General features: G+C 36.1%; 56 protein-coding genes and 1 riboswitch (2 of these 57 running past the window's edge). Of the genes, 46 read left to right on the top strand and 10 right to left on the bottom strand.

All coding sequences use genetic code 11. From position 1 onward, the window contains the following. The 4 genes in view from MKY29_RS18235 to MKY29_RS18220 are tightly spaced (at most 53 nt apart) and all read left to right on the top strand, a layout consistent with a single transcriptional unit that may run on beyond the window. Nucleotides 1-1146: the 3' portion of a Y-family DNA polymerase gene (locus tag MKY29_RS18235; protein WP_340880457.1), read on the top strand. 117 nt of this gene lie to the left of the window's left edge; 1146 of the gene's 1263 nt are visible here — the last part of the coding sequence; the start codon falls outside the window, past its left edge; its stop codon occupies nucleotides 1144-1146. An 11-nt stretch (nucleotides 1147-1157) separates the two neighbouring features. Then, nucleotides 1158-1487: a YolD-like family protein gene (locus MKY29_RS18230; RefSeq protein WP_340880456.1), complete on the top strand. Its 330-nt coding sequence runs from the start codon at nucleotides 1158-1160 to the stop codon at nucleotides 1485-1487. A 53-nt stretch (nucleotides 1488-1540) separates the two neighbouring features. Then, complete coding sequence (locus MKY29_RS18225; RefSeq protein WP_340880455.1) at nucleotides 1541-1843, top strand: hypothetical protein; 303 nt, start codon at nucleotides 1541-1543, stop codon at nucleotides 1841-1843. Between the two features lie 27 nt (nucleotides 1844-1870). Further along, nucleotides 1871-2068 carry a hypothetical protein gene (locus MKY29_RS18220; protein WP_340880454.1) on the top strand — a complete coding sequence of 66 codons (198 nt, stop codon included), beginning with the start codon at nucleotides 1871-1873 and terminating at the stop codon, nucleotides 2066-2068. 32 nt (nucleotides 2069-2100) lie between these two features. On the opposite strand, the gene MKY29_RS18215 is transcribed toward MKY29_RS18220, so the two are convergent. Next, nucleotides 2101-2697 (bottom strand): Ltp family lipoprotein, encoded by a 597-nt coding sequence (locus MKY29_RS18215; protein ID WP_340880453.1) that lies wholly within the window; start codon nucleotides 2695-2697, stop codon nucleotides 2101-2103. A gap of 673 nt (nucleotides 2698-3370) precedes the next feature. Between MKY29_RS18215 and MKY29_RS18210 the strand changes: the two genes are divergently transcribed. Next, the gene (locus tag MKY29_RS18210; RefSeq protein ID WP_340880452.1) at nucleotides 3371-3940 is read left to right on the top strand and encodes an SF0329 family protein; all 570 of its coding nucleotides are present in this window, start codon (nucleotides 3371-3373) and stop codon (nucleotides 3938-3940) included. 204 nt (nucleotides 3941-4144) lie between these two features. Here the strand turns inward: MKY29_RS18210 and MKY29_RS18205 are convergent, their stop codons facing one another. From MKY29_RS18205 to MKY29_RS18180, 6 genes are all read right to left on the bottom strand, one after another. After that, complete coding sequence (locus MKY29_RS18205) at nucleotides 4145-4648, bottom strand: GNAT family N-acetyltransferase (RefSeq protein ID WP_445677882.1); 504 nt, start codon at nucleotides 4646-4648, stop codon at nucleotides 4145-4147. A gap of 210 nt (nucleotides 4649-4858) precedes the next feature. Further along, the gene (locus MKY29_RS18200; protein ID WP_340880451.1) at nucleotides 4859-5896 is read right to left on the bottom strand and encodes a DUF4030 domain-containing protein; all 1038 of its coding nucleotides are present in this window, start codon (nucleotides 5894-5896) and stop codon (nucleotides 4859-4861) included. After that, nucleotides 5893-6447 (bottom strand): RNA polymerase sigma factor, encoded by a 555-nt coding sequence (locus tag MKY29_RS18195; RefSeq protein ID WP_241600247.1) that lies wholly within the window; start codon nucleotides 6445-6447, stop codon nucleotides 5893-5895. The genes MKY29_RS18200 and MKY29_RS18195 overlap by 4 nt, the downstream gene beginning before the upstream one ends. Nucleotides 6448-6807: 360 nt before the next feature. Next, nucleotides 6808-7596 carry an ABC transporter permease gene (locus tag MKY29_RS18190; protein WP_340880450.1) on the bottom strand — a complete coding sequence of 263 codons (789 nt, stop codon included), beginning with the start codon at nucleotides 7594-7596 and terminating at the stop codon, nucleotides 6808-6810. Then, complete coding sequence (locus MKY29_RS18185; RefSeq protein WP_340880449.1) at nucleotides 7593-8498, bottom strand: ABC transporter ATP-binding protein; 906 nt, start codon at nucleotides 8496-8498, stop codon at nucleotides 7593-7595. Before MKY29_RS18185 ends, MKY29_RS18190 begins: the two co-directional genes overlap by 4 nt. Further along, nucleotides 8495-8734 carry a PLD nuclease N-terminal domain-containing protein gene (locus MKY29_RS18180; RefSeq protein WP_241600244.1) on the bottom strand — a complete coding sequence of 80 codons (240 nt, stop codon included), beginning with the start codon at nucleotides 8732-8734 and terminating at the stop codon, nucleotides 8495-8497. Before MKY29_RS18180 ends, MKY29_RS18185 begins: the two co-directional genes overlap by 4 nt. A 123-nt stretch (nucleotides 8735-8857) precedes the next feature. Here MKY29_RS18180 and MKY29_RS18175 point away from each other — a divergent pair, with 123 nt between their 5' ends. From MKY29_RS18175 to MKY29_RS18070, 22 genes are all read left to right on the top strand, one after another. Beyond that, entirely contained in the window at nucleotides 8858-9397 is a 540-nt protein-coding gene (locus tag MKY29_RS18175) for a helix-turn-helix domain-containing protein (protein ID WP_241600243.1), read from the top strand. A gap of 159 nt (nucleotides 9398-9556) precedes the next feature. After that, a complete protein-coding gene (locus MKY29_RS18170) occupies nucleotides 9557-10375 on the top strand; it encodes a class I SAM-dependent methyltransferase (RefSeq protein ID WP_093495962.1) in 819 nt (272 codons plus the stop codon). 170 nt (nucleotides 10376-10545) lie between these two features. Further along, a complete protein-coding gene (locus MKY29_RS18165; RefSeq protein ID WP_241600241.1) occupies nucleotides 10546-10905 on the top strand; it encodes a helix-turn-helix domain-containing protein in 360 nt (119 codons plus the stop codon). A gap of 286 nt (nucleotides 10906-11191) precedes the next feature. Beyond that, nucleotides 11192-11890, top strand: coding sequence for a Type 1 glutamine amidotransferase-like domain-containing protein (locus MKY29_RS18160; RefSeq protein WP_340880448.1), 699 nt, complete (start codon nucleotides 11192-11194; stop codon nucleotides 11888-11890). An 18-nt stretch (nucleotides 11891-11908) separates the two neighbouring features. Next, on the top strand, nucleotides 11909-12238 hold the full coding sequence (locus tag MKY29_RS18155) for an antibiotic biosynthesis monooxygenase family protein (protein ID WP_090568969.1): 330 nt from the start codon (nucleotides 11909-11911) through the stop codon (nucleotides 12236-12238). A gap of 730 nt (nucleotides 12239-12968) precedes the next feature. Next, entirely contained in the window at nucleotides 12969-14072 is a 1104-nt protein-coding gene (locus MKY29_RS18150; RefSeq protein WP_340880447.1) for a sugar ABC transporter substrate-binding protein, read from the top strand. 83 nt (nucleotides 14073-14155) lie between these two features. Continuing rightward, entirely contained in the window at nucleotides 14156-15676 is a 1521-nt protein-coding gene (locus MKY29_RS18145; protein ID WP_340880446.1) for a sugar ABC transporter ATP-binding protein, read from the top strand. Nucleotides 15677-15689: 13 nt separating this feature from the next. Beyond that, nucleotides 15690-16865 (top strand): sugar ABC transporter permease, encoded by a 1176-nt coding sequence (locus MKY29_RS18140; protein WP_093495967.1) that lies wholly within the window; start codon nucleotides 15690-15692, stop codon nucleotides 16863-16865. A gap of 298 nt (nucleotides 16866-17163) precedes the next feature. Beyond that, on the top strand, nucleotides 17164-18144 hold the full coding sequence (locus MKY29_RS18135) for a substrate-binding domain-containing protein (RefSeq protein ID WP_241600236.1): 981 nt from the start codon (nucleotides 17164-17166) through the stop codon (nucleotides 18142-18144). Then, a complete protein-coding gene (locus MKY29_RS18130) occupies nucleotides 18141-19604 on the top strand; it encodes a sensor histidine kinase (protein ID WP_241600234.1) in 1464 nt (487 codons plus the stop codon). The genes MKY29_RS18135 and MKY29_RS18130 overlap by 4 nt, the downstream gene beginning before the upstream one ends. After that, nucleotides 19579-21126, top strand: a complete 1548-nt coding sequence (locus tag MKY29_RS18125; protein ID WP_241600232.1) for a response regulator — start codon at nucleotides 19579-19581, stop codon at nucleotides 21124-21126. The genes MKY29_RS18130 and MKY29_RS18125 overlap by 26 nt, the downstream gene beginning before the upstream one ends. Before the next feature lie 12 nt (nucleotides 21127-21138). Continuing rightward, a complete protein-coding gene (xylF, locus tag MKY29_RS18120; RefSeq protein ID WP_241600231.1) occupies nucleotides 21139-22200 on the top strand; it encodes a D-xylose ABC transporter substrate-binding protein in 1062 nt (353 codons plus the stop codon). A gap of 484 nt (nucleotides 22201-22684) precedes the next feature. Beyond that, nucleotides 22685-24589: an endonuclease MutS2 gene (locus tag MKY29_RS18115; RefSeq protein ID WP_090568992.1), complete on the top strand. Its 1905-nt coding sequence runs from the start codon at nucleotides 22685-22687 to the stop codon at nucleotides 24587-24589. A gap of 90 nt (nucleotides 24590-24679) precedes the next feature. Continuing rightward, nucleotides 24680-24856, top strand: a complete 177-nt coding sequence (locus tag MKY29_RS18110; RefSeq protein ID WP_175496323.1) for a hypothetical protein — start codon at nucleotides 24680-24682, stop codon at nucleotides 24854-24856. Between the two features lie 157 nt (nucleotides 24857-25013). Continuing rightward, the gene (locus MKY29_RS18105; RefSeq protein WP_340880445.1) at nucleotides 25014-25610 is read left to right on the top strand and encodes a lysozyme inhibitor LprI family protein; all 597 of its coding nucleotides are present in this window, start codon (nucleotides 25014-25016) and stop codon (nucleotides 25608-25610) included. Between the two features lie 209 nt (nucleotides 25611-25819). Further along, a complete protein-coding gene (locus tag MKY29_RS18100) occupies nucleotides 25820-26179 on the top strand; it encodes a hypothetical protein (protein WP_340880444.1) in 360 nt (119 codons plus the stop codon). 66 nt (nucleotides 26180-26245) lie between these two features. Continuing rightward, complete coding sequence (locus tag MKY29_RS18095; RefSeq protein WP_340880443.1) at nucleotides 26246-26728, top strand: GNAT family N-acetyltransferase; 483 nt, start codon at nucleotides 26246-26248, stop codon at nucleotides 26726-26728. Between the two features lie 71 nt (nucleotides 26729-26799). Further along, nucleotides 26800-27330: a D-glycero-alpha-D-manno-heptose-1,7-bisphosphate 7-phosphatase gene (locus tag MKY29_RS18090; RefSeq protein WP_340880442.1), complete on the top strand. Its 531-nt coding sequence runs from the start codon at nucleotides 26800-26802 to the stop codon at nucleotides 27328-27330. 384 nt (nucleotides 27331-27714) lie between these two features. Beyond that, on the top strand, nucleotides 27715-27993 hold the full coding sequence (locus MKY29_RS18085) for a DUF1292 domain-containing protein (protein ID WP_090569188.1): 279 nt from the start codon (nucleotides 27715-27717) through the stop codon (nucleotides 27991-27993). 75 nt (nucleotides 27994-28068) lie between these two features. Then, entirely contained in the window at nucleotides 28069-28368 is a 300-nt protein-coding gene (locus MKY29_RS18080) for a DUF1292 domain-containing protein (protein WP_090569033.1), read from the top strand. Between the two features lie 341 nt (nucleotides 28369-28709). Then, nucleotides 28710-29426, top strand: coding sequence for an EcsC family protein (locus tag MKY29_RS18075; protein WP_340880441.1), 717 nt, complete (start codon nucleotides 28710-28712; stop codon nucleotides 29424-29426). 116 nt (nucleotides 29427-29542) lie between these two features. Further along, complete coding sequence (locus MKY29_RS18070; protein WP_340880440.1) at nucleotides 29543-29671, top strand: hypothetical protein; 129 nt, start codon at nucleotides 29543-29545, stop codon at nucleotides 29669-29671. A gap of 45 nt (nucleotides 29672-29716) precedes the next feature. Here the strand turns inward: MKY29_RS18070 and MKY29_RS18065 are convergent, their stop codons facing one another. Continuing rightward, entirely contained in the window at nucleotides 29717-30508 is a 792-nt protein-coding gene (locus MKY29_RS18065; protein ID WP_340880439.1) for a serine/threonine protein kinase, read from the bottom strand. Nucleotides 30509-30636: 128 nt separating this feature from the next. Between MKY29_RS18065 and MKY29_RS18060 the strand changes: the two genes are divergently transcribed. The 17 genes from MKY29_RS18060 to metH all read left to right on the top strand — a co-directional run bounded on the left by MKY29_RS18060 (nucleotide 30637) and on the right by metH (nucleotide 54206). Continuing rightward, on the top strand, nucleotides 30637-32868 hold the full coding sequence (locus tag MKY29_RS18060) for a YcdB/YcdC domain-containing protein (protein WP_340880438.1): 2232 nt from the start codon (nucleotides 30637-30639) through the stop codon (nucleotides 32866-32868). Nucleotides 32869-33122: 254 nt separating this feature from the next. Beyond that, nucleotides 33123-33605 carry a PTS sugar transporter subunit IIA gene (locus MKY29_RS18055; protein WP_340880437.1) on the top strand — a complete coding sequence of 161 codons (483 nt, stop codon included), beginning with the start codon at nucleotides 33123-33125 and terminating at the stop codon, nucleotides 33603-33605. A gap of 38 nt (nucleotides 33606-33643) precedes the next feature. Further along, nucleotides 33644-34465, top strand: a complete 822-nt coding sequence (locus MKY29_RS18050) for a PRD domain-containing protein (RefSeq protein WP_093495983.1) — start codon at nucleotides 33644-33646, stop codon at nucleotides 34463-34465. Between the two features lie 64 nt (nucleotides 34466-34529). Further along, the gene (gene nagE, locus MKY29_RS18045; RefSeq protein WP_340880436.1) at nucleotides 34530-35972 is read left to right on the top strand and encodes an N-acetylglucosamine-specific PTS transporter subunit IIBC; all 1443 of its coding nucleotides are present in this window, start codon (nucleotides 34530-34532) and stop codon (nucleotides 35970-35972) included. Between the two features lie 324 nt (nucleotides 35973-36296). Beyond that, the gene (nagA, locus tag MKY29_RS18040; RefSeq protein ID WP_340880435.1) at nucleotides 36297-37451 is read left to right on the top strand and encodes an N-acetylglucosamine-6-phosphate deacetylase; all 1155 of its coding nucleotides are present in this window, start codon (nucleotides 36297-36299) and stop codon (nucleotides 37449-37451) included. Between the two features lie 20 nt (nucleotides 37452-37471). Then, nucleotides 37472-38191, top strand: coding sequence for an SIS domain-containing protein (locus MKY29_RS18035; RefSeq protein ID WP_340880434.1), 720 nt, complete (start codon nucleotides 37472-37474; stop codon nucleotides 38189-38191). 122 nt (nucleotides 38192-38313) lie between these two features. Then, entirely contained in the window at nucleotides 38314-39012 is a 699-nt protein-coding gene (locus MKY29_RS18030; protein ID WP_340880433.1) for a glucosamine-6-phosphate deaminase, read from the top strand. A gap of 398 nt (nucleotides 39013-39410) precedes the next feature. Beyond that, nucleotides 39411-41435, top strand: a complete 2025-nt coding sequence (locus MKY29_RS18025) for a PAS domain S-box protein (protein ID WP_340880432.1) — start codon at nucleotides 39411-39413, stop codon at nucleotides 41433-41435. A gap of 547 nt (nucleotides 41436-41982) precedes the next feature. Continuing rightward, entirely contained in the window at nucleotides 41983-43257 is a 1275-nt protein-coding gene (kynU, locus tag MKY29_RS18020) for a kynureninase (RefSeq protein WP_340880431.1), read from the top strand. 15 nt (nucleotides 43258-43272) lie between these two features. Beyond that, a complete protein-coding gene (gene kynA, locus MKY29_RS18015; RefSeq protein WP_093495990.1) occupies nucleotides 43273-44103 on the top strand; it encodes a tryptophan 2,3-dioxygenase in 831 nt (276 codons plus the stop codon). Between the two features lie 13 nt (nucleotides 44104-44116). Next, on the top strand, nucleotides 44117-44743 hold the full coding sequence (gene kynB / locus MKY29_RS18010; RefSeq protein ID WP_340880430.1) for an arylformamidase: 627 nt from the start codon (nucleotides 44117-44119) through the stop codon (nucleotides 44741-44743). Nucleotides 44744-44809: 66 nt separating this feature from the next. Next, the gene (locus tag MKY29_RS18005; RefSeq protein ID WP_093495992.1) at nucleotides 44810-45241 is read left to right on the top strand and encodes a hypothetical protein; all 432 of its coding nucleotides are present in this window, start codon (nucleotides 44810-44812) and stop codon (nucleotides 45239-45241) included. A gap of 66 nt (nucleotides 45242-45307) precedes the next feature. After that, on the top strand, nucleotides 45308-45538 hold the full coding sequence (locus MKY29_RS18000) for a hypothetical protein (protein ID WP_340880429.1): 231 nt from the start codon (nucleotides 45308-45310) through the stop codon (nucleotides 45536-45538). Between the two features lie 342 nt (nucleotides 45539-45880). Next, nucleotides 45881-47272 (top strand): protoporphyrinogen oxidase, encoded by a 1392-nt coding sequence (locus MKY29_RS17995; RefSeq protein WP_340880428.1) that lies wholly within the window; start codon nucleotides 45881-45883, stop codon nucleotides 47270-47272. 116 nt (nucleotides 47273-47388) lie between these two features. Beyond that, nucleotides 47389-48336 carry an NERD domain-containing protein gene (locus MKY29_RS17990; RefSeq protein ID WP_340880427.1) on the top strand — a complete coding sequence of 316 codons (948 nt, stop codon included), beginning with the start codon at nucleotides 47389-47391 and terminating at the stop codon, nucleotides 48334-48336. 409 nt (nucleotides 48337-48745) lie between these two features. Beyond that, nucleotides 48746-48854, top strand: a riboswitch (SAM riboswitch). A 71-nt stretch (nucleotides 48855-48925) separates the two neighbouring features. Then, the gene (locus MKY29_RS17985; protein ID WP_340880426.1) at nucleotides 48926-50785 is read left to right on the top strand and encodes a bifunctional homocysteine S-methyltransferase/methylenetetrahydrofolate reductase; all 1860 of its coding nucleotides are present in this window, start codon (nucleotides 48926-48928) and stop codon (nucleotides 50783-50785) included. Further along, nucleotides 50766-54206 (top strand): methionine synthase, encoded by a 3441-nt coding sequence (metH, locus tag MKY29_RS17980; RefSeq protein ID WP_340880425.1) that lies wholly within the window; start codon nucleotides 50766-50768, stop codon nucleotides 54204-54206. The genes MKY29_RS17985 and metH overlap by 20 nt, the downstream gene beginning before the upstream one ends. Before the next feature lie 89 nt (nucleotides 54207-54295). Here metH and MKY29_RS17975 read toward each other — a convergent pair whose 3' ends face one another. Together MKY29_RS17975 and tatA are read right to left on the bottom strand one after the other, a co-directional pair. Further along, nucleotides 54296-55051 carry a DUF817 domain-containing protein gene (locus MKY29_RS17975; protein ID WP_093495997.1) on the bottom strand — a complete coding sequence of 252 codons (756 nt, stop codon included), beginning with the start codon at nucleotides 55049-55051 and terminating at the stop codon, nucleotides 54296-54298. A 301-nt stretch (nucleotides 55052-55352) separates the two neighbouring features. Next, entirely contained in the window at nucleotides 55353-55556 is a 204-nt protein-coding gene (gene tatA, locus MKY29_RS17970; protein WP_090569087.1) for a twin-arginine translocase TatA/TatE family subunit, read from the bottom strand. Between the two features lie 650 nt (nucleotides 55557-56206). Between tatA and MKY29_RS17965 the strand changes: the two genes are divergently transcribed. Together MKY29_RS17965 and MKY29_RS17960 are read left to right on the top strand one after the other, a co-directional pair. Further along, nucleotides 56207-56803 (top strand): hypothetical protein, encoded by a 597-nt coding sequence (locus tag MKY29_RS17965; protein ID WP_139176027.1) that lies wholly within the window; start codon nucleotides 56207-56209, stop codon nucleotides 56801-56803. Nucleotides 56804-56882: 79 nt separating this feature from the next. Continuing rightward, nucleotides 56883-57671, top strand: the start of a protein-coding gene (locus MKY29_RS17960) for a catalase (RefSeq protein ID WP_090569094.1). It continues 807 nt past the right edge of the window; 789 of the gene's 1596 nt are visible here — the first part of the coding sequence; its start codon is at nucleotides 56883-56885; its stop codon lies beyond the right edge, outside the window.

The raw sequence follows: 57671 nt of genomic DNA, 5'->3' as shown, positions 1-57671 counted from the left end.
GTTGTCGGTAATTTCGAACAAAAAGGTGCAGTTGTTTTGGCTGCATCGCCTCCTATGAAGAAACGTTTTGGAGTTAAAACAGCATCTACAAGGTTACACGAAATACCTAGTCATCCTGACATACGATTATTTGAACCGAAAATGCAGTATTTCCTTGAAATGAGTATGGCGGTTACAAATATCCTCCACAAATATGTTCCTCCTGAAGCTGTTCATGTATACAGTGTGGATGAAAGTTTTATCGATTTAACTGGAACCGAAAAGCTTTGGGGATCTCCAGAAAATACCGTTAAAGAAATTCAAAAAGAAATATTAGAAACCTTACAACTACATTCATCCGCTGGTATGGGACCAAATATGTTGATGGCAAAATTAGCGCTAGATCTAGATGCTAAGAAAACAGGTTTTGCTAAATGGACATATGATGATATACAAACAAAGTTATGGCCAATAACACCTCTAAAAGAAATGTGGGGTATTGGTTCCGGTACTGAAAAAACATTAAACAACATGGGCATATTCAGTATCGGACAATTAGCAAGAACACCTTTAGAGTTATTAGAAGATAAATTTGGTGTTATGGGAAATCAATTATTTCATCATGCACACGGAATTGATTTATCCGATATGAGCTCACCTTCAGTAGAAAGACAAGTCAGTTTTGGCAAAAGCCAAATCCTCATGCGAGACTACAATAAAATTGAAGAAGTAAAAGCAGTCATTCTTGAAATGTGCGAAGACGTGGCTAAACGGGCTAGAGATACTTTCCAGGCAGCTAGAACTATTTCATTAGGAATCGGATATAGTAAAAATGCATTTGGTGGAGGGTTTCAGAGAGCTAGAACAATACATGATGCTACTAACGATACAATGAAGATTTACAATGTTTGTTTAGATTTGTTGAAAGAAAATTACAATAAAAATCCTGTAAGACATATATCCATATCCATAACAAAATTAGAAGATGAACACTCCATGCAGTTAAGTTTATTTGAAAAGAAAAACTGGAAGAACAGAAAACTTGCGACTGCTATGGACGACATTCGAAATCGATATGGATCCGCTGCATTATTAAGAGCCGTGTCTTATACTCCTGCAGGTACTGCAGTTAAAAGGTCGAAAATGGTTGGAGGGCATAAAGAATAGGAGTGGTACGTTTGATTAGAGATCGCGGTATGATGAAATGGCAAGGCATGATGTTAACTGAACATGTGGCGATGTTGAAAGAATATAACCAGGATATAAAAAAAGAACCTAGACCAGAATTAGACGAATGGGATTACGATGCCATTCAACATACTTTGGATGCAGCCATTAAAAGTAAAGCTGATACGAAAATTAAAAGATGGAAAAATGGCGAATTCATATACAATAGAGGAACAGTAGAAAGTGTGAATCTGCAGAAGCGAGAAATCGAATTGCAAGATCCTTTCTATTTGTTAACATTAAAGCTTGATGAAATAGTAGACGTAACAATAATGGATTAAAAGAAGGACTTCCCCTTTTAATGTGGAATATGATGTAAAAGGGGGAAGAAGAAATGTTAAATATAAATTTACCAGTAGAGCTTGAATCAATGGAAATAATTCAATTAATAGAAAGCCCTGTTGTTGAAAAATTAGGAATCCTAATCATGGGAGAAGACATGGATGGTATCCCTAACATTAGATTTTATGAATTAGAGAATATTGAGGATGTATTTGAAGTGAAAAAGGAACTACAAACATTTACTTTTCATAGTTCGGCTGATGCAATGACATTTGTGGATCATTTACCAGATATGTCTGCGCTAGAATTAATCCTGATGATGCGTACAGATAATATAAATAAAATCTTGCATTAATTTAAATGTTGTAATGGAGTGAGTAATTTGGAAAAAATACAAGAAATAGAACTAGATAATAAACTTGATATGATGATTGAAAAATACTCGAAAGAATCTGTTAGGGAATTCTTGGAGTGGTTACTAAACATGCCAGAGGCAGAGCTAAATGCAACGTATGAATTATGTGAGTTAATTGATCGCATTGAAGTGAATAAGAAATATAAAAACCACCAACCAAAATAATGGAAGGTGGTTTGTTTTTTACATAATAATAACTATAAATTATCGACTGCGTATTGGGCTTCTTCCGGAGTGAATTTTTCCCCATGTTCCGAAATCAATTGATCATAAATTGCTGCATCTGACATATCCATAGTTTCTGCATATGTTTGCGCCTTTTTTAATGCACTTTCTTTCCAATCAGCTTTAATATTGTCGATTGCATATTGAGCGGCTTCTGGAGGGAAACCCTCTCCATAGTCAGAAGTCAACTGATCATAAACGCCTGCCTTTGACATGTACATAGTTTCCACGTATAATTCCGCTTTCTTTAGAGCCGATTTATGTTCCCTAGGGATGCTTTCCTCTTTTGCTTTGGCTTCGGCCTCTTCTTGCGCAACTTTTTCTTCTTCTGCTTTTGCTGCAGCTTCTTCTAAAGCTTTCTGTTCAGTAGCTACCTTATCTTCTGTTTCTTTAGTTTCACGTGCAGCTTTTTCTTCAGCAGTTTCTTCCACCACTGGTGCAGTTGTTTCAACTTTATCTGCATCCTCTTCTCCCATTGAACCTATTGCACCTATTATTACTATTACAGCAATTACTATAAACCACCATCTTTTATAGAATGGTTTTTTTGCTTTAATCTTTTCCGACATTATACTTATCCCCCTTCGGACGTTATGAACCAATTATACTATTTAATGAATTATTTTCCAGTCCTTTATTAATGTCTGGCTATCAATGTAAAAATTAGTTTCTACTTGTTAAAAAGTCAATCGAAGACAGACCCATAATACTAAACTGTCGAAAGCTTATAACCATATTTAAAAAACGATGTCATTTTGATGCCTATATTTGAGTTATCGAAAGTTATAGCAATGAAAAAAAGAGATATTCTTTGATGAAAACTCATAGATGATAACAACAAAGTTACCGAAAGTTATCATAAGTTATTCGTAAAGTAATGGGCGGCATGATGTAAAAAGAACCAGAAACCCTTTATAAACATGGGGTTTCCAGTTCATTTTGCACTGCTTGACCACTTCGATGTGTAAAAAAATGCATATGACTAATTTTAGAGAAGGTCTTTCATCAGTTTGCTAAACTGTTGGGAGGCCTTTCTTCCATGTTTATTGTTATATTCTTATTCATTGTAGTTATTTTTTCATCAGTCTGGATTTTTATTCGTTCACTATTTTAGGTACATCAGAAATTCAAGTCACACTTATTCCTTGTATTTAGTTTAATCTATATGTTGGTTATTGTATTATGGATAATAGAACGACTGCCTCAACAAATATTAAAAATATAAAATTTAAGGAGACTTACATGTCCTGGAGCAAATTGAAGCAAAATCTGGAGAGTTTTCTCTGTCCTGCATTATTTGGAAGGGTTGAATACACTGCAACCAGCTATCGTTATTTACCTGATAAAGCAGGACTTTGTTATATTGCGGTAGATAAAAAGAATGTACTCAATATGAATGATAAAACTACCTTAATTAGATGGTATCAGTCGGAACAAGAAATTAAGAATGACCCAGATATCCAAATTCCTATCAATGAAGAGGAAATTGAAGCGATAAGAAAACAAACTAAGGGGACAGTTCCGGAGGATCGCTTACTAGTAATTGCAAGAGGTAGGAAATTATCAGAATATGCAAAGGAGATGTTGTCAGCGCAGTCATCATTAAGTAAATCAAATTTTATCGTTGTAGCTAATAACTTCTTATCCACTTCTATAGAGGAAAGTATAGAGAGTAATGATATCCTATTGAATATCCTATCTTTAGTGGATAGACGGGTTGGAAAAAAACGGATTTTGAACATGACTGAGCAAATGAAATTAAAGCATCCAGCTGTGCAGTATTTTTATGAACTACGGCTTAGTACGTTATGATAATAAATACTGATCAACTGAATACCAATTGCGAAAAATTATAGCTTATCCACGGGCAGTTCAACCTAAACTGTAGTGGTTTTTTCATTTTCGAATAACTAAAAAATAGTCCGGTCATTTAGAGAAGCTATTTTGTACTCTAATAAAAAATATAGCTCCTATTTTGAACAAAGATTGATCAAAAATAGGGCTATTTTTCATAAACTAATTAGTGCTATTATTATTGAACCTTCCCATAATTACGGTATTATAATAATTTCCATCTGATAGTAGCTTATCCATCTTTAATAATCCTTCTTCTTTAAAACCATATTTTTTATAAAGCATTATGGCTTTTTCATTGGTTTCAAGTACATTCAAAGTAATTTTCTTAATGTTATTTGTATCGGCCCATCTAATTGTTTCTTTTAAGAAGTTTGTACCAATGCCATATCCCCAGAAATCCTTTAGTACACAAACCCCAAACTCAACTTTATGGGCCATTCTTTTCAACTGATTGCCTTCACACCTTGAGAACCCTACAATACTTCCATTTGATTCGCAAACTAAAAAAAGATTATGGTCACTTTCTGTATCTTCTTTGATAAGTTGTCTAAAGCCTACTTCATCAATGTATGATTCACCTTTTTCTCTATCCATATTTTCTGTTTCACTATCTATCTGCAATCGTACTTCAGACAAGCTTTTCGCATCATCTTCTTTTGCCAACCTTATAACATAACTTCTATTTCGAATATTAAAATCTATAGGATTTTCTCTTATTGTAAACTCCTCCTTTAAATTATACTGGTTTGTTATTTAAGTGGGGGACCATTTTGATATGTAGGTTTTCTCCAACCACATTATAATAAAATTCAGGTTTTTCTAAGAGTTTGAGACACGACAATAATTAATGTTTGTATTTATAACTTGATTTTATTAAGGGAAATCATTGCCGTTCTTGTCTTGGATAATTAGCTCATATTTCTGATTCTCTGTCATTCTTTTTACTTCTTCACTATCCAGCAACTCAGTAATTTCTTTTCGGATTTTGGTTACAATCTCTTTAGTCTCTGGATCCGATGATTTCATGTTAGTCATGATGGTAATAGACACTTTTTCAGGCTTGTAGGAATATCTAATATCAGCTACCTTGTACTCTTTTTTTAGAAAAAGTCCTTCTTCTATGCTACTCATAACGGGCATCCATCGACTCTCGATTTCCTCTTCTGAAAGGTCTCGAGTTATAACTTGTACCTGTTTTGGTGTTTCGTTTGCTTTTAATAGTTCAATCGCTGCCTTGTAGATTTCTACTTTTTTAGCTTCATCGGTTATTGGGATGTACACACTGACCACAGGGCTGTAGGCGTTAACATTCATAATCGGATATCCTGCTTCCTGCAAGTCCGACATCAACTTTTCGCCTAGTTCCTCCCTCTGTTTTTCTATCTCTTTTTGAACGGATGACACCTCATTCTCATTCTTGGCAGAAACCATTAACTCGTAGTTGTCATATCCCCTTTTATCCAAAATTTCATTCAAAAGATTTATAACTTTGCTCTCTTCTTGCTTGACGTATTCTTCCGTTCCATTCAGCTCTATGTCAAAGTATGGCTTCTGTTCCCTTTTCCCCATGCCAATAGCTGATAGTTGATACCCTTCTTTCGCCAAATCTTCCCAGATTACTTCTGGAATAGGCTTATAAAATATTTGGCCTAAATATGGAATTTTCGATACTACTTCCGCCATGGTTGGACTAAGGAATGCGGAGCCCGTTAGGACGGCAAAACAGATAACCGCAGCTACTACAAAATGCAGTTTTCTCCTTCCTCTTTTTCTTCCTGTTGACTTTTCAAAGTCTGTTCTATTTTTCGACTCTTTGCTAATATTTTTAGCAAATTCGTATAAGGAAGGTGGTGTCTGGATTTTATCCATCTCTTCTTGAATTTCTTTCTTCACGGATTCATCGATCTTCATTGTGAATTCACCCCTATAAACTGATTTTCAATCAACCTTTTTTTCAGAGCGTTCCTTGCTCTGCGAAGATGGGATTTAACAGTCGAATTTTTCAGTCCTAGCAAATCTGATATTTCTTGGATTGCTTGTTCTTGGTAGTAATAGAGGATGAGAACGTTCTGGTAGTCGCTGTTATCAAGGGATGATATGCCCTTTTTAATCTCGTTTTCTTTTTCCTCTTTTAACACGCTTTCAATAACGGCATGTTTTTCTGTCCCCACATCAATTTCAAGCGGTGATTCCTTCAGACGATCGTTTTTTCTCCAAGCATCAATTGAACGATTGGTAACCAATTTATAGAACCATGTGTTGAAATAGAAGATATCCTTTCCACTCATAATATTTCGGTATGCCTCGATCAGCGCATTTTGGATAACCTCTTCTGCCTGTTCTTTCGATTTGAGAATACTAAAACTGGTCCTGTAACCCTTTTCAATCAAGGGGTTGACTAGTTGAGCAAAAGCATCGTCCTCGCCGTTCCGAATCCGTGTCATCAATGTTCTCTGTTCCATGAGGAAAACCCCCTTTGTTGTTTCTATCTTTTAGGCGACGGTGAGGCTGTTTAGGATGCACAATTTAAAAAAATAAATCTATACACAACTATACTGATGTGGAAGATGAGATGAATGGATTAATAATGTAGGATTTTAAAATCAACAAGTTTTTATTCCAAGGTAAGGGAGATAAATGAATTATTGTATTTCTTCCATTTCGATTTTTAATTCTTTTAGACGCTATCTATAAGTCCTTTGAACATTTATTATAAAGTATTACTAAATTATAAAAGTGATAAAAATTATAAACTTTCTTAAAAGAAATTTATAAAATTAAAGACTTCTCATTAGTTGGTTAAACTTTTGAGAAGTCTTTTCTTATTCGTTACTAAACTTTTTATTGGAAATCCAATAATTTGTTATAAAGATTGCTATGGCGGCACAAAGAAGGGATACTACTAGATTCACCATAGCGTTAGAGTTTACAGATCCTGTTATAAGCACTTCCATTGCATGGTTACTCATACTGGCGGGATTTATTATATCTATCATAGAACTTAAGCCTACGATAAGTCGGCAGCCTATTAAAAAAGCAATGGATATTAGTGCGATAAGCCCTGGGCTATTTATAAGAGTGCTAATCATTGTTGTAAAAGTGATAATAAAAAGAATCCAAACAAGATAGAATAGTAGGGCAGTAAGCATATCGAAAATAGCTACATTTGTGAATAGAAAATTCACGTAAAGATAGGATGCAAGGTATCCAACAGCAACACTAAATGCCGTAAAAATATAGTTCGAAGCAATTTTACCTCCTACGTATGAACGAACAGGTACTGGTCTAGTTAATATAAAGGCCAACATTCCGTTAGCTTTATCGGTTTGGATGATTCCCATTAAAGAGATAGCAATTATTATAATCCCAAGCTGATCAAACTGTGCACCTAGTGTACCAGCTAATATTTCTCCCCCTTGCTGAGCGGCAATACTTGGGTCAATTGTAATGCCTTGACCGCTTCCCAAAGCTTCTAATATGGTAGGCAAGTAATAGGTCATTACAGGCTGGGTGATTCCTAATAAGATAAAGACTAGAGGGAGCCAAATAATTTTAAAATCTCTGACCATCTGGGTAAATTCTTTGTTCATCAAGACTATAAAACTATTCATTTCTCCACCACCAATTTTAAGAAAATGTCTTCTAATGTATCGTTTCCGACTTCAAACTTTACAATATCTACATCATGCTTCAGTGCATGACCGAGTAATAAATTCTTGTTATTTTCTAGGTTTTCAACCTCTACCTTTAGTTGATTCCCAAATACTTCTAGGCCTTTCACATAAGGTAAGTCTTCTATAGTGCCAATCCATTTTTGATCCTTCTCAGTTATTTCTATATTCAATTTGTTGTCGCAATTTCTTTGAAGCAGTTCAATAATCGATGTGTCCTCGATTTTCAACCCATTTTTAATAACTATAAATCGCTCACAAATTTCTTGTGCGTCACCTAAAATATGAGTTGATAGTAGGATGGTTGTTTCTTTTTTTATTTCTTGAATAAGGTTTAATACTTCTCTGCGACCAATGGGATCTAGGGCTGAGACTGGTTCATCCATAATAATTAGGGAAGGCTTATGTAGTAAGGTTTGAGCAATACCAAGTCGCTGTTTCATGCCACCTGAAAATGTGCCTACTTTCGTGTCTTCCTCTTTGCTTAATCCAACTTTTTTTAAAATGATTGGAATAGAGCTCGTTAATCCATTTTTACTTAGTCCCGAAAGTTTTCCCATGAACATAAGTGTCTCTTTAGCTGTCATCCAATGAAAGAAGTTTGGATATTGTGGTAAGTATCCAATTACTTTTTTCATTGAGGAAATTCTTTTTCCGTTTAAAAGGATTTCACCAGTGTCAGGATTTATAATATCTGCGATCATCTTTATAAGAGTCGATTTCCCAGCTCCATTTGGTCCGATTAGTCCGACACACTCTCCTGATTGTAGCTCCATCGAGAAGCTATCGACGGCAGTTTTGTTTTTAAACGTTTTCTTTACATTTCTGATTTCCAATTTCAAGCTCGCTCACTATCCTTTCTTCCTATAACAAAATACAGAATAGGTCCAATTGTATTGCCGAAAATTATTATTAGCGTCCATATGAGTACATTATTTCTACTTTTTTTATTTTTGTACAAATCTATTAAAGCAACCATTGCAAGTATGAATCCTACTAAAATAACTGGAAGTATAATAGGTAGAAACGACATTAAATCAACATCTTTTAAATCATTTATTCCATAATGTAATTGCATAATTCCAACTCCTTCTCAAAGTTCATTTTCATTATTGATAATGATAACATAGAGCGTTATATTTTGCACTACTTATTCTTATTCTTTATAATGAGAATAAGAATAACCAAGTGAGGGGATAGAATGTTAAATAAAGTGGAAGTTCTAATGCATCCAGTACGAATGAAAATTTCTCAAGCATTATTAAGGAATAAAGAAGATGGACTAACACCCTTAGAAATGGTCAAAATCATTAAGGATGTGCCACAAGCAACACTCTACAGACATATACAAGTGTTATTGGACTCCGAGATAATTCATGTGATGAAAGAAAAAAAAGTAAAATCCGTTTCTGAGAAATATTATGCACTTAATGAGGAGAAGCTAAAACTTGACCAAGATGAATGGAATCAAGCATCTCCACAAGAAAAACTAGATTTTGTATCTTTTTATCAATTATCGCTTATGACTCAATATCAAAACTATTTAGAGAAAATAGAGAATCATTCTCATGATGGAGCGACATTTTCTTTAGTCGAATTAAAAATGAATGATGTAGACTTCTTGAAATTTCAAGATGAGCTAAAAGAAATCTTAACTAAATACTACCTTTCTACTAATAACCAAGATGGAAAAGATATCCCTGTGCGAACTATAGCGGTTACAATTATTCCAGATACATGAAGTAGTGTTAAAATTGGTTAAATCATTTTCAGAGACCTCTTATCATCCTATTGGATTAATAAGAGGTCTCTTTTTTATGCTTAAATAGTTTGTTATTAGAAGGAACAATCTACCTCTATGCAGAATTATTTATAAAATACATAGAATGTAGGTGCATATGTGAATAACATTATTGACTACTACAATAGTTTTGATGAATGGGGAAGACTAGATAGAGAGCCTATCGAGTTCCAAGTGAATTGGCATTATATTAAAAAGTATCTTCCTCTGAATGGGAATATTCTAGATAATGGTGCCGGACCAGGGAAATATTCTATGAAGTTGGCTAATGAAGGATATAAGGTAACACTAACCGATTTAACCCCAAAGCTAGTAGAAATTGCTAAAAATAAAGCGCATGAACTCAAGGTAGAACAAAATTTTAATGGATTCCATATGGCGGATGCAAGAGATCTTACTATACTGGAGGATGAACAGTTTGATGCTTCATTAATGCTTGGTCCATTGTATCACTTACAGGAAGAATCAGATCGGATTAAAGCAGTAGAAGAGTTATATCGAGTTACGAAAAAGGATGGTATTGTTTTTGTGGCATTTATGCCGAGAATTAGACATATCTTAACTTCTCTTTTACATCCTGAAAATTGGAAGCCAAATAACGAGATGGATAATATCGAGCAATTTGCTCAAACAGGCTGCTTTAATCATGAAGATGAAGGACGATTTACAGGTGCTTATTACTTTAATGTAGAAGAAATAAAACCATTTATGGAGGGACAGGGATTTGAAAGTCTAGCACTAATTGGTTCTAATATAGGTGCTCTCTTAAGCAGTGATAATTGGAGTTACTGGCGTGATAAGGAAGAAAATGAGTTTGAGAAAGTTATAAAATTATTAACGGAAAAAGCTAGTGACCCCAATGTTTTAGGAATCTCCTCACACTTACTTTATATTGGGAAAAAGAAAAGCGATATATAGTATTAAAATTTTTCGATTATAACGTTCAAATCTATTTAGTCAGTCTAAATAACTACTCTTTCAGTATAGGTACTTTCTAGTCATTATCAGATAATTTACATAATATTTATGAACTGGGGTAAATATTAGTAGGTTACTTATTAAATAATGTTTAGAGAGGAGATTATACTATGCAAATCAAAGGAGAGGTATTACGTGCAGTTCGAAAAGAACAGAACATGTCGCAGGAAGAGCTGGCTCTCGAGTTAAAAGTTACAATCAGTACTGTTTCTAACTGGGAGCGTCAGGATGTGCCAGACGGACGCTATATTAAGCCGATTGCGGATGCCCTAGATGTGAGTGTTCATAAGCTAACTAGAGTTCCACCAAATGTCTCATCGATTAATATGAAACCAATAGATACCTATGAAAAAGAAAATATTTTGCTTGAACGCTTGATGGAATCGTTTGAGGAGTTTGTAAAAGATAAAGAGAAAAATATAGGAAGTGAAAAACAGGAACTTTGGGATGAAGAATGGCGAAATGGCTGATAAAGAAGTACTTCTCGAAAGCTCGGAAACTATACTGTGAAAGAGTATTTATAGTGAATTGGTGCTATATTTGAAGTTTCAGCTGCCAATTAACAACTTTAATGGGCCTCACTACATAACCAATGTAATGAGGCTTAAATTATGTATTTCTAAAAGATAGTTTATATTTGCGCCATACATAAATGTTGTCATTAATCTTATTTCTGTAAATAAAATTGTTGGTCCAACATAGGGTAACCAGCTAATAAATCTTTAGAGTTAATGATAAACAAATGGAGGAAAGATGATGAGACAAATAATTGCTCTAGGTGGTGGAGGATTCTCTATGGAGCCGGACAATCCATTATTGGATTCATATATTCTGCAAAAGTCAGGTAAAGCTATCCCCAAAATCTGTTTCCTTCCTACTGCAAGTGGGGATTCAGAGAATTATATTTCAAGATATTACGACTTTTTTGATAAACAAGATTGTGTACCTTCTCATCTTTCATTGTTTAAGCCGCCAACTAGAGATTTAGAAAACTATCTATTAGATAAAGATATTATTTATGTTGGTGGCGGTAACACGAAGAATTTATTAGCGTTATGGAAGGCATGGGGAATTGATACTATTATAAAAAAGGCATGGGAGCAAGGAGTAGTTTTGGCTGGCGTAAGCGCAGGTTCTATTTGTTGGTTTGAAGAAGGGGTTACTGATTCGTTTGGGGATAATCTTGAAGCGATATCGTGTCTTGGCTTATTAAGTGGAAGCAATTGCCCACATTATAACGGAGAGGCGAATAGGAGACCTGCTTATCAGAACCTTGTTGCTACCAATAAAATTAAACCAGGAATAGCGACAGATGACGGTGTTGCCATCCACTATATTGATGAGAAGATATATAAAATAGTAAGTTCAAGACCAGCAGCAAAAGCATATAAAGTATCATATGATAATCACTTGATAGAGACAGAAATAGAAACGGAATACTTAGGTTCTTATTAGATACGGGGGAAGATGTATATGAGTGGAATTGCAAGTACACCAGAACCACCTTATTACGCAGTGATTTTTGCATCGCAGCGGACGAAGGGTGACAATGGATATGGAAATATGGCAAAAAAAATGGAGGAGTTAGCATCAGGGCAGAAGGGTTTCTTAGGTATAGAAAGTGCTCGAGATAATGAATTAGGAATTACTGTTTCCTATTGGGACTCTATGGATGCCATAAAGAGTTGGAAAGATAATGCAGCGCACAGGATTGCACAGAATAAAGGTCAGTCAGATTGGTATATCAACTACTCCGTAAAAATTTGTAAAGTAGAGAGAGCTTATTCTTTCGAAATGGACTAAAAATAAATTGGATCAAAATACAGATCTAGAACCTGCTTTGTTACTTCGAGAAATAGAATATTCATGAGGCTGGGACAGAACCCCAAAACAGCATTTTTCTCTGTGAGAAAAATGCTGTTTTTTTTGCTGTGCACAAAATTGATTTCCATACCAGGGACGCTTTCCACGGGCGTGGCCTGAGCCTGTAGTCTCAGGCGTCACGATATTCCTGTAGGAGTCGCCCCTCCATTCCAATCAATCTGATTAAATATCCATTATTTAGTAAAGCTTTCTCCTTATCCAATAAAATTTCTACTTCTGTCCCAGCCCCTTATTAGTAACTAAAAATATCTCATGAGTACTGGGTTCTTGGGACTTGGAAGAAACCAAGGAACGATGGCTAAGAGTATCACCCAAAATAGAGGACAATCTAAGTTCCCCGCGTACAGCGGCAGCTGCATGACCAACCTCCTATTGGCCTACACAGGGTGAGCGATAAGCCTTCACTCGGAAATCAATGGCATATTTAGGTTTCTGTTGAGAGAGGAAAGCATCTTTTTGCCCGATTTTTCATATTGACCTATATAAGAATCAAACCTAAATTCTAGTCCAAAACCCAATATCTTATTCCAAAAGTTAAAAAAGTATAGGTAATGATAAAAGAATACAGTTGATAGCGCTTTCATATTAATATTCTGAATTTATAATTAAGGAGTAATTACTTTTTGGAAAAAGGGAGAGGGATAAAAGAATGAAGAAGTTCAAGGGGTTAACTTTTTTAGTTATTTTGATGGTTTTCGCATTAGTGGCCGCAGGATGTAATAATGGCGGGGACAGTTCGGTAGATGTTGGTATCGTATTACCGACAAAGGATGAGCCGCGTTGGGTTCAAGATGAGCAACGCTTTAAAGATGCTTTAGCAGATTCGGATTATTCTACGGAAATTCTGTTCAGCCAAGGATCTTCAGCGAAAGAAAAAGAAAATGTTGAAGCACTTTTAAATAAAGGAATTAAAGTATTAATCATCACACCTCATGATGGAGCAGCAGCTGCTGCAGCAGTGGAAGCAGCGAAAAAAGAGGATGTTACAGTTATCGCGTATGACCGTTTAATAACGGATACGGATGCAGTAGATTACTATGTAACTTTTGATAGTTTAGCAGTTGGTGCTGCACAAGCACAGTATTTAGTAGACAATGCAGATGGCTCAGATGTACCACTTTATTTGTATGCAGGAGCAGCGTCTGACAACAATGCATTCTTGTTCTTTGAAGGAGCTTGGAAAGTGCTTCAGCCGAAAATTGCAGATGGAACTTTCAAGATAGCTAACTCAAGTGAGGCAGAAGCGTTAAAAGATTCAGCGGATCTATCGCGTGACCAATTAGGTAAAATCATCGGTCAGATTACAACGAACTGGGATGCCAATGATGCTAAAAATAAAGCGCAGACACATTTAACTGCAGCTAGTGACGATTTAAAAGGAAATGTTTCAATTCTTGCACCAAATGATGGAACTGCTCGTTCTATCGCAGATGTATTTGCATCTGACAGCGCTATTACAGATTACTTTGTAACTGGGCAAGATGCAGAAAAAGCTTCAATTCAATACATTATTGATGAACAACAATCCATGACTGTTTTCAAAGATGTTCGTACATTAGTAAAGGATGCAATGGGAATGGCAATAGAAGTTCTAGATGGTAACACGCCAGAAACAACAGGTTCTTACGATAATGGGTCAGTTGAAATAAAAGCAAAACAAACAGATGTAATCGTAGTGGATAAAGAAAATGTTAAAGCAGAGCTTATCGACTCTGAGTATTACGAGGCAAGCGAATTCACTGGTTTAGAGTAAACATCTGAAAAGGAAGAATAGTGATAGATTCATCTATCACTATTTCTCCATTTTTATTTGTTTTAGTAAGGGGAGGCAATAGTATGAGTGATTATATTTTAGAGATGAATAATATTTCTAAAGAATTCCCAGGTGTCAAGGCCCTCTCAAATGTGAATTTCAAAGTGAGAAAAGGTGAGATTCATTGTTTGGTTGGAGAAAACGGTGCAGGAAAATCGACTCTGATGAAAGTGCTGAGTGGAGTGTACCCATATGGAACTTACGATAGGGATATTGTATTTGAAGGAAAAGTTCAACAGTTCAATGAAATAACAGATAGTGTCAAAGTTGGTATTGGAATTATTTATCAAGAGCTAGCACTATTTCCAGATTTGACTGTGTATGAAAATATATTTGCTGGAAACGAACTTAAAAAAGGTCCCTTCGTAGATTGGAATAAAACGATAGTTCAAGCAACCGGTTTGTTGGAAAAAGTAAAGTTAAAAGTGACTCCAGAAACATTGATCAAGGAATTAGGTGTAGGGAAACAACAGCTAGTTGAAATTGCCAAAGCTCTAAGTAAGGATGTTAACTTGCTTATATTAGATGAACCAACTGCCGCACTTAATGAGGATGACAGTGAAAATTTATTGGTACTTCTAAAAGAACTGAAAAACCAAGGAATTAGCTGCATTATGATTTCTCATAAGCTAAAGGAAGTCATTTCCATTGCAGATAAAGTAACAGTATTACGTGATGGACAGACGATTTGTACTCTAGACGCGAGTAGTGGTGAAGTATCTGAAAATGTCATTATAAAAAATATGGTAGGACGCGACATAGAAGATATTTATCCAAAGCGTATGAACAAGAAAATCGGTGAAACGATTCTAGAATTATCTGATTGGACTGCTTATGATTCCCAACTCGGTCGGAATGTCGTAAAAAACGTTCAGCTTGAGGTGAAAAAAGGCGAGATTATTGGAATTGCAGGACTTATGGGATCAGGTCGTACAGAACTTGCACTCAGCATTTTTGGTAACCCTAAAAACTATAAGCTACAGGGCAACATGAAAATGTTTGGGGAAACAAAAGAACTAAAGCATACAAGTGAAGCTATTAAAGCTGGTATTGCCTATGTGACTGAGGATCGTAAGGGAGACGGCTTATTCCTATTACAGGATATTAAGAGTAATGTTTCTGCAGCGCATCTAAAAGGAATCTCCACAAAGGGAATACTAAATTTAAATGAAGAAGTGAAGATAGGAACTGAATATAAGGATTCGCTTTATATTAAAGCAAGCTCACTTGAACAGATTGTTGGGAAACTCAGTGGTGGAAACCAACAAAAAGTATCACTTGGTAAATGGTTGTTTACTGGACCTAAGATTTTGATATTGGATGAACCGACAAGAGGAATCGATGTAGGAGCGAAGTTTGAGATTTATACAATAATGAACGAACTGATCAACGAAGGAATGAGTATTATTATGATTTCTTCAGAACTAGGTGAAGTACTAGGGATGAGTGATCGAATATATGTCATGGCGGAAGGCTCCGTTAAAGGCGAGCTAACGATGGAAGAAGCGACACAAGAAACGATAATGGAACTTGCGACGCAATAAAAGGGGGATAACGATGAACTTTTTCAAGGAAGCTAAAGCGCTCGTCAAAGCCAACATTCGAGATTATGGAATGTATATTGCGTTAATAGTGATAATGTTAACGTTTACGATTATGACGAACGGATTATTTATGTCTTCACGAAACATTAGTAATTTATTGGATTCAGCAGGCTATATCGCTGTATTGGCAGTAGGGATGACGCTAGTGATTGTCATACGTCACATAGATTTGTCAGTTGGATTTTTAGCAGGATTTCTAGGTGCCATTGCTGCGATATTTTTAACACAAATGGGAGTATCAGTATGGATTACTATCCCAGTTATTTTAATCTTTGGAGCACTAATCGGATTGGTTAATGGTGTATTAGTTGCGAAAATTGGAATACCATCCTTTGTAGCAACACTTGCAGGAATGCTGATTTTCCGTGGGGCTTTGCTTCAGGTTACGGAAAAGACAGGAACTATTATTATTAAAGACGATCAGTTTAATGCGATTGGGAACGGATTTATCCCATCTATTATGCAAATAAATGGCTTGCATCTTTTAACATTATTAGTAGGTTTAATAGGGATTCTTTTATTTGTTTACAATGAAATTTCAAATAGACGTAACAAAATGACCTATGGTTTCGAGGTTATGTCTAGTGGATTATTCAGTGCAAAGCTTGTATTAATATCCGCAATTATTGGATATATTACATGGATTTTAGCAGGGTATAACGGTTTGTCTTGGACAGTAATCATTATGATTGTAGTAGTAGTTATCTATCATTTCTTATCGTCGAAAACTGTACTTGGTCGCCATATTTATGCAGTTGGGAGTAATCCAGAAGCAGCTCATTTAAGCGGTATCAATGTACAAAAGATTACATATATCGTATTTGGGTCGATGGGAATGCTCGCTGCATTATCTGGGATTCTATTTACTTCTAGGCTTCAATCAGCAACGACTACAGCAGGAACACTATTCGAGCTAGATGCTATCGCTGCGGCATATGTTGGAGGGGTATCTTCTGCTGGAGGTGTCGGTAAAGTAACAGGTGCTATTATTGGTGCCATTGTTATGGCTTCCTTATCAAGCGGGATGAACTTACTTGGTGTTGGTATTTCTTATCAATACATGATTCGCGGAGGAGTATTAGCTGGGGCAGTTATCTTTGATGTGATGACACGTAAGCAACGGGCTTAATACAATAGGATATAATTTGTGGCACCCTTTCTTTTTGGGGGTGCCTTGTATTATATATAAGGGATTATGGAGTTTACTTGCTTTCATTAGTAATTTACTTGTGCTCTGTAATCGTTTACTCACGGATAGCTAAACAATACTTGCTTACAATCTATATTTACTTGCTCCCATGTGTTAAATACTTGCGGAACGGATAATTTTGTAAAAAAAGGAGTGGAAAGCATCTAGAAATACGATTGGTCAATTTCATTCCTGATGTTAATATGGAAGAAACAAGCCGACGGAAAGGGGAAGGTAAATGCGGAAAAAAATTGTTCTTCTATTAGGAGCTCTAATCATTGTTTTTAGCTACTTAACTATTGTATCTGCAACAAAGGCTTTTCGATCCACAAGTGAATTACCTGCCACCCTTTCCGAGATGGAAGATACTATTCGTCTTGTATTAATCACCCAAGAACTGGATACACCTTTTTGGAATAAAGTCGGACAAGGAGCAAAGCAGCAAGCGAAGGAAGAAAATGTTGAGCTTGAAGTATGGGGAAGTTACGGAAATGATCAGGAAGAATTTTTAAAAAAGATGGAGATTGCCATTCATTCCAAAGTGGATGGAATCATCGTGCAGGGCTTAGATACAGAGGAATTTAAAGAACTGTCAAAAATTAAAGCAGCCTTTTATGGAATTCCTGTCATAACAGTTGCAAATGATGTTCCAGTAGAAGAAAGCTTGCGTAAAACATACGTCGGCTCCGATCAGTTTTGGGCAGGAAAAATGATTGCCCATCAGCTTATTAAAGAAATGGGCACATCTGGGGAAGTGATAATTCTTGGGGATGAAGTGCAAGCATATTATCAAAAAGAACGTTTAGCAGGGATACAAGATGTTCTCGAGGGATACCCAGATATTAACATAATTATAAGAGGGACAAAGGACACTAATGAACAAGTGATTTCGACAACCCAACAGCTTATGAATGAGGTACCTAGAGCCACTGCATTTATCGCGGTCAATGCAAAATATGTGGGTCCAATGATTCAAGAAATAGGAAGGCGAACACAGGTGGAGCCATATCATATTTATACGTTTGATGATGGAGTTGAATCGACGGCCCTTCTAGAACAAGGAAAGCTAGATGGTATTTTAGAGCAAAAACCAGTGGAAATGGGCCAGGAAAGTGTGAAGTGGCTCATGGAATGGATTACAGGAAAGACGGTTCCTCTTAATTCTGATGGGTATTTAACAGAAACAAATATGCTTGTGTCGGATGGTGAAATGCCTTGACCACCATTCAACGAAAGATTTGGTTACTCGTTTCCGTTATGCTACTTATCATGGGAATTATTTGGATGATGCTGACTTATTACAACCAGCAAACACAAGAACAAACAAATACCATTCTACAACGGTATTTACGTATGAATGAAGTAACGATTGCTAGTCAGAAAATTATAACCGATTTAAATAATTTCTTGCTGGACCCAACAGAAATGAATAAAGCCAAAATAGAGAAAAGTATTAAAACCATTGAGGAAGTTCAACAGGACGTAGCAAAACTTCGCAATGAAGAAAATGCCTTTTCTGTTACAAACTATATACATTTAATAGATAGTTTAGTGGAGACGACAAATCGTTCTATACTATTTTCAGAGGAGCAGGAATTAGAAGGTTCTACGAATGAATTCAATGAAGCGAATCGTATATCGATGTACATATCTGAAACGACATTAACAATCTTAGATCGAGAATTAAAGACCTATAATCTATTTTATCGAGAAATTATTGATCAGTCCGAGGAGTTAAAAAAACTAGGTTTTTGGATACTCCTGTTAGTAACTTCTGTACTGCTTTTGGCTACCTATTGGTTCTCGCTCAGTATTACAAAACCTGTTCATCAGTTAACGAAGGCTGCAAATGAGTTAGCTCGGGGCCGTTTCAATCAAAGAATAAAAGTGGAATCTAACGATGAAATTGCATTCTTAGCGCAAACATTTGATGAAATGCGTATTAATATTAATGACTTAATATTGGAGATTCAACAAAAGGCGCAGCTTGAACATGAACTTCAGCAAAGTAAGTTGCTATTGAAGGAGAGCCAGTTAAGAAGTTTACAGAGTCAAATTAATCCTCATTTTCTATTTAACACATTGAATACCTTGTCTAAGAAGGCCTATTTGGACGGTGCAGAAGAAACGAGTGACCTATTGGTTAGTGTAGCGGGATTGTTGCGTTATAACCTAAAGCGGATAGATCGTTCGGTTACATTATATGAGGAAGTACTTGTGCTCAATCAATATATGGAAATACAAAAAGCACGGTTTACGGACCGTTTAAATTTTAAAAAAACTATCGATGAATCATGTTTGCATGTCAATATACCTGGTCTTACACTTCAACCTATTATTGAAAACGCAGTCATTCATGCAATCGAGCCAGAAGAAAATGGAGGTACCATATCGTTTAAAATTTTAAGAGATGGTTCCTGGATTATTATTGAAATAGAAGATAGTGGAAAAGGGATATCACAGGAAAATATTGAATTGTTACTAAGTGGACAAATGGGTTCCAACGAAGGGCACTCCACTGGTATTGGTTTTCAAAATGTAGTTAAAAGGCTCCAGCTATTTTACGGTGTAGATAATTTAGTATCTATTGAAAGTGTAGAAGGTATTGGAACGAAGGTAATCATACAAATCCCAGAAACTAGGGAGGAGGTAAGTGATGAGACTTTTAATCGTAGATGATGAACCAATTGAGCGAGAAGGAATGAAGGCCATATTGCAAAAGGCATTTCCTAATCTTTTAATAGAACAGGCGAAAAATGGAAAAAATGCAATTGAAAAAACTGATAGCTTTCAGCCTAATATAGTATTAATGGACATAATGATGCCTGGGATGACTGGGTTAGAAGCCATTGAAACTATTCAGGTTTCACATCCTACTACCAAATTTGTAATGGTAACTGCTTTTGATATGTTTGATTATGCAAGACAGGCTATCAAACTTGGAGTGAAAGATTATTTATTGAAGCCAAGTAAAGCTAGTGAAATAGTTTTAACGGTAGGAAAGGTACTGGATGAGTGTCAGCAGGAGCTAGAGGCAGCAGGTAATAGTGAGATCCAAATCGAGAAGTGGGAACAGGCACTCGCATTGGCTGAGACAGACATTGTCACCCAATTACTATTTGACCACGTACATGAGGTTCATATTGATATGCTCGTAGAAATGCTGGATATTCGCACTTCACTTGAAAAATTCGTTGTAGTGGTTGTTTTACCTGAAGGTGCACTACATTATTATTTATCGATTAAAGAGAAGGTTAAGGAATACGGAGATGCTTGGGTTGGTGCTTTAAATGGGAGGCAGCTTCCTCTAATCATTTTTCGAGATTCAAAGAGAAGCTTTCGTTCCCAAGCGATAGCTTTAGCAAAAGGAATCTTATCTTTGGATAAGGAGAAGCAGGGAGCAGATTGGTTTTTGGGGATAGGTCAGGTGTGTGAAAATCTAGACGATATCCGCCTATCTTACCAAGATGCACTTATTGCAACTATGGATACATCATTAGCAGTTAAGTATAGATTTTATATGGATGTTCCAGCGCTTACTTTAGAAACAGACAATCAGATTATCAAGCAGCAGCAGAAAGATTTCTTTGATCATATCCGGCTCGGGGATTGGGTGACTATTCGTACTCGTTTATTGGATGTGATTCAGCAGTATGAAAATGTCGGGAATTCATTAATCTATACTCAGCAGAGAATTCTTGAGTTACTTTGGGTGGCAAATCGTGTGATGGATGAAATGGGAATGGAAACAAGTGCATTATTTTTCTCCTTTCAAGCAAATGATTATAGACAGCTGCGAACAGAGACATTATTACTGCTTGAACAGATGAATTCTGTATATAATACACATTACGATCAAATAGAAGCCGATAAGATACATCAGATACAGCAGTATATTAGAGAACATTCACATGAGGATATTTCTTTAGATGCGCTAGCATATCGAGTGAATTTGAGCCCGATTTATATTAGTAAAATGTTTAAGGAAAAGCTTGGAGTCAACTATATAGATTATTTAACGGAGTGTCGCATAGAAAAAGCAAAGAAATTATTGAATAACCCAGAGAAAAGTTTGAAGGAAATTACCTTTGAGATTGGCTACCATGAGCCGAATTACTTTAGCAAGGTTTTTAAGAAAATGTGTGGAGTATCTCCTAAGGAATATAGAAAAACATTATGGAGTAAAAAAGCTGAAGTGTAGAGGAGGAGTCAGATGAAAAGGAAATTCATTGCCGTTTATCTGTTAGGCGTAATTATGTTTCTTTTTGCCTGTACGGACTCATCTGCACCTAAAAATCCTAGACCAGAAGATAGTCCGATTGTCAAAAATGCCGACCCTGTTCGGATTGGATTTTCCATGGATACATTGCTAGAGGAACGTTGGTTGAAAGACCGTGAGTTGTTTAAAGAAGCTATAGAAAACCTCGGAGCAGAAGTTGAAATAGTTGCTGCAAACGGAGATGATGCGTTACAGATTTCACAAGCAGAGACACTCATTCAAAGCGGCATTGACCTATTAGTAATTGTTCCTCATAATGCGGCTGCTACAGCGGCAATTGTTCATAAAGCTCATCTTGCAGGTATTCAAGTCATTGCCTATGATCGTCTAGTCAAAAACGCAGAGCTTGATATGTACATATCCTTTGATAATGAACAAGTTGGCAAAATGCAGGCAGAGGCTATGACAGCGCTTGTTCCAAAGGGAAACTATGTCTTTATAGGAGGAGCTATCACAGACAACAATGCTCACCTCTTAAAAGATGGCGTATTCAAGGTGTTACAACCGTATATTGAGCGTGGAGATATCCATGTTGTCTATGATCAGTGGACGAAGGATTGGACTCCTGCAAATGCACAAGCTAATATGGAACAGGCTATTCGTACTACGAATGGTCAGATTGACGCAGTAATTGCTGCAAATGATGCCACAGCAGGTGGTGCGATTCAGGCACTCGAGGACCATGGCTTAGCTAGTAAAATACCAGTAGCTGGCCAAGACGCAGATTTAGCAGGTGTTCAACGGATTGTAATTGGAACACAAACAATGACTGTTTATAAGCCTATTCAAATCCTAACTCAGAAAGTAGCAGAAATAGCAGTGGCCATGGCAAAGGGAGAACCCGTAACCGCCAACCAACAAGTAAATAACGGCAAGAAGGAAGTGCCGTCCGTTTTGCTAGCACCAATTGCAGTAAATATAGATAATCTCGAAAGCACTGTTATTGAGGATGGCTTTCATAGAGCAGAAGATGTTTATGAAAGAAGTGAGGAATAAATTATTGAGAACCGTGTTTCAACAAAAGTGGCGCGGGTTCAACCCATCGTCACGATACCAAGTTCAATTCCCGATTGACTCTCATTTTGAATAATGCTATAGTGTAAATATTCTAATAAAAGGTGTGGTGGAGTATGTCTGAAGTAGGTATGAGCTAATTTACATTAGTTTAATAAGGTGTGTAAAACCTGGTTATAAACCAGCTTTTTTAGTACGCCTTGTTCTACATTGTATTTCAATGTAGATACCTACCTGAAGACTGCTTCCGCATTCCTTATTCGTTTAACATATTGGTATGTTAAGGCGAAGAGTGTAGTGGGATTTGTCCTGCTGCGCTCTTTTTTTACCTCTTTTTATAAACGATTTGTATGTCATGTATTTATATACGTGGCAGATGCCCGCAGGAGCTTTCTATCCATTTTTAAAATGGAGTGGTAGGAGACTTCTTTGCGGGCATTTTTAAATTATTTTAGGAGGTAAGAAAATGAATAAGATGACATATGAAAAATTACAATATAACGAACTTAAAGAAATGGTGAAATCCTACTGCGTTAGCAGCTTAGGAAAGGAACTATTGAATAATCTTTTTCCAAGTCCAAACATTAAAGTGGTGAAAAATAGACTAAACGAGACAACTGAGGCAAGAAAGTTATTAGATGCAGAAAATCATCTTCCGTTAAAGGGTATCTCCAATATTAGTCACCTCATGGAGAAACTTGAGAAAGGGATTATTTTAGGACCGTCTGAATTAGTAGCAATATCAGATTTCTTAAGAGGGTGTAGAGTGATTAAGAAATTCATGTTAGGAAAAGAGTTTTTTGCCCCTATTCTTCACTCTTATGCTTATTCCATGATGGAGTTTGCGACTATTGAGGAAACGATTAATGCTTCTATTAGAGGGAATATGGTGGATTCTGAAGCGAGTAGAGAGTTAAAGCGTATAAGAAATCAAATAGCAAAAACCGAAGAAAAAATAGAAGAGCGGCTGCATAAATTTCTCAAAAGCAGCGCAAACAAAGAATATATACAGGAATTTTTTATCAGTAAAAAAGACGACAGATTTACTATCCCGATTAAAGCTTCCTATAAAAACCAAGTACAGGGAACGATTATTGAATCATCTTCAAAAGGATCTACAGTATTTATCGAACCAGCAACAATTACTAAATTTAACGGAGAGCTAGCTACTCTTAAATCAGAAGAATCGATAGAAGAGTATCAAATTTTAGCTACTATTTCTGGAATGATTCAGGAGGAAATTAGACAAATTCATATTAATATTGAATTGATCGCTCAATATGACATGATCTTTGCAAAAGCGAAATTTAGTAAGAGTATCGATGGTATTGAACCAAAGTTAAACAATCATGGGTTTATCCATTTAAAAAATAGCAAGCATCCACTTTTACCTGGCAATATAGTACCTCTGGATTTTGAAATTGGTAAGGATTATCGTAGTTTGATAATAACTGGACCAAATGCGGGAGGAAAAACGGTGGTGCTGAAGACAATTGGTATTTTAACTCTTGCTGTTATGTCTGGTTTTCATATTGCTGCTGACGTTGGGACGGAAATAGCAGTGGTCGATAATTTATTCGTCGATATTGGAGACAATCAAAGTATTGAAAATTCACTAAGTACCTTTTCATCTCATATGAAAAATATTTCAGAAATTATGCGTGTTTCCACGAATAATACATTGCTTCTTTTCGATGAGATAGGAAGTGGAACAGAACCAAATGAAGGGGCAGCACTAGCAATCGCAATCTTGGAAGAATTTTATCAAATGGGCTGTATTACCGTCGCAACGACCCACTATGGAGAGATAAAGCGCTACTCAGAAATCCATAGTGACTTTATGAATGCGGCGATGCTGTTTAATAGTGAAGCATTGGAGCCAATGTATAAGCTACTCATTGGAAAATCAGGGGAAAGTAATGCGCTATGGATTTCTAAAAAAATGGATATTCAAGAGAAAGTTCTAAAAAAAGCACAAAGTTATATGGAAAACAAAACATATGATTTAGAACGTGTGAGAGAAAATAAGATTAAAAAACCAACTACTCATAGGGAATCGGAAGTAGAAACATACAATTTTGAAAAAGGTGACAGAGTTAAATTACTTGAATTTGACGATTTTGGGATCGTGTATGAGAAAAAGGATCAACAGAATAATGTGTCCGTTTTCTATAAAAATGAAGTAATAAAGCAAAATGTAAAAAGAATGGTGTTGGAGAGCAAAGCATCCGACTTATACCCCGAAGGATATGACCTATCTACATTATTTGTAAGCTATGCGGAAAGGAAATTCGCGCATGACATGGAAAGAGGGTCCAAAAAAGCTTTGAGAAAAATAGCTAAAGAAATAAAAAAGCAAAAGAATGAATAACAAGAGAGTAAGTGAACTTGAATATACACTTACACAGTAGGCATAAAACCATCTAGCTAGAGCAAATTATACTCTAGGAGGTGAATATTCATGAGTAAAAATAACAAAAAGACAATCAATGTAAGAACGCATAATAGTTACGAGCTTTATAAAAATCCCACGAATAATCCTGACGAGGAATTTTCAGAAGAGTTTGTGGAGATTTCAAAAAATAAGATAACGAATGAAATTAATAAAAACCCATCTAACAAAAGAAAAAATAATTAGTACACGTAAGGTGAGTTCAATACGAGCTCACCTTTTTCTTGCATCTATTTATAACTAAAGAAAATAGCGGAAAAAAATAGTCGAATTACCAAACTTTTTAACCTCGTGCAACGTCTAATAGATAACGACTTTAAAGAACATACATCAGGAGGAAATAATGAAGAATTTACTAGTGTTTTTAATACCAATGATTTTATTGATTGGGTGCAATAATGAGGAGACAGAACAGACTCCAGAAACGGATCAGCTAAGCAGTGAAACGGTAACAGAAAAGTCAAGTGTGGATGAAGAAAATAAATTAGAAGAAACTACAATTGTTGAAGAAGATAAAAGCAATGATATAGTAGAGGAAAAACCTGTAACTAAAGAAAAAACAGAAACTGTAAATCTCCATAGCACAAAAGAGAAATATTTAAAGCAGCTAAATGACATTGAAAATAGCCTAGGTGATTTGAACGATCAATACAATAGTGGTACACAATCCGAGATGCACGAAGCGAAGTCTGAAATTCTAAAAAAATGGGATAATGCTCTAAATGAAATCTATGGTGTATTGAAAAAACAGTTATCTGCAGATGAAATGAGTAGTCTGCAAGAGGAACAGCGGAATTGGATTAAGCAAAGAGATCAAAAGGCAAAAGAGGAGTCTTCTATTTTTACAGGTGGAACGATGGAGACTACTATATACGTAGCTACACAGGCACAGCTGACGAAAGAACGCTGTTATGAATTAGTACAAAAATATATGAAGTAAATATAGAGTTGAAAATCAGCGTATGTTGGTTTTCAACTTTTTTGGTAGAAATATGTAACATTATTTGGTATGAATAGTCTAACTTTTATAAAGGGGGCTATCCAATGAAAAGAATTTTAGCAGTCACTTTGTTAGGTTTATCATTAATAATGACAGCTTGTTAGGAGGAGTCAATTGAAAAAGAAAGTGAAGATGATTTCCCACCTACAATGGCAGGAATAATAGAAGTTAATGGGAAACAATATGATATTGCAACAGGGAATTACAAGCGGGAAAGAAAAGAAGGAATGGAGACACAAGTTATAGGAACTGATGCAGCTTCCCCCTATCAAATTGCGGATGACTTTAAGGCAATTCTAATCGGTCAAAGTGAGACCATTCATATTAATGTAGAAGCTGAACCAACAATAACTGTTTATCTTTGGGATGAAAATGGAAGACAAAAAAAGGTTTCAGTAAGTAATAACCAAATTAAAGCACCAGAAAATGCCGGGAAGTATGTATTCGAAGTACTTGCGGAATGGTCAAATGGGGAAGTATCTTATACATTTGTTGTAGAGATTAAATAAAAAATTGCATGGATAATTATAGATTTGTAGAAGTAAGCAATAGGCTGATATAGAGGTGATTATACTTTGATAATTATTAGAAGTATCAAGAAAAACGAACTCGAATTCATGAAGGATATGTTATATGAATCTATTTATATTCCCGAAAACGTTAAGAACAAAGAAGAACTATTAAATTCCCCCTCTATTAAAAAATATTATGAAGAATGGGGAAGAAAAGGTGATACTGCATTAATAGCAATAGATGAAAATAACCAAGCTGTAGGAGCAGTTTGGTATAGATTATTTGATGAATCAAATAAGGGATATGGCTATGTTGACAATAGAACTCCCGAATTAGGAATAGCAGTAACTAAAGAAGCTAGAAAACTAGGAATAGGGACATTACTTATGAAAAAGATAATGAAACAGGCTTTGGAGGATGGATATAAATCTCTATCCTTAAGTGTAGACCCTGAGAATACGAGTGCAGTTTATATCTATAGGCAATTAGGTTTTATAGACTACAATGTATCGGGGACATCCATTACGATGATTTACCGAGGATAATAAAATAAACAGAGCAAGTTTGGGGAATAACTAAATGGGAGTAGAAAAATTTAAACAAAGGTGTGTTGCACATGAAGACTGCTGTATTCTTGGACCGCGACGGTGTTATCAATGAGGTTTTAACAGAAAGAGTTAAATTTGTGAACAGGCCAGAGCAACTTTACTTTCTACAAGGTGTCCCCGAAGCCATTAAGAAATTAAATGCGGTATTCGATCATATATTTGTCGTTACCAATCAAGGTGGAGTAGGATTGGGAGTTATGAAGGAATCTCAATTGCAAAAAATCCATGATCATATGATTGCAGTATTAAAAAAGGAAGGTGCCACCATTCATGAAGTGGTGTACTGTCCTCATAAGCCAAAGTCTGGTTGTGAATGCCGAAAACCAAATAGTAAACTAATCGTAGATCTTGGTAAAAAATATAATATCGATTTGTCTAAATCCTATATGGTAGGTGACACTGACACAGATATTATTGCAGGGAAGAAAGCAGGAACAAAGGGAGTTTTCTTAGGCAAAAGGGACCCTATTGCGGATGCTGTCTTTCCAGATTTATTAACTGCAGTAGATTGGATTTTACAAGATGCAAAAACTAGTTAAGCTAGACTGAAAAACAATATGCTTATTGCTGACAATGTACAATGATATGCTTTTTGTATAATGGATGAATTGATTTATGTATTAATACGTATATTTAATTAATCGAATATTATCATGTTCCACCTAAAAGACAACATTATTCTATAAGAATTATATTGTGCGTCATTAAGCATATAATTTATAAGAAGTAGGGTTTTGCTAAAGACAAGCGAATGTGAGATGATTTGAATATGCATGGAGTCACGAATAGAACCATAGGTAAGTGAAATACTATATGGGTATACAAACCAAATAAATTTTGTGTAAATGCAAGCTGTAATGGGTAAATAAATGGTAGAAAGATTAACGAGACAATACTAGGAGGAATTTTGAATGGAAGAAAAAATGGGTAGCATCGAAGTGGGAGAAATCCTAACAGTATTAGATGAAGATGATCGCGAACAAGAAATCGAAGTAATCGGGCTTCTAACAATTGAAGATAAAGAATATGCAGCGGTTGCTTTTGCGGAGGATACTCAAGAAGAAACAGACGAAGACATGGACGTGTTCTTTTTCCAAGTGGTTGAAGGAGAAGACTTAGCGGAAATCGAAACGGATGAGGAATTTGAAAAAGTATCTGCAGCATTTCTTGAGGCTGAAGAAGCGGTAGAAGACGAAGAATAGGGAATTAGAAAGAGAGGAGTATTTCCTCTTTTTTTCAATTCACAAGTAAGGTAGTTTTGGTAGGAGGTATAAGGGATGTTACAGAATGAAGGTAAACTAGATATTGGCAAAACATTTAAGGTGTTAGACGAAAATGATCAAGAACAGGAAATGAAGGTTTTAGGTTATTTGAATATAGAAGACACTGAGTACGTAGCAGTTAGTTTTATAGAGGACATACAAGAAGATTCAGAAGAAGAAATAGGTATTTTCTTTTTCCGAGTAAACGACGACAATAACTTTGTCATGATGGAAAGCGAAGAAGAGTTCGAGCGTGTCTCAGCAGCATATATTAAGCTTGAGAAAAATAACTTTACTAAACAGAAAAAAAGATAATAGCTAATTAAATGAGAACATGGTACCTGATACAATAGGTATCATGTTTTTTTACAACTATATCTCGCTGGTTTTAAGAAATAATACAACGTGTTTAATAGAAAGGCTGAATATAAATTATTACTTAGTTACTACATTCTTTGTGATTGTAATGGAAGACGACGACTTCAGTAGATTAGAGCTTGCAATAAGCTCCATTAACACTTCCAAATACCAATTATGCTTCCGCTTTTCTCCACTACTTCTTCAGACGGAGAGACAACCGACCCTCGGACCAATTTAAATACAACTGTAATAAGCTATAATGAATCATAATAGTAATAGATAAGGGGTATGAAAAGATGGATACATATAGATGGAAAGTTGAGGAGGAACTTTTTCTTTGGAAGAGGAAAATGACAAAACGAACTGGACTAATAGGGCGTACATCTAAAAACATACAATCAAAGATTAATGGGATTATCCCTGAAAAGGTCCACCAAGTCATGACCGAAAGCATTAAAACCATGGTAAAAGCAACGCTAGTTGGCTCGAATATAAAGATGAAAAAAAGGCTACCACTAGAACATAGCCTTCAGGAGCGGGATGACCTATTAAAGGAAAAACTCACTACGTTTAGGAAAACGGCCGTTGTAGAAGGGGCAGGAACGGGGGCGGGAGGTATTTTCCTTGGACTTGCTGACTTTCCACTACTGTTATCCATTAAAATGAAATTTCTATTTGAAGCAGCTGGGGTTTATGGGTTTGATACGGATGAATACGAGGAACGACTTTTCATTTTGCATATATTCCTTTTAGCTTTTTCTAGTGAGGAAAAACGAAAAGAAACGTTGGAAATAATAGAAAACTGGGAGCAGCAAAAGCATTTAATTGGTGAGATGGATTGGAGAGACTTTCAACAGGAATATCGGGATTATATTGATCTTGTGAAAATGTTCCAATTACTACCCGGAATTGGAGCTATGGTAGGTGCTGTTGCTAACTATAATTTGCTTGACCAACTTGGTGAAACAGCCATGAATTCATATAGATTACGTTTATTATCTAAAGATGCATAACAGTGAAATAGCTAAAAAAGTAATTCAGTAAGTTAGTTAGACTTGCTATGATAGACTAAATATAATAATAAGAAAAGAGGGTTTTATGTTTAAGAAAATAATGAAACAAATCAAAAATGCTTCCAGAGGAAGTAGTGAGCGTAAACATGGCCATTATCGTAAAGGGAGCAGCAGCGATCGTCATAGAAACTATTATAAACGAGGAAGTAGCAGCAGTAGTAACCGATTTAAACGTAACCCGTTAGGTGGGAGTAACTACTACAAACGTAAAGGACGCAGTAGTAGCTAAATTAATTTTTAGTGATTTCTAAAAGTGCAGATTCTACATCTTTTACAATGCATTCTAAGGTGGTATAGGCTTCATCGATTTGTAGTAATTTTTTCAGTAATTTAACAGTTTTCTTTTCTAATGAAAGTTCTTCTGTCCAAGGAAGGGCTTTTTTATTTTTCGAAGAAAAGGTCGTGTATAGTAAATATAGGAGTACTTCGCCTAAATCATAATAGTCCCCTTGTTTCATCTCTAAAAATTTGGAGTCGTTCTGTTCTACCTTTGACAAGCCAAAATCAATAAGGAAAAGTTTACCTTTGTTAGTTAAAATGTTAGAAATTCGTATATCTCCATGGAGAATATACCTTTCGTGTAAGTGATCTATTAAAGAAAGTAAATCTAATATAAATGCTAATGCCTCTTTTTCATTGAATGTTTGATTTGTTGAGAAGATCAAGTCCTCCATGTTTATACCCTCTATGTAATTCATCGAGTAAAAATAAGAACCATTCACTGAAAAAGCTTCGTAAAACTGTGGCATGTTAGAGTGTTGCAACCTACTAATAATCGAAATTTCGTTTTCAAATAAAGCTACTCCGCTTTTTGTTCGATTTTTGCTCGGTCGCAGTTGTTTCAGGACTTTTATTTCATTTGTTTGTATATCTTTACAATAATAAATAATTCCATAGCTACCAGAACCAATAACATGTGAAATCTGATAAAGATTATTTATAATAGTCCCGCTGTCAAGAGGTCTATCTACAAAAAATTGGTATATTTTTCGAATTGAACGTATGAAAGAAAAATTACTCACCTCCTATTTACTCATTATAATTCAATTGCACTTTAATTGGATTAAATAGTTCCATATCAAATAATTGGCATTTTCTTTCTTCTTCAATCATAGAATTCAAAGACTGCAAAAGAAGGAGAGATTTTTTTATGGGTTTTAAACATGTTGGTATCATATTAGGGGCTTCTGCATTATCATTTGGACTTTTTTCTGCTAACGTAAATGCAACTTCAACTTTGAATGAACAACTGCCTGTACAAATTAAAGCAGCATCAACAGAGAATGTTTTCACAAAAGAAGATTTGATCAAGAAGTTTCGTGGATTGTTTCCGAAGCAATTCGATTTTTTAACGAATGCTGATTTTCAAATGAACGGTGGATATTATTACCCTGGTGAAGAGACGATGCGTTATGATCTATACTTTACGAAAACCATCAATGGAAAACAGTTATATGGAAATGTTTCATTTGTAGGAAAGGATTTACAAATAGAGAATTTTTCTTATCAACCGGCGACTGTAACAGATGCACTCTTTCCAGCTAAAGTTTCCAAAGAGGAAGCACAGAAAATTGCAGGAGATTTTATGAAAAAGTATCTTCAGGGTGGGGAATACCAATTAGAAACAGATGCTTATGGATATTATCCGACTCAATTATTAACTGAACCTATCCGATACTCATTCTCTTACACTCGCTTAAAAAACAAAGTTTCTATTGCTGATCAACGAATAGAAGTTTCAGTTTTAGGTAATGGAGAGATAGTTGGTTTTTATAGAAATCTGGACTCTAACAAAGCATCTACCTTTGATGATGTAAAAAAAGCCCAAGCAAAGGATGCCATGTTAAAAAAGATAAAAGAAAATCTATACGTAGAAAAACAATATCAGATAGAAACAGATAACCAAACCGGTGAACGCCATGTTCGACTTGTTTATCAGCCGTCACCTAATTTTCTTGGAGTACATGCTTCATCTGGAAAATATCTAACATTAAATGGATACTCAACAGCCTTTCCTAAGAAATCAAATATAGTTATGCTGGCATCAAAACCACTCCCAACAAAGAACGAGGGAGGGACAACTATGGAAGAGGCAAAAAAAGTAGCTGAACAACTACTAAAGGTCGATTTGAAAGATGTTAAATTGAACATAGAATCAATTAGAGAAATCGACAATTATAATGGACAGAAAGTTATAAGTATTCAATATATGTACAGTTTACCAAATGGTGGTGGTACAGGAGCAAGCCTAGAAATTAATAAACAAACAGGCGAAGTCATCCAGTACCAAAATATGAAGAGTCAAATTTTAGAGCAACTAGGAGAGAAGCCTAGTGAAGTGAAGCCATTGTCGGAGAAACAGGCTCTTGAAAAAGCAATTGCCTATATTAAGAAATGGGTTCCATCTTACCTGCATAACTATGCAAAACCTATGGAAGCAGCATATTTGGATGAAATGCAAGGGGGATATATGTTTAATTTTCCGAGAGTTGCAAACGGAGTGATTGTTTCTGGTGATTATATTAGTGTAGGTGTAACGAAGGATGGTTCGTTAAATAATCTTTATGTAAATTATCAAGAGGTAGAAAACTGGCCATCACCAGATAAGGCTATTTCAGAAAAAGAAGCGAAAAATATATTGAATAAGGCCTTAAGTTTAAAACTAAATTATATGAAGACAGACCATAAACAAGATAATAATCATTATGATCTTGTTTACTCACCATTATTTAATGACAAATCATTTAGTTCTCTAGATGCTATCACTGGAGAATGGCAAAGTCTTTACGGAGAAAATACATCAACACAAGTTTCACATCCATGGGCAGAAGATGAGTTAAATTATCTTATTAGCACAAATGTGTTAGATATAAAAGATCCAAAAAAGTTTGATGGAGATGCTTCTATTTCAAAAGGAGAAGCTCTAAAGGTAATTATGAAATCACTAACTTATATGTATGATGGCTATTATTATCCTGAGCAGGAGAATCAGAAACAAACATTCGAAAATATAGATGCTGCACATCCATTATATCAATCCGTTGAGCGCGCTGTTGAAATGGGTGTAATAAAACCTGATACGAAGAACTTTGCAATAGATGAATCGATTAGTAAAGAACAGTTAGCGGTTTGGTATATACGGGCATTAGGACTAGAGCAGGCAGCTGAAAATTCTACAATCTATAAACTTCCATTTACAGATGCTGATAAAGTACAAAAGGAACTCCTAGGTTATGTCGCATTAGCTAACTCGACTGCTTTATTAGAGGCAGATGAAGGTACATTCAATCCTAAAAAAGAAGTAACATACGCAGAGTTAGCAGTTTCAACGATTCGACTTGCACATAAAATTTCGGAAAAAGGAAGAACTTTTCTTTATTAAACTGTAGATGTTTTCGATCACATAAATTTAGGTTGCATTCTTGAACCTTTGATGATATTATCGGATTATAAATACACATATTGGTCACATGTTACTGAACTTTCAGGCATGGTGGTAAAACGAGAGAGAATATTATTATTCTTTTCCTTTGCCCCATGTCTTTTTATGTTCTTATAGGCATCTTGAATCAATATATATTAATAAAACGGTTTTTTTACAACTAGAAAATACATCTACACAAAGGAGTTCTACTAATGTTTTCTAAATTTATGAAAAAAAACAAAGTACAAGTATTCGCACCACTAAATGGTCAAGTAGTTCCTTTAGAACAGGTACCAGATCCAGTTTTTAGCCAAAAAATGATGGGCGAGGGAGTAGCTATTATGCCAATCGGAGGAGATGTTGTCGCGCCAATCGATGGTACGGTTGTGCTAATCTCCAAAACAAAGCATGCTATAGGGATTCGTACAAAAGATGATACTGAGCTGCTAATTCACGTCGGATTGGAAACGGTTACATTAAAAGGTGAAGGTTTTAATGTATTTGTAAAAGAAGGAGACGTAGTTTCTGTCGGACAAAAGATTATGGCAGTGGATTGGGATTTTATTAAAGATAAAGTGCCAAGTATTATTACACCAATCGTAATTACTAATAGTACAGATAGATCTGTAGAATATGCTGATGACACAGCAAGTGTTGCGGGTGAAACGTTAGTAATGTCTGTTTCTTCGAAGTAAGTGCAGATGGTAAGTATGTGAAAGGAGGCTGACTTTCCATTAAGATCACAAAGATACTTAATAATAACGCTGTGATTGTTATACAAGATGGACGAGAAAAAATAGCAATTGGCTCTGGCATAGCTTTTCAAAAGAAACGAAATGATATTATCATTGGTTCCAAAATTGAGAAGATTTTTGTCATGCAAGAAAATGACAAGTTAGTGCAGCTATTAAGCAGAATTCCAGAAGAACATTTTACTATCTCAGAAGAAATAATCACCTACGCTGAAGAATATTTAAACACAAGATTGAATGAGCATATTCATATAGCGTTGACAGACCATATTTCGTTTGCAATTGAACGAGCTAAGGATGGTATTAATCTTAATAACAGATTACTCCATGAGATTCGTGTTTTATATAGATCGGAGTTTGAAATCGGTCTTTGGGCAATCCAGCATATAAATAATACGTGTCAGGTAGAAATGCCTGTTGATGAAGCGGCTTACATAGCGCTTCACATACATACGATGAAAATTCAAGGGGGGGATTTACATCAGACTATAAGACAAACGAATTTAATAAAAGGTATGGTTTTATCGATTAAACAGTACTTGAACATTGAGATGGAGGAAAACGACATTTCCTATCATCGATTAATTACCCATCTGCGTTTTGCATTAACAAGGTTAAATCAGTCTGAGCTTCATATGATGGATGAAGAAATGTTAGTAATGATTCAAAAGAAATTCCCGGTTGGTTATAGTTGTGCAACTCACATAGCAAAAGAACTGAAGGATGAACATGGTATTGAGTTTCCCGAAGAAGAGTTAGGCTATATTGCACTGCATATTGAACGTTTAAGAAAGCAAGTTTAGTAATTTGGCATTATTTTATATTATTATATTTTATTTATGAACAGTAAAAAGGGGGAAAAAGATTATGATGAAATTTTTACAAAGGCTGGGACGTTCTTTAATGCTTCCAGTAGCTGTACTACCTGCAGCTGCTATATTAATGGGTATTGGATACGGGATCGATCATGAAGGTTGGGGATCTGGAAATGTCTTAGCTGCCTTTTTGATAAAAGCTGGCGGATCCATCCTCGACAATATTCCTATTCTATTTGCAGTAGGAGTTGCAATCGGGATGTCCAAAGCAAAGGATGGTGCGTCTGCTTTAAGTGGATTAGTTGCTTTCCTAGTTGTCACAACGATGCTTTCAAGTGGAACAGTTTCATTATTACAAGGAATCGATGTGGAGAACGTTGATCCTGCATTTGGAAAAATTAATAATGCATTTATAGGTATTCTTTCTGGTCTTGTCGCTGCAGTAATGTACAACCGCTTCAGTCACGTAAAATTACCTGACTTCTTAGCATTCTTCAGTGGAAAACGTTTAGTTCCTATCATGTCAGCTGTTGCAATGTTAGTTGCTTCTGCAGCACTATTTTATATTTGGCCAATCGTTTTTGGTGGTTTAGTTAACTTTGGTGAATCAATTAGTAATCTAGGAGCAGTAGGTGCTGGGCTTTATGGATTCTTTAATAGACTTCTAATACCTACAGGATTGCATCATGCACTAAACGCAGTATTTTGGTTTGATACAGTTGGTATTAATGATATTGGTAAGTTCTGGGCAAGTGAAGGTGTTAAGGGTGTAACTGGTATGTATCAGGCTGGATTCTTCCCGATTATGATGTTCGGGTTACCGGCGGCAGCTCTCGCGATGTATCATACAGCTAAAACGAAAAGAAAAAAACAAGCAGCTTCTCTTATGCTTGCAGCTGGCTTTGCAGCCTTCTTTACAGGTGTAACTGAACCGTTAGAATTTGCATTCATGTTCTTAGCTCCTGCCCTTTATGTAGTTCATGCAGCATTAACAGGTTTATCTTTATTCATCGCTGCATCCTTTAACTGGACAGCAGGCTTCGGATTTAGTGCAGGACTTGTCGATTACCTTTTGAGTCTTAGTGTACCTATAGCAAATCAACCACTTATGCTAGTACTTCAAGGGTTAGTATTTGCAGTTATCTATTATTTCTTATTCCGTTTCTTAATCGTGAAGTTTAACTTAAAAACTCCTGGTAGAGAAGATGATACAGATGAGACAGATGATATTGTTGGAGTTTCATCTGATGATAAGTTTTCAAATATGGCAGCTAGAATTTATGATGGTCTAGGTGGAGATGCGAATGTTGCTTCTGTAGACCACTGTACAACACGTTTACGCGTAGAAGTATTAGATATGGATAAGGTCGATCAAAAGAAAATTAAAGACACTGGTGTTCCAGGTATTAATGTAGTGGGACCGAAAAGTATTCAAGTTATTGTAGGAACAAGCGTACAATTTGTTGCTGACGAAATTGATAAAATTCGTAAATAGTTATTAATTGAGTTGATTTCATTTCATTGATTGGAGAGCAAGGCGCGACTCCAGCGCAAGCTGAAACTTATGCAGTAAAGACATGGAGCGAACTTTGTTTGACCTATGTTTTCGCAGTAACTAGGAGATTGAAACCGAGCGCAGAAAGAGTCCGCCTAGAGCGAAAATCAACGTTAATTATATTTGATTGCTACTTACTTTTATTCAAATTGATTTAATTGAAAAAGCCGTTTAATATGGGATTCCACATTAAACGGCTTTTCTTTATCCTTTTAGGTTTTATTAATCTATACTGTTACTAAGCAAACTGCGGAGGTGTTATAAATGAAACAAACCATTCTCATTTCAAATGTAACTATTGTGAATTATGACCAAGAGTGTATTGGAGATCTATTGATCCGAGAGGGTAAAATTGAACAAATAGGACAAGCTTTACAAGTAGAGGCAGATGTCTATATAGATGGAACTTCAAAGAATTGGATAGTTATGCCAGGTTTTATCGATATGCATATTCATGGATCAGCTGGTTTTGACATGATGGATGCTACGGAAGAAGCACTTAGGGGGATTTCACGTTCTTTAGTAAAAGAAGGGACCACAAGCTACTTGCCGACGACAATTACTCAGGCAGTGGAAGCAATTGAGGCTGCACTCAAGAATGTAAGTACGTTTGTAAATAATGAGGATGAAGCTGAAGTTTTAGGAATCCATGTAGAAGGTCCATATATATCTACAAAATGGGCAGGTGCACAGCCGGTTGAGCATATTACAGAACCATCTGTTGAACAATTTCTAAACTGGCAGCAACTAAGTGGTAATCGTATTAAACAAGTGACAGTTGCACCTGAAATATCTGGTGGTTTTGAATTTGTACAGGTTATGAGTAAGGAAGGTATTGTCGTTTCAATTGGACATTCAGATGCCAATTCAGAAGAAGTAGAAAAGGCAGTTCAATTAGGAGCTAAACAGGCTACTCATTTATATAACCAAATGCGTCCGTTCCATCATCGAGAACCAGGTGTAGTCGGATCAGTATTGATGGAAGACCGCATGCAAGTCGAAATTATCGTCGATTATATACATAGTCATACGAGGGCAGTAAATTTTGCATACCGTTTAAAAGGTGCAGAAGAAATAATATTAATAACTGATGCTATGCGTGCAAAAGGATTAGAGTATGGGGATTATGATCTTGGTGGACAAACTGTTCATGTCACAGAAAAGGGTGCTCATCTTTCTAGTGGTGCTTTAGCGGGAAGTATACTTACAATGGATCAGGCCGTTCGGAATATGAAACTGTCGACGAATTGTTCATTGAAGGAACTTGTTTCAATGTCCTCTACAAATGCTGCGAAACAATTAGGCTTATCCCACAAAGGATATATTGGTGAAGGCTATGATGCGGATTTAGTTATATTAGATATGGAATTGAATGTACAAAAAACAATCTGTCGTGGAAATATTGTATTTGAAAATTAAATGAAAATGGAGGTGATCATTTGCAGTCCTATTGGAAAGAAATAAATATTTTACTGGAGAAGGTTGCACAACAAGAAAATGAGAATATAGAGAATGCTTCAAAACTGATTGCTGAGCGAATTAAAAAGGGCGGAATACTTCAATTATTTGGTTGTGGACATTCTCATCTTTTGGCCCAGGAAGCATATTACCGTGCAGGTGGGCTAGTACCTGTTGCTCCCATTAATATAGAGCCTTTAATGCTAAATAAAGGTGCACTGACTTCTTCAAGTAACGAGAAAGATCCTACGCTCATCGGACAATATAAGGATCAAGTAAGCTTTGAACCGAATGACATTCTAATTGTTATTTCTACTTCTGGTCGCAATCCAGCACCAATAGATATGGCTTTCTTAGGGAAGGAAGCTGGAATTTTGGTCATCTCACTTCAATCTTTATCTTACAGAGACCAGGAAGGCCGACATGCGAGTGGTCAAAGACTAGAGGAAGTAGTAGATATCGTATTAAATACATATGTTCCTGTCGGTGACGGACTATTAAGTAATAAGGGACTGCAATACGGACCGGCTTCGACGGTTGTTGGTGCTGCACTTCTTAATGCACTCATATGCCAAGTTATCGAGGAGATAAGTAAAGAGTCTGAAGAATTACCTGTTTTTAAAAGCGCAAATTTATCAGATAGCCAGTTTCATAATGAAACCATGTTGAAGAAATACAGAAATAGAATAGATTTTACCTAGAGTAATCATTAGTGCCAGTGACTTCACTACTTGAAGCAAATGGAGAAATTGAATAAAATAATTTTTCATTAACTGTAAGTAAATAGTGCGTAATTGCAATTTAGGAAAAAGGTGGTTTAAATATGACATTAAATTTAGAAGTATGGGAAGATAAGGATGATTTATATAGTCGTGCAGAAGAATTATTTTCAGCGCAATTAAAGAATGGTGCAACTACATTTGGATTAGCAACGGGTGGTACCATGATTCCGCTATATGAAAAACTACGAAATAGTTCGTTGGATTTCTCTCATTGTAAGAGTGTGAACTTGGATGAGTACGTGGGAATTCCACAAGGGCATCCCGAAAGCTATTATACGTTTATGCAGAATCATCTCTTCGAATCAAAACCATTCAAAGCTACATATATTCCAGATGGTGTAGTAGAAGATGTACATGCCGAAGCATTACGATATGAAGACTTATTGAAATCATTAACAGTGGATATGCAATTACTAGGTGTTGGTGTGAATGGTCATATAGGTTTCAATGAACCAGGAACGTCGTTTCATAGTGAGACAGATGTTGTCGAATTAACAGTTTCCACAAGATCTGCAAACGCAAGATTTTTTGATACAATCGATGAGGTTCCTAAGCAAGCCATTACAATGGGCATTGCCTCAATAATGAGAGCAAAATGCATTCTTTTAATAGCAGTTGGAGAAGAAAAAAGAACGGCCATAAAAGCATTGTTAAGGGGAGATATAACGGAAGATATTCCAGTTACCAGACTTTGCAATCACCCCAATGTTATCGTTTTAACTGATTTGAAGATGAATTGAAGTTTAGTGGAGTAATTACCTTAATGGTGATTACTCTTTTTCGTTCAGATAACTTGTTGATTAGGTATTTAGTTTTAGGGTAAATTATATCAAATAGCTATTAATAATGATGAAATAACTACACTAGACTTAAGTAAACAGTGATCTAACTATCGTTTAGTTAAGTGGAGTTATTCTTCAGAATCTATAGATAATGTGTGCAAGAAAAGTATAAGAGAAAAAGAATCCTACTACTTCCTCTCGAAGGAACCTTCAAGTCGGAAGTCTTCTACCAAATATTCCCTAAAACCTGTCCTTTTTATGGTCCGATTGACTGATTCATTTTTGGGAGAAATAAAATAAAATTTACTTAAAATTAGTACGGAAAGTTCAAATGGTAGTATGGAAGGAAAATCTATATGGAAAGATTATTTAATAGTATTTCAATTGATATGTATCGATTTTTAATAAGCAATAATCCTGATGCTATTTTCTTGTTAGATGAAAGTGGCCACGTGTTGGATATTAATAAAGCAGGCACTAATATATTCGGGTACACTAATGCAGAACGATCAGAGTTACATTATCAGAATATCTTAGTTCCAAGTAGGGATTATAATGTGAAACGATTATTCGTAAAAACCTTACTTGGTGAATCCTGTGCTTATGAAGCAGACGCCTATCGAAGGAACGGGGATATTCTTCATTTACAAGTGAAAAATATTCCGATGTTAGACAATGGAGAAATTTTTGCTGTGATGATAATAGCGAAAGATGTAACTGAACTAGTTCAAACTAAAGCAACCCTGCTAGAAACTGCAGAGAGGCTGCATTCATTACTACATTCCTCTGCGGATGCGATTGATTTAATTGATACAAACGGGAATGTTTTGACAGTTAATCCGGCATTTGAAGAAATGTACGGTTGGAAAGTCGATGAACTGGTTGGCAAGCCATTGCCGACGATTCCAAAGGAGAGAATGGATACGGTAAATAAACAACGTGAGGAACTGAAAAATGGTCATCATATAAAAGGGCTGGAAGCAACCTGTTTAAAGAATGATGGATCATCTATAGAAGTAAGTTTCACCTTATCCCCTTTGAATGACCAAAATGGTAATGTGGTTGCATTTTCTGGGATATCTAGAGACATTACTGAAAGAAAGAAAATGGAAGTAGCCCTTAGAAATAGCAAAGATAGGTACAAATCTTTACTAAATGCATCACCTGAACCCATTTATGTTTTAAGTTACGGAGTCATACGCTACATTAATCTTGCAGCAGTAGAAATGTTCGGATTTAAAAGGCCAGAGCAAATGCTAGGGAGACATGTGCTAGATTTTGTTCATCCTGATTCATGGGAAGTAGTCCAAAGTAAAATTCGACGTATTACAGTAGAGGGGAATTTCCCAAAAGAAATTGTAGAGCAAAAAATGTTACGTGCAGATCGTTCGACGTTCCTAACAGAAACAACTTCTGTAGGAATTGAGTATGAAGATGAGTCAGCAGTTCAAGTGATTTTACGAGACATTACAGAAAAAAAGGTTCTTTTAGAGAACTTAGTTCATAATGAAGAAAAGTACCGATTAATCGCAGAAAATATGACAGATTTAGTTTCGGTAATTGATGAAAATGGGCAGACGAACTATGTATCTCCTTCTTACTTTACTGTATTAGGAATACCTTTAAATAAATTGGAAGGGGTTTCTGCAAAGGATTTTGTGCATCCAGAAGACTTACCAAATGTTACAAAGGTGTTTAAACAAATTATGAGCACAAAAGGTTCCGCCAATTTGGATTTTAGACTTAAGCATACGACTAAGACTTGGTTATGGGTAGAGTCAAAAGCAACCTTCTTTATCGATGAACAATATGGAAAACCTTTTCTGTTAATCGTGTCTCGTGATGTGGAAGAAAAGAAGCAATTGAGAGAAGAACTAAAATTAATGGCTTTCCACGATAGTTTAACTGGATTGCCAAACCGAAGATTATTCGAAGAAAAAATGCAACAATCATTAAAAGAAGCGAAGCGCCAACAACGAAAATGTGCTTTACTCTATATGGATATCGATAAGTTTAAATGGGTAAATGACAATCTTGGTCATTCAATTGGGGATGAATTATTGAAATTATTTGCACATAGGGTGAGTAAATGCATTCGTGACAGAGACATATTAGCACGTCAAGGTGGAGATGAGTTCACCATTTTATTGTCTGATATCGAACATGAGGAAGATGCCCGTGCTTGTGCAGAGCGTATTCTAGAAAGCTTGCAGCAAGTTTGGGAAATCGGTGAACATAACTTTAAAACAACCTCAAGTATCGGTATTGCCTTCTTTCCACAAGACGGCGACAATATAAATAATTTATTCACTAATGCAGACTATGCATTGTATGAAGCAAAAAAGAGTGGACGTAATACTTATAGATTCTTTTCTCACTAACAATACGCAAAATTATAAATTTTGAAGGGTAAATGGTACTTAGCAAGGTAGAGTTTTAAATAATCAAACTTTTATTTAAATTTAGAGGCTGGTACAGAACCTCAAAACAGCATTTTTCTCTGTGAGAAAAATGCTGTTTTTTTTGCTGTGTACAAAATTGATTTCCATTCCAGGGACGCTTTCCACGGGCGTGGCCTTAGCCCGTAGTCTCAGGCAGCACGCTATTCCCGTAGGAGTCGCCCCTCCATTCCAATCAATTTAATTAAATATCCATTATTTAGTAAAGTTATCTCCTTATCCAATAAAATTTCTACTTCTGTCCTAGCCTCTTTTTTTGTGTGGAGCATTTATAGTGTTACTCGGTTACTAATACTTTTTGGTGAATGTTAAGATGCATAATCTAATAGTGACCGGGGTTATTAGATTGAAAAATTTCCGTTTAACAAAATAGCCTTCCTTTCATTCATTGACACTCAATCTATTAAAACATATGATTTATATAAATAGAATGAAAATTTAGATTTCTAAAAGGTTGGTGACGTTTTAGATGCAGAGTACTATGGTGGAATATGCGAAAAGTTTAGACGAGCAAGATGCTTTGGGAAAGTATAGAAATGAATTTTATATCCAACCGAATATCATTTACATGGATGGGAATTCCCTCGGGTTATTATCTAAGCGGGCAGAAAAGTCTGTATTAACGCTGCTAGATTCATGGAAACGATATGGTATAGATGGATGGACGCAGGGGGAGCACCCATGGTTTTATTTCCCTGAAACATTAAGTGAGATGTGTGCCCATCTAGTAGGAGCTTCAAAAGAAGAGGTTATCATAACAGGCTCTACAACGGCAAACTTACATCAATTAGTCGCTAGTTTTTATAGACCAGAAGGACTGCGTACGAAAATATTAGCGGATGAACTGAACTTTCCATCCGATTTATATGCAATTAGCAGTCAGCTATCATTGCATGGATTTAATGGTGATGAACATATGAAACTGGTAAAAAGTCGTGATGGCTATACATTACAAGAGGAAGATATTATAAGCGCGATGACTGATGACGTTGCTTTAATAATACTACCTAGTGTGTTATATCGAAGTGGTCAGGTATTAGACATTAAAATGCTGACCGAAGTAGCTCATGAGCGAAATATTATGATTGGCTTTGATTTATGTCATTCAATTGGATCTGTACCACATGAACTGGATAACTGGGATGTGGACTTTGCGTTTTGGTGTAACTATAAGCATGTGAACGGTGGGCCTGGAGCAACAGGGGGGTTATATGTAAATCGTAAGCATTTTGGAGGAAAGCCTGGACTTGCGGGATGGTTTGGTTCTGATAAAGAAAAACAATTTGATTTGTCGACTCACATGACTCCAGCAACAAATGCAGGTGCCTATCAAATCGGAACTCCGCATATAATGAGTAGTGCTCCGCTATATGGATCTTTAGAAATGTTCGCAGAGGTTGGAATAGATGCCATTCGAGAAAAGTCACTAAAGTTAACCAATTATATGATGACGTTAATCGAACACGAATTAAGTGAATATAATTTTGTAATTGCTAATCCACGGGAAACAGAGAAGCGTGGAGGTCATATATTTTTAGTACATGATGAGGCAGCTCGTATATGCAAAGCGTTAAAAGTGCAACAAGTTATTCCAGATTTTCGTTCACCAAATGGCATTCGTTTAGCACCAGTTGCATTGTATAACTCGTATGAGGATGTTTGGAAAACAGTGCAGATTTTAAAATTGATTATGAAGGAAGAGCTTTATAAAAAGTATGAAAATAAACGTGATGTTATTGCTTAAGAAAGGAGGTATAGCATGCCAGATGATAATAGGGAAAGTGGAATACATACCGATTTTCGAGAAGAAATGACGTATGGTGAATACTTGCAGCTAGATAATTTATTGGCCAGTCAACAAAGGTTATCAGGACATCATGATGAAATGCTGTTCATAATTATTCATCAGGTTAGTGAACTTTGGATGAAACTTATATTGCATGAACTTACGAGTGCAATTCAAGCTATACAAGCGGATAAAATGCAATCTGCATTTAAAATGTTAGCACGAGTGACGAAAATTCAAACACAAATTATCCAGGCTTGGGATGTCCTTTCCACACTAACACCTGCAGAGTATTTAGAGTTTCGAGATAAGCTGGGCAAGGCTTCTGGCTTTCAATCGTTTCAATATAGACAAATTGAATTTGCCCTTGGCTATAGGACTAAGCATATACTGAAGATTTACGAACAAGAGACAGAATTGTATGAAGAGCTGCAAGATGCTTTTCATGCACCAAGTATTTATGATGTTTCAATTCAAGCTTTGGATCGAGCTGGGTTTCCGATAAATACTCAGTTATTGAATCGAGATTATTCCATTACGTACGTCGGAGATGAATCAGTAGCAAATGCATGGAAAGAAGTTTATCAAAACGTCGATAAGTACTGGAATTTGTATCAATTAGCAGAAAAGTTAGTAGACGTAGAAGACTGGCTCCAGCAGTGGCGCTTTCGTCATATGAAAACGGTAGAAAGAATAATAGGATTTAAAAAAGGCACTGGAGGATCATCTGGTGTGAATTATTTACGGCATGTATTAGACCATCGTTTCTTCCCAGAGCTTTGGGATTTACGTACAAATTTATAGGGAGGTCAGGAAAATGAACAAAGAATGGATTGATATTACACAAACTATCTCGACTAGAATAGCAACATGGCCAGGGGATACTATTTTTGAATATGAACTTACCGCTACAAAGGAAGAGGGGGGTGCTGCAAATGTTGGGACGATAACAGCAAGTTTGCATACAGGAACTCATGCAGATGCTCCATTTCATTATGTAAGTGAAGGAAAGACACTGGATATGCTCGACGTTAATATGTATATTGGACGTGTAAAAGTGGTTAGTGTCGTTGGTGCTTCCGAGATAGGTAGGGAGGAATTAGAGGGGGTTGATTTAACGGGTGTAGAGCGTTTGCTTTTAAAAACGACGAATACAGCATCACCTGAAAAATTCCCTGAAAAGATTAATACATTGAAGGAAAATATTGGACCATTTTTAAAGGAAAAGGGTATTTTTCTAATCGGCACAGACCAACCATCAGTTGATGGGATAGAAAGTAAGGAGCTATTAGCGCATCATTCACTGTTTAGAAATGATGTATATATTATAGAAAATCTCTTGCTGGAAAATGTAGAGCCTGGTGATTATGATTTAATCGCTTTACCTTTGAAAATTGAAGGGGCGGACGGAAGCCCCATACGTGCAGTGCTAAAAAAAATATAATAGACGGGATAGATAGCACTTTAATATGCTAGTCTATCCTTTTCTATTTTAAAAGGAGGAGCTAGAATGAAAAGGTTTTTATTTATTTTCTTTTCCACAGCAGTAATTGGATTTGTTTTTTATTTTGGGATGGATTATCAAATGAGATTAAGAGAAAAGTCAGCAATCATATTTGATATTAAGCCTTATATATCATTTGCAAGCTTTTTCTCTATTTTTATTGGAATGTTGTTACGATTACCCAAACTAATTTTAGAAATTAGAGAAAAACAAAGGTGGTCATTCGATTGGATGAAGTTCATCGTAATTGGAATACCATCTCTCTATATTGCAATGATTCCACTTTTTGCTATTGTCTATGGAATGAATTTATGGTTTTCAAATGTGGTTATGCTACTAGGGGATATAACATTCACAACAATAGCTGGGGTAATATTTGGCTATGTATTGTTAGATAGCTTAAACAGTAAAGCTTCCACAACTATTAAAGTACTTTAGCAGAGTGGAGCATAAAGCCCAGTATCAATCAAAGATTCAGGGCTTTTACATATGGAGGTGTAGTTTATGAGAAAGTTATTACTATCTTTATTGGGTGGAACCATAATTGGATTAATTGTGTCTTTTACACTTATGGATTATAGAGATATAAAATATGAAATTAGAAATCAGGGTGGAATAGAATCCAGGTGGATAAGAGAAATGGATCTTGATTTTGTCTTCAATGCCTCAGCATTAATTATCGGGATATCAGTTTTAATTTTTATTGTTTGGACTTTTATTGAGAAAAGATGCTAATAATTGGTCTTTTATATAAGAAAGCCCAAATTGCTAAGAGTGTGCAAAAGGCAGCTACCATAAATATTACTTCAACATGTATACTAAAAACTCCAAAAAATATTGCGGCTGCAAGCTTAGAAAATGTCGTCCAACCAAGCAGGCTTTTTTTAAAATAGTTTCCACATAAATTTAATCCTCTGCATACGTATTATCTCCTCCTACTCATAATTACTGAATAACTTCTTTAAACTAACTTCTTTAATTGTTCATAATTTACCTTCTAGCAGTGATGTAAATCATATCAGTAATTTTCAAAAACGCTTATACTAGTTGTATGAATTGATATAAGGAGTGGTTAGGTTGAAAAAAATAGTGGTTATTGGTGGCGGAATCACAGGGCTTTCTACTATGCATTATTTGCAAAAACTTAAAAACGAAAAATCTTTAGACATAGAGCTAGTATTAGTTGAAGCGAACGAGTACTTAGGTGGCAAAATCCATACCATGCAGGAAGACAACTTCATTATGGAGGTTGGAGCTGATTCAATTGTTGCAAGAAACGAAGCAATCACAAATTTAATTGAAGAGCTAAATCTTGAAGAAGAAAAAGTGTATAACTCTACAGGCATTTCGTATATTTACACAAACAATGAGTTACATGCAATTCCTGCAGACACTGTATTCGGTATTCCCACAAGTATTGAATCATTAAATAGCAGCACGCTAATATCAGATGCTGGGAAAAAAGAAGCATTAAAGGATTTAGAATTACCAAATGAGAGCTTCACAAAAGAAAGCTCAGTCGGGTCATTTTTAGAGTATTTCTTAGGGAAAGAATTAGTTGGAAAACAAATTGTGCCTGTGTTATCAGGTGTTTATTCTGGTGATCTCAATAAACTTTCTATCGCTACTACACTACCTTATTTGATTGACTATAAAAATAAATACGGCAGTATAATTAAGGGGTTAGAGGAAAACAGAGCACAATTCCAAGCAGCAGCTAATAAAAAGTTCATTTCTTTCCAAAATGGACTTTCCACACTAATTGATCGCTTAGAGGAAGTGCTGGGCGAATCTACGATTATTAAAGGTGTGGCAACAAAGAAAGTAGAGAAGAAGGATGGACGTTATTCGGTTTTATTGACTAATGGGGAAACGGTTGAAGCAGATAGTGTAGTGCTAGCTACTCCTCATAATGTAGCGCAGCTGATTCTTCAAGATGAACAGTTGGATACCGATTTCAATAGACTAAAAAATTCATCCCTTATTAGTGTATATCTTGGATTTGATATTCCAGATAATCAGCTTCCAGCAGAGGGCACTGGTTTTATCGTATCCGAAAATAGTGATGTGAAATGTAATGCATGTACGTGGACAAGTCGTAAATGGACACACACGTCAAAAAACAATAAATTACTTGTTCGTATGTTCTATAAGAGTTCAAGTCTAGCCTTTGAGAGCATGAAGAATATGAGTGAAGAAGAGCTAGTAGAGGTTGCGCTCCAAGATATTAAAATGAGCTTGAAATTAACGGGAAAACCTGAGGTAATAGAAGTAACAAAATGGAATGATCAAATGCCAAATTATCATCTAGCACACGGGGATGCAATTCAATCATTAACAGCTAAGATGGCTGATGAGATGCCAAATGTGGTGTTGGCTGGTTGTTCTTATTACGGGGTTGGAATTGTAGCTTGCATTAAGAACGGTAGAGAAACAGCAGAAAATATTATAAATTCAATAGTTGATTAAGTTTGCTGGCCAAAATTCATTTTTGGCCATTTTTTTATGGGGAAAATTGAATAGTTGCTTATTTGGTGAAATTTACATTTTCTTTTGTTGTGCTACGATTCAATTGGAGGTGAAGTATGCTTAAAGTAATGGATTCTTGCGAATATAATTTAATTGGTTTACAAATGTTAGCAAAAAGATTGAATGATACACATCCTCAAAAGGAGATAATCTTAGCTAAAGAAAAGGCAGCAAAAGCTGGACTGCAAGGTGAACGTAGAATAAGTGAAGTTTTTGCGAAATATACATTTCCTTTTGAATACTTTTTCGTTGAAAATATCGGATTAGATTCAAACGGTAAGTTCCAAATAGATGCTATCTTTCTTACTCCCTATTTCTTAGTAATTCTCGAAAGTAAAAATATAAGTGGGAAGTTATTTTTCAAACAAAACCCTGCGCAGTTAGAGCGCGAAACACTCGATGGTAAAATCGATGTTTTTGAAAGCCCAGAAATCCAGTTATCGCGAAATATTCATTTGCTACAAGAATGGCTGGGAAATCATGGACTGACAATCCCAATATACGGTGTGATTGTTCTTAGCAATCCAAAAGTGAGAGTAATTGAACCACCGAAAAAACTTAGTGCTATTCTTCCCCAAACCATCCCAGTATATTTACGTAATCTTCCCCGCGAAAATGTATATTTTGATTCTGAAAAAATGAAAAAATTTGAAAATCAAATAAAAGTAGGTCAACAAACTTATATTCCCTTTCCAATGTGCGGACGCTGGGGTATTAATCCTAAAGATTTAAGAAGCGGTGTCCAGTGTGAAAGCTGTGATTTTCATGGAATGGAAAAAAGAAAAAATGGCTGGACTTGTCCTCGTTGTGGCTATTTTGATAAACTCGGACATGAAAAGGCCATAAGGGATTGGTTTATGCTGATTAGCGATACTATAACTAATAAACAATGTAGAGACTTTCTTCATTTAGAATCAAAATATATCGCGCACAGAATCTTGCAATCAATGAATTTAACCAAGATAGGAACATCCAGAAACACTAAGTATAAATGGATATGGTAAAGCACCTGTGCATATACTGAAAAAGATAGAAAAAGAGTGAATCGCTAGAATGCAGCGAAGAATCGCTAGAATGCAGCGAAGAATCGCTAGAATGTAGAGGAGAATCGCTAGAATGTAGAGGAGAATCGCTAGAATGTAGTGGAGAATCGCTAGAATGTAGCGGAGAATCGCTAGAATGTAGCGAAGAATCGCTAGAATGTAGAGAAGAATCGCTAGAATGCAGCGAAGAATCGCTAGAATGTAGAGGAGAATCGCTAGAATGCAGTGAAGAATCGCTAGAATGTAGAAGAAAATCACTTAAATAGGATAAATAAACACTAAGAGAAGTGTATAGAAAATTCAAAACACATCTTGACGCTTTAATGGAATAAAGGTACGATATGTTTAATTAAAAAATTGAATAATGAAATTCTTATCAAGAGAAGCCGAGGGACTGGCCCTACGAAGCTTCAGCAACCAGCCAATTAATTGGTCAGGTGCTAAATCCAGCAGACTTAACAAAGTCTGAAAGATGAGAAGGTGGTATCTTGCATACTCGTAAAGCCTTCTTTTCATGGAAGGCTTTTTTATATGGAGAGGATGGATACAAATGGGTTTATTAGAGAAGTTACAGTCGTCTATACTGACAGCGGATGGGGCAATGGGTACGCTACTTTATTCGTACGGAATTGACTATTGCAATGAAGAATTAAACATTCAAAAGCCGGAAATCATTGAGAAGATACATCAGGATTATATTGAGGCCGGAGCAGATATTATTCAAACGAATACGTATGGAGCGAATGCCATTAAATTGGCGCGTTACGGGCTAGAAAACCAAGTGAAAGAAATAAATGAAGCGGCTATCCAAATTGCTAAAAGAGCTGCTGCACCCGGAAACCAATTTGTCCTCGGTACGATTGGGGGCATTAGAGGAATTCGGAAAAGTGATGCCATGCTCGGTGAGATTATCCATTCACTCGATCAGCAAGCCATCCAGCTGTTAGCGGGAGATCCAGATGGTTTATTACTCGAAACCTATTATGACTTAGAAGAATTAAAGACTACTGTGACTCATCTTCGTACCTTAACTGATATACCAATTATAGCCCAAGTATCCATGCATGAGCCTGGTATTTTGCAAAATGGCTTACCACTTAATGATGCTCTGCTTCAGCTTGAAGCAATTGGAGCGAACATAGTTGGAGTCAACTGTCGACTAGGTCCCCATCATACAATTCAAGCATTTGAAGGAGTAAAACTTCCGAATAAGGCTTTTCTCTCTGCTTATCCAAATGCTAGTTTACTGGATATAGATGAAGGGCGAATTGTCTATGAGTCCGATGCTGAATATTTTGGAAAAGCGGCGTTATATCTTAGGGATGCTGGAGTACGACTAATAGGAGGTTGCTGCGGGACGACACCAAAGCATATCGAAGCAGTAAAAAAACATATTGGTCATTTAGCGCCGATTACGAGTAAGGTTGTTGAAAACAGAAAGCCGATTATTATTCAAGACGCCAAGCCGACTAACACACTGGCTCTCCATGAAAAAGCAAAAATAGAAAGGACGATTATTGTTGAGCTAGACACTCCTCGTCATCTTGACACGACTACATTCATGGAAGGTTCAGAAAAGCTATATGCTGCTGGAATTGATGCAGTGACAATGGCGGATAACTCATTAGCCTCCCCACGTATTAGTAATATGGCAATGGGCTCGATGTTAAAACACCAAAAAAATATTAGACCGCTTGCTCATATTACATGCCGTGACCGTAATTTAATCGGTCTTCAATCTCATTTAATGGGGCTGGATGCGCTTGGAATCCATGATATTCTTGCTGTAACTGGAGACCCGACGAAAATTGGTGATTTCCCTGGGGCGACAAGTGTTTATGATGTATCAAGCCTAGAATTGATACAACTAATCAAACAATTAAATGAAGGTATTTCTTTCTCAGGAAAGTCACTACGAAAAAAAGCTAATTTCTCCGTAGCTGCTGCTTTTAATCCGAACGTTCGTGTTCTGGACCGTGCAGTAAAGCGACTAGAGAAGAAAATAGAATGTGGAGCAGATTATTTCATCACACAACCTGTCTACTCGAAAGATAAAATTCATGAAATTTATGAAGCGACTAAGCATTTATCAACCCCTATTTTCATTGGAATTATGCCACTGACTAATAGTCGTAATTCAGAATTCCTTCACAACGAAGTACCAGGTATAAAATTGTCCGAAGAGGTACTGGAGCGTATGCGTTTATGTGGAGATGATAGAGAGCTAGCTACTGCAGAAGGTATCCAAATTTCAAAGGAATTAATAGATACAGCAGCGAAGCTATTCAACGGTATTTATATAATTACGCCATTTTTCCGATACGATATGTCTCTTGAATTAATTCATTATATTCAAGAGATTGATCGAAAGAAAGAGAGAGGGTTCAGCTATGTCCAAACATCTAATTGAGCAACAACTCCAAGAAAGAATACTAATTATTGACGGTGCAATGGGAACGATGATTCAAAATGCGGATCTTAATCCCGAAGATTTCGGAGGGGATGAATACGACGGTTGTAATGAGTATTTAAATATAGTAAAACCGGATGTTATTGAACACGTCCATCGTGAATATTTAGCTGCTGGTGCTGATATTATTTGTACGAATACATTTGGTGGAACTCCTGTAGTGTTAAATGAATATGATCTCGGTAATCAGGCATATGATATTAACTTTCGTGCAGCTCAGCTAGCTAAAATATGTGCAGAGGAATTTTCTACTTCGGATTGGCCGAGATTTGTAGCGGGGGCAATTGGACCGACGACAAAAACATTATCAGTCACAGGTGGTATCACATTCGATGAACTTACGAACGACTTTTATGTGCAAGCAAAGGCTTTAGTAGAAGGTGGAGTAGATGTTATCTTACTGGAAACTAGTCAAGATATGCTGAATGTGAAGGCTGCAACAATCGGTATCAAACAGGCGTTTAAGGAATTGAATAAAGAGCTACCTATTATGATTTCAGGAACCATAGAGCCAATGGGAACGACACTTGCAGGGCAAAGTATCGAAGCGTTCTATATTTCAATCGAGCATATTAAACCACTTTCGGTAGGCTTAAATTGTGCGACAGGACCAGAATTTATGACAGATCATATCCGCTCGTTATCTGAGTTGTCGGATGGATATGTGAGCTGTTATCCAAATGCCGGCTTACCAGATGAAGAAGGGCATTACCATGAATCTCCAGAATCACTCTCTAAAAAGCTAAGAGGCTTTGCTGAAAAGGGATGGTTAAATGTTGTGGGTGGATGCTGTGGAACGACCCCTGCTCATATTCGAGCAGTCCGAGAAGCAGTACAAGATCTTGCTCCACGTAAACCGGTAGAGTTGGGTCGACAAGGGCATGTTGTTTCTGGAATTGAGCCTCTTCAATATGATGAGTCAATGCGTCCTTTATTCATAGGGGAGCGTACGAATGTAATAGGTTCTCGGAAGTTTAAACGTTTAATCGTGGATGAAAAGTTTGAAGAAGCATCTGAAATTGCGCGAGCACAGGTTAAAGGTGGAGCTCATGTTATTGATATTTGCCTCGCAAATCCCGACCGCGATGAACTAGAGGATATGACTAACTTCATGAAAGAGGTCGTGAAAAAAGTTAAAGTACCACTTGTTATTGATTCGACAGATGAAAAAGTAATAGAAGTAGCACTTAAATATTCCCAAGGAAAAGCAATCATCAATTCCATTAACTTAGAGGACGGGGAAGAGCGATTTGAAGCAGTAATGCCTCTAGTGAAAAAGTACGGTGCGGCAGTAGTAGTTGGAACAATTGATGAAGTAGGAATGGCGGTGACAAGGGAGAGGAAGTTAGAAATCGCAGAACGTTCCTATGATTTACTAGTAAATAAATGGGGACTTGCACCAGAAGATATAATTTTTGATCCTCTTGTATTCCCAGTCGGAACAGGAGACCAACAATATATAGGATCAGCAGTTGAGACAATTGAAGGTATCCGTCTAATAAAAGAGAAGCTACCACGAGCATTGACTATTTTAGGAGTTAGTAATGTATCATTTGGTCTTCCACCAGTTGGTCGTGAAGTGCTGAATGCTGTCTATTTATACCACTGTACGCAAGCTGGACTGGACTACGCGATTGTAAATACTGAAAAGCTTGAAAGATATGCGTCTATTCCTAAACTGGAAATCGACATGGCAAATGAGCTATTATTTACAACGACTGATCAGACACTTGCTGATTTTACCGATTTTTACCGCGATAAAAAGAAAGAAAAAACCGAGGATGATATACCAAAAACAGTACCAGAACGTCTTGCTTATTATGTTATTGAGGGGACAAAAGAGGGACTTATCCCTGATTTAGAAGCTGCACTTCAAATGTATAATGCTCCGCTAGATGTCATTAATGGTCCTTTGATGAAGGGGATGGCTGAAGTAGGGCGATTGTTTAATGACAATCAGTTAATAGTTGCAGAGGTTCTTCAAAGTGCAGGTGTAATGAAGGCATCTGTTGCTTATTTGGAGCAGTTCATGGAGAAAAAAGAGGATGACTCTGGTAAAGGTAAAATCGTTCTAGCTACTGTTAAGGGCGATGTGCATGATATCGGAAAAAACTTAGTAGACATCATATTAAGTAACAATGGATATAAAGTAATCGATGTCGGAATTAAAGTAACTCCAGCGACTTTAATAGAGGTTATTCGAAAGGAAAAGCCCGATATTATTGGACTTTCTGGACTCCTTGTAAAGTCAGCACAGCAAATGGTTATTACTGCTCAAGATTTTAAAGAAGCAGGTATTGATGTCCCTATACTTGTAGGGGGTGCAGCTCTCTCTCGTCGTTTTACCGAAACGAAAATTTCCGCTCAATATGATGGACCAGTCCTATATGCAAAAGATGCGATGCAGGGACTAGATCTTGCCAATCGATTGCAAAATGAAGAGGATAAAGAGACTTTATTAGTCGAACTTGGAGTTCAACAGGAAAAAAGAAAAATTGCAGAAGCTAATCGCTCAGCAAAGCAGGCAGTGGCTGTTTTAGAAAAACCAGTAAAAACCGTACGTGATGATGTTCGGGTATATGTACCAAAGGATGTTCGGAGACATGTACTAAAGGATTACTCCGTCGCGCACTTACACCCATATGTGAATATGCGAACATTGATAGGTCATCATTTGGGATTAAAAGGGTATAGTGAAAAACTATTAGCAGAGAAAGACGAGCGGGCAACAACTTTACATGAATTAGTCACTGGATATTTACAGTCGGATATTTTGAAGCCACAAGGGGTATATCAATTTTTCCCTGCACAAGCGGATGGAGATGATGTAATTATCTATGACCCAACCGACTCGAAAACAGAAATCGAGCGTTTCACATTCCCACGTCAATCTGCCCAACCTTTCCTTTGTCTAGCAGATTATTTAAAATCTGTAGATAGTGGAGAAATGGATTATGTGGCACTAATGTTAGTTACTGCGGGACATGGAGTTCGTGGGGAAGCAGCAAAACTGAAAGAACAAGGGAAATTCCTAGAAAGTCATGCATTACAAGCAACTGCGCTAGAACTAGCAGAGGGATTTGCCGAACGAATTCATCAAGAAATCCGAGACCAATGGGGTTTTCCTGATGCAACCGATTTTACCATGCGCGATCGTTTTGCTGCAAAATACCAAGGCCAGCGATTTTCCTTCGGGTATCCAGCCTGTCCAAATCTAGATGATCAAGCAAAACTGTTTGGCTTGATAAAACCTGAAATCATTGGAGTAGAGCTTACTGAAGAATTCATGATGGAACCAGAAGCATCCGTTTCTGCCATTGTATTTGCACATCCAGATGCTAGGTACTTTGTTGTAGATTAAAAATAAAACACTGCCTTCTTGGCAGTGTTTTTATGATGATGAAATCGATTAATGCTGAACAATAATCAATCACCTAAACCAAACAACAATCACAAAGTACGACTCTTCACTCGTTTCAATTGTGCAACGATAATTACGCTAATAATCACTAGTAAAAACCACGAGCTAATTTTCCCGATATGGACGAGAGACCAAGTTTCCGCTTGGTTAGGGTATTGCCATGCTCCTAAAAAGGTCACGATATTTTCAGCGATCCAAATAAAAAAACCAATCAATAAAAACGCGAGAATCATGGGCATTTTAAAAACCTTTTCCTTCAATTGAAAAGTTACTACTGTGCGGAAAAAGATGATTAAAAGTAAGCATTTAAGAACCCAACGAATGTCATAAGTAAAATGATGGGTAAAAAAATTGAAATAAATAAGAGTGCTAATTCCAACTGCCCAAATTGGTTTCGGCCAATTATACATATGTAGATTCATTCTTCGCCAACTTTGACAAATATAACTCGCAACACTGGCATACATAAATCCGCTATATAAAGGCACGCCAACCACCTTACTATATGCCTCCTCTGGATATGACCAAGAACCCATATGTACTTTATATAACTCTAAACCAAGACCAATAATATGAAATAAACAAATTACCTTAAACTCATCCCAAGTCTCTAATTTTGAAACGAGCATAAATACTTGTCCAATTATACAAATGAGGAGGATAAAGTCGTATCTAGGAATAAATGGGATAGCTACAAATTTTGAAAGGGCTAGAGCTGCAAATATGATTACTGGAAATATACAAGATAGTGCCTGTAAATATGTAAATAGTAGAAAAGAACGCATACGAGTACTCCTTTTAAACAGATATAGGAATATGGACGAACTTAAAAGAGTTTGGTTCAAGGTAAGCTAATCATGTATAATTTTCACTATGTATAAAACAATGGAGGAATGCTCATGAATTCAGAAAATCACTCAATAGCGAAGAACAAAATTTCTTTAAAGAGCATTTTGTCCAGCAGGTGAAAGAAAAAGGGATACAATAATGTAACTGTCACGGATATCGTGGAAAAGGTAGATTATGAATTGACTCAAGTTTAATAATAAAAAAGTTGGTCTTGACGGATGTCAGGACCAACCAGTTTTATTTCTTGTCTAGGTTTACTTCAGATGCTTCGACTTTCTTATCATCTTTTTCTTCATCATTTATAATATCTCGAGTCGAGGTTTTGAATTCTTTTAATGTTTGTCCAACTGCTTTGCCTAATTGAGGTAATTTAGATGGACCAAAGATAATCAAAGCAATAATTAATACAAGTATTAAACCGGGTATTCCTATGTTTGGCATAGAATCTCCTCCTTCTATATATAGAATCGTTATTAATATAACACATTCCGTGCAAAAATGTAAAAACGACGTTTTTTTAAGTATTCGACCATACCTTAACATACCAACATTTGTATGGTGTCCACAAACGATTAAATTTTCTACATCCGACATTTGCATATCATTATTGATAGCAAAGTTATCAGGGCTATCTCCCATCATGCTAGAATGTGGATCTTCCACCAAAGTGAACAGCGATTGGGATTATGTCAATAATGTATGCTTTCATTTCCTTTACTACTTCATACCATTTTTCTACTAGAAATTCATTAGATTTATGGTCCAACTACACGAATAAGTAAATCTCCATATTCATCTGTATATACTAAATCTAAGTCTAGATATTGGTCTTTTTGCGGTTAGATAGCTCTTTAAGTTTATTATAAATTTCCGGTTATTTTAAGCGGATATACAAAATGGATGGAAAGTATAGCATTCAAAGAAGACTATTTTTTTCGCCCCTATTTAACTAGGAATCTAAATGTTAATCATATACGTCTTAGGTCTTAGTAATTTTCCACCTTAAGTACGTATGGAATAACTAGCAGATAGAGCATGATTAAAATAATAGAAAAGAGGCAAAAATGTCTCTTATGAACGAGGTGGCAAAAATGGGGAAAAAGATTTATATCATTCTTAGCAATACGGGTACACTATTTTCGAAGGCGATTGGCATGTACACAAGAAAAGAATTAAACCATGCTTCTATTGCTTTTGATGAAGAATTAAATGAAATGTATAGCTTTGGTCGGAAAAGTAGTCATAATCCATTCAATGGGGGTTTCGTAAAGGAAAATCCTGTTGAAGGACTGTTCCAAAGAGCTACCTGCGCCATTTATGAGTGCGAAGTTACAGATTCTGAATATATGCGGATGAAGAGTAAAATTAGCCAAATGGAACAGCAAAAGCAATTATACAAATATAATCTAATAGGTTTGGTGTTAGTTGCAGTAAATATTGAAATGGAACGTGAGAATGCTTTCTTTTGTTCTCAATTTGTCGCTACTATTATGAAAGAATGTCCATCTTCGCGATTTCATATTGCGCCACCTTTGGCACAACCGCATCACTTTGAACAACTTTCAGCATTAACCTTAAAATTTAAAGGAAATCTTCAAACATATGTAAGTAGTAAAAGGAACGTAGAACAACCTATTCATGTATCAGTTTGGAGAAAGTATGCGTTTTCGATAGCAAGCTTTATGTAATTTTGGAATATTTACTCATCGTTCTGGACAGTATATAGGGGAATGTAAATTCTATCTATAATGTTTAGGAGGATGAAGAATGGCAGAAGAGCAACCAAATAACGAGACAAATGTGGAAAATGAGGATACGCTCACTAATAGACAGGGGCATCCTGTAACGAATAATCAGCATATTAGAACTGTCGGAAACAGAGGGCCAGCAACTTTAGAAAACTATGATTTCATTGAAAAAATTAGTCACTTTGACAGGGAACAAGTACCAGAGCGCGTCGTACATGCAAGGGGCGCAGGTGCGCATGGTTATTTCGAAGCTTACGGTGCTGTTGGGGACGAGGAAGTTTCTAAATATACTCGAGCTAAACTGTTTCAGGTAAAAGGAAAGAAAACTCCTGTATTTGTTAGATTTTCTTCCGTTATTCATGGAGGACATTCTCCAGAAACATTGCGTGATCCACGCGGATTTGCAGTTAAATTTTATACAGAGGATGGAAACTGGGATTTAGTAGGGAATAATTTAAAAATATTCTTTATTCGTGATGCGATAAAGTTCCCAGATATGATTCATGCGTTTAAGCCAGATCCTGTAACGAATATTCAGGATTCTGAACGCTTCTTTGACTTTTGTGCTAGTTCACCTGAGTCCTTCCATATGGTTACATTTGTATATTCGCCGTGGGGAATTCCAGCAAATTATCGAATGATGCAAGGCTCTGGTGTGAATACGTATAAATGGGTAAACAATGAAGGTAAAGCAGTACTCGTAAAATATCACTGGGAACCGAAGCAAGGTATACGAAATTTAACTCAAAAGGAAGCAGAGGAAATTCAGGCAAAGAACTTTAATCATGCCACACAAGATTTATATGAT

Source organism: Psychrobacillus sp. FSL K6-2365 (assembly GCF_038003165.1).
GTDB lineage: Bacteria > Bacillota > Bacilli > Bacillales_A > Planococcaceae > Psychrobacillus > Psychrobacillus psychrodurans.
This window is presented reverse-complemented; position numbering and strand designations above follow the sequence as displayed.

Coding starts and splice junctions, on each gene's coding strand:
- MKY29_RS18225 (WP_340880455.1), top strand. CDS start 1,541: ATGTTAAATATAAATTTACCAGTAGAGCTTGAATCAATGGAAATAATT.
- MKY29_RS18215 (WP_340880453.1), bottom strand. CDS start 2,697: ATGTCGGAAAAGATTAAAGCAAAAAAACCATTCTATAAAAGATGGTGG.
- MKY29_RS18210 (WP_340880452.1), top strand. CDS start 3,371: ATGTCCTGGAGCAAATTGAAGCAAAATCTGGAGAGTTTTCTCTGTCCT.
- MKY29_RS18200 (WP_340880451.1), bottom strand. CDS start 5,896: ATGAAGATCGATGAATCCGTGAAGAAAGAAATTCAAGAAGAGATGGAT.
- MKY29_RS18195 (WP_241600247.1), bottom strand. CDS start 6,447: ATGGAACAGAGAACATTGATGACACGGATTCGGAACGGCGAGGACGAT.
- MKY29_RS18190 (WP_340880450.1), bottom strand. CDS start 7,596: ATGAATAGTTTTATAGTCTTGATGAACAAAGAATTTACCCAGATGGTC.
- MKY29_RS18180 (WP_241600244.1), bottom strand. CDS start 8,734: ATGCAATTACATTATGGAATAAATGATTTAAAAGATGTTGATTTAATG.
- MKY29_RS18175 (WP_241600243.1), top strand. CDS start 8,858: ATGTTAAATAAAGTGGAAGTTCTAATGCATCCAGTACGAATGAAAATT.
- MKY29_RS18165 (WP_241600241.1), top strand. CDS start 10,546: ATGCAAATCAAAGGAGAGGTATTACGTGCAGTTCGAAAAGAACAGAAC.
- MKY29_RS18160 (WP_340880448.1), top strand. CDS start 11,192: ATGAGACAAATAATTGCTCTAGGTGGTGGAGGATTCTCTATGGAGCCG.
- MKY29_RS18155 (WP_090568969.1), top strand. CDS start 11,909: ATGAGTGGAATTGCAAGTACACCAGAACCACCTTATTACGCAGTGATT.
- MKY29_RS18150 (WP_340880447.1), top strand. CDS start 12,969: ATGAAGAAGTTCAAGGGGTTAACTTTTTTAGTTATTTTGATGGTTTTC.
- MKY29_RS18145 (WP_340880446.1), top strand. CDS start 14,156: ATGAGTGATTATATTTTAGAGATGAATAATATTTCTAAAGAATTCCCA.
- MKY29_RS18140 (WP_093495967.1), top strand. CDS start 15,690: ATGAACTTTTTCAAGGAAGCTAAAGCGCTCGTCAAAGCCAACATTCGA.
- MKY29_RS18135 (WP_241600236.1), top strand. CDS start 17,164: ATGCGGAAAAAAATTGTTCTTCTATTAGGAGCTCTAATCATTGTTTTT.
- xylF (WP_241600231.1), top strand. CDS start 21,139: ATGAAAAGGAAATTCATTGCCGTTTATCTGTTAGGCGTAATTATGTTT.
- MKY29_RS18115 (WP_090568992.1), top strand. CDS start 22,685: ATGAATAAGATGACATATGAAAAATTACAATATAACGAACTTAAAGAA.
- MKY29_RS18110 (WP_175496323.1), top strand. CDS start 24,680: ATGAGTAAAAATAACAAAAAGACAATCAATGTAAGAACGCATAATAGT.
- MKY29_RS18105 (WP_340880445.1), top strand. CDS start 25,014: ATGAAGAATTTACTAGTGTTTTTAATACCAATGATTTTATTGATTGGG.
- MKY29_RS18100 (WP_340880444.1), top strand. CDS start 25,820: ATGGCAGGAATAATAGAAGTTAATGGGAAACAATATGATATTGCAACA.
- MKY29_RS18090 (WP_340880442.1), top strand. CDS start 26,800: ATGAAGACTGCTGTATTCTTGGACCGCGACGGTGTTATCAATGAGGTT.
- MKY29_RS18085 (WP_090569188.1), top strand. CDS start 27,715: ATGGGTAGCATCGAAGTGGGAGAAATCCTAACAGTATTAGATGAAGAT.
- MKY29_RS18080 (WP_090569033.1), top strand. CDS start 28,069: ATGTTACAGAATGAAGGTAAACTAGATATTGGCAAAACATTTAAGGTG.
- MKY29_RS18075 (WP_340880441.1), top strand. CDS start 28,710: ATGGATACATATAGATGGAAAGTTGAGGAGGAACTTTTTCTTTGGAAG.
- MKY29_RS18070 (WP_340880440.1), top strand. CDS start 29,543: ATGCTTCCAGAGGAAGTAGTGAGCGTAAACATGGCCATTATCGTAAAG.
- MKY29_RS18060 (WP_340880438.1), top strand. CDS start 30,637: ATGGGTTTTAAACATGTTGGTATCATATTAGGGGCTTCTGCATTATCA.
- MKY29_RS18055 (WP_340880437.1), top strand. CDS start 33,123: ATGTTTTCTAAATTTATGAAAAAAAACAAAGTACAAGTATTCGCACCA.
- nagE (WP_340880436.1), top strand. CDS start 34,530: ATGATGAAATTTTTACAAAGGCTGGGACGTTCTTTAATGCTTCCAGTA.
- nagA (WP_340880435.1), top strand. CDS start 36,297: ATGAAACAAACCATTCTCATTTCAAATGTAACTATTGTGAATTATGAC.
- MKY29_RS18030 (WP_340880433.1), top strand. CDS start 38,314: ATGACATTAAATTTAGAAGTATGGGAAGATAAGGATGATTTATATAGT.
- MKY29_RS18025 (WP_340880432.1), top strand. CDS start 39,411: ATGGAAAGATTATTTAATAGTATTTCAATTGATATGTATCGATTTTTA.
- kynU (WP_340880431.1), top strand. CDS start 41,983: ATGCAGAGTACTATGGTGGAATATGCGAAAAGTTTAGACGAGCAAGAT.
- kynA (WP_093495990.1), top strand. CDS start 43,273: ATGCCAGATGATAATAGGGAAAGTGGAATACATACCGATTTTCGAGAA.
- kynB (WP_340880430.1), top strand. CDS start 44,117: ATGAACAAAGAATGGATTGATATTACACAAACTATCTCGACTAGAATA.
- MKY29_RS18005 (WP_093495992.1), top strand. CDS start 44,810: ATGAAAAGGTTTTTATTTATTTTCTTTTCCACAGCAGTAATTGGATTT.
- MKY29_RS18000 (WP_340880429.1), top strand. CDS start 45,308: ATGAGAAAGTTATTACTATCTTTATTGGGTGGAACCATAATTGGATTA.
- MKY29_RS17990 (WP_340880427.1), top strand. CDS start 47,389: ATGCTTAAAGTAATGGATTCTTGCGAATATAATTTAATTGGTTTACAA.
- MKY29_RS17985 (WP_340880426.1), top strand. CDS start 48,926: ATGGGTTTATTAGAGAAGTTACAGTCGTCTATACTGACAGCGGATGGG.
- metH (WP_340880425.1), top strand. CDS start 50,766: ATGTCCAAACATCTAATTGAGCAACAACTCCAAGAAAGAATACTAATT.
- MKY29_RS17975 (WP_093495997.1), bottom strand. CDS start 55,051: ATGCGTTCTTTTCTACTATTTACATATTTACAGGCACTATCTTGTATA.
- tatA (WP_090569087.1), bottom strand. CDS start 55,556: ATGCCAAACATAGGAATACCCGGTTTAATACTTGTATTAATTATTGCT.
- MKY29_RS17965 (WP_139176027.1), top strand. CDS start 56,207: ATGGGGAAAAAGATTTATATCATTCTTAGCAATACGGGTACACTATTT.